Source organism: Terrabacter sp. R4-6 (genome assembly GCF_057529065.1).
The window spans coordinates 1419842-1474590 of sequence record NZ_CP197224.1 but is presented as its reverse complement, the minus strand read 5'-3'; the positions used below and the strand labels follow the sequence as shown (position 1 = coordinate 1474590).

The 54749-nt window shown below is 71.9% G+C and carries 60 protein-coding genes and 1 tRNA gene (1 of these 61 cut by a window edge); 37 read left to right on the top strand and 24 right to left on the bottom strand.

Annotated features, from left to right (window positions below; genetic code table 11):
• Both pdxA and ACSSS0_RS06980 read right to left on the bottom strand, forming a co-directional pair.
• A protein-coding gene (pdxA, locus tag ACSSS0_RS06985; protein ID WP_487230544.1) for a 4-hydroxythreonine-4-phosphate dehydrogenase PdxA crosses the window boundary here: on the bottom strand, positions 1-35 show its start. It extends 973 nt beyond the left edge of the window; only the first 35 of its 1008 coding nucleotides appear in the window; its start codon is at positions 33-35; its stop codon lies off the left edge, out of view.
• Positions 32-1447: a four-carbon acid sugar kinase family protein gene (locus ACSSS0_RS06980; RefSeq protein ID WP_487230543.1), complete on the bottom strand. Its 1416-nt coding sequence runs from the start codon at positions 1445-1447 to the stop codon at positions 32-34. Before ACSSS0_RS06980 ends, pdxA begins: the two co-directional genes overlap by 4 nt.
• A gap of 248 nt (positions 1448-1695) precedes the next feature.
• Between ACSSS0_RS06980 and ACSSS0_RS06975 the strand changes: the two genes are divergently transcribed.
• From ACSSS0_RS06975 to ACSSS0_RS06935, 9 genes are read left to right on the top strand one after another with little or no spacing between them, the layout of a single operon-like run.
• Positions 1696-3324: an ABC transporter substrate-binding protein gene (locus ACSSS0_RS06975; protein WP_487230542.1), complete on the top strand. Its 1629-nt coding sequence runs from the start codon at positions 1696-1698 to the stop codon at positions 3322-3324.
• A 28-nt stretch (positions 3325-3352) separates the two neighbouring features.
• On the top strand, positions 3353-4285 hold the full coding sequence (locus tag ACSSS0_RS06970) for an ABC transporter permease (RefSeq protein WP_487230541.1): 933 nt from the start codon (positions 3353-3355) through the stop codon (positions 4283-4285).
• Positions 4282-5235 (top strand): ABC transporter permease, encoded by a 954-nt coding sequence (locus ACSSS0_RS06965; protein WP_487230540.1) that lies wholly within the window; start codon positions 4282-4284, stop codon positions 5233-5235. Before ACSSS0_RS06970 ends, ACSSS0_RS06965 begins: the two co-directional genes overlap by 4 nt.
• On the top strand, positions 5232-6071 hold the full coding sequence (locus ACSSS0_RS06960; RefSeq protein WP_487230539.1) for an ABC transporter ATP-binding protein: 840 nt from the start codon (positions 5232-5234) through the stop codon (positions 6069-6071). Before ACSSS0_RS06965 ends, ACSSS0_RS06960 begins: the two co-directional genes overlap by 4 nt.
• On the top strand, positions 6064-6912 hold the full coding sequence (locus ACSSS0_RS06955) for an ATP-binding cassette domain-containing protein (protein WP_487230538.1): 849 nt from the start codon (positions 6064-6066) through the stop codon (positions 6910-6912). Before ACSSS0_RS06960 ends, ACSSS0_RS06955 begins: the two co-directional genes overlap by 8 nt.
• Positions 6909-7901, top strand: coding sequence for an aldo/keto reductase (locus tag ACSSS0_RS06950; protein ID WP_487230537.1), 993 nt, complete (start codon positions 6909-6911; stop codon positions 7899-7901). The genes ACSSS0_RS06955 and ACSSS0_RS06950 overlap by 4 nt, the downstream gene beginning before the upstream one ends.
• Complete coding sequence (locus tag ACSSS0_RS06945) at positions 7898-8713, top strand: HpcH/HpaI aldolase family protein (protein ID WP_487230536.1); 816 nt, start codon at positions 7898-7900, stop codon at positions 8711-8713. The genes ACSSS0_RS06950 and ACSSS0_RS06945 overlap by 4 nt, the downstream gene beginning before the upstream one ends.
• A complete protein-coding gene (locus ACSSS0_RS06940; protein ID WP_487230535.1) occupies positions 8710-9951 on the top strand; it encodes a sialidase family protein in 1242 nt (413 codons plus the stop codon). Before ACSSS0_RS06945 ends, ACSSS0_RS06940 begins: the two co-directional genes overlap by 4 nt.
• Positions 9948-10691: an SDR family NAD(P)-dependent oxidoreductase gene (locus tag ACSSS0_RS06935; protein WP_487230534.1), complete on the top strand. Its 744-nt coding sequence runs from the start codon at positions 9948-9950 to the stop codon at positions 10689-10691. The genes ACSSS0_RS06940 and ACSSS0_RS06935 overlap by 4 nt, the downstream gene beginning before the upstream one ends.
• A gap of 93 nt (positions 10692-10784) precedes the next feature.
• Here the strand turns inward: ACSSS0_RS06935 and ACSSS0_RS06930 are convergent, their stop codons facing one another.
• The 4 genes from ACSSS0_RS06930 to ACSSS0_RS06915 form a co-directional block, all read right to left on the bottom strand.
• Positions 10785-11978: a thiolase family protein gene (locus tag ACSSS0_RS06930; protein ID WP_487230533.1), complete on the bottom strand. Its 1194-nt coding sequence runs from the start codon at positions 11976-11978 to the stop codon at positions 10785-10787.
• 75 nt (positions 11979-12053) lie between these two features.
• Positions 12054-12126 (bottom strand) — tRNA-Lys (locus ACSSS0_RS06925).
• A 136-nt stretch (positions 12127-12262) separates the two neighbouring features.
• Positions 12263-12967, bottom strand: coding sequence for a hypothetical protein (locus ACSSS0_RS06920; protein WP_487231235.1), 705 nt, complete (start codon positions 12965-12967; stop codon positions 12263-12265).
• A gap of 93 nt (positions 12968-13060) precedes the next feature.
• The gene (locus ACSSS0_RS06915) at positions 13061-13648 is read right to left on the bottom strand and encodes an LPXTG cell wall anchor domain-containing protein (RefSeq protein WP_487230532.1); all 588 of its coding nucleotides are present in this window, start codon (positions 13646-13648) and stop codon (positions 13061-13063) included.
• Position 13649: 1 nt separating this feature from the next.
• Between ACSSS0_RS06915 and ACSSS0_RS06910 the strand changes: the two genes are divergently transcribed.
• Complete coding sequence (locus ACSSS0_RS06910) at positions 13650-14072, top strand: hypothetical protein (protein WP_487230531.1); 423 nt, start codon at positions 13650-13652, stop codon at positions 14070-14072.
• A 102-nt stretch (positions 14073-14174) separates the two neighbouring features.
• The gene (locus ACSSS0_RS06905; RefSeq protein WP_487230530.1) at positions 14175-14696 is read left to right on the top strand and encodes a YbhB/YbcL family Raf kinase inhibitor-like protein; all 522 of its coding nucleotides are present in this window, start codon (positions 14175-14177) and stop codon (positions 14694-14696) included.
• Positions 14697-14756: 60 nt separating this feature from the next.
• Here the strand turns inward: ACSSS0_RS06905 and ACSSS0_RS06900 are convergent, their stop codons facing one another.
• The 3 genes from ACSSS0_RS06900 to ACSSS0_RS06890 all read right to left on the bottom strand — a co-directional run bounded on the left by ACSSS0_RS06900 (position 14757) and on the right by ACSSS0_RS06890 (position 16715).
• Positions 14757-15350 (bottom strand): mycothiol transferase, encoded by a 594-nt coding sequence (locus ACSSS0_RS06900; RefSeq protein WP_487230529.1) that lies wholly within the window; start codon positions 15348-15350, stop codon positions 14757-14759.
• 136 nt (positions 15351-15486) lie between these two features.
• The gene (locus ACSSS0_RS06895; RefSeq protein ID WP_435984723.1) at positions 15487-16275 is read right to left on the bottom strand and encodes a sigma-70 family RNA polymerase sigma factor; all 789 of its coding nucleotides are present in this window, start codon (positions 16273-16275) and stop codon (positions 15487-15489) included.
• 125 nt (positions 16276-16400) lie between these two features.
• Positions 16401-16715: a hypothetical protein gene (locus ACSSS0_RS06890; RefSeq protein WP_487230528.1), complete on the bottom strand. Its 315-nt coding sequence runs from the start codon at positions 16713-16715 to the stop codon at positions 16401-16403.
• A gap of 83 nt (positions 16716-16798) precedes the next feature.
• Here ACSSS0_RS06890 and ACSSS0_RS06885 point away from each other — a divergent pair, with 83 nt between their 5' ends.
• From ACSSS0_RS06885 to ACSSS0_RS06875, 3 genes are read left to right on the top strand one after another with little or no spacing between them, the layout of a single operon-like run.
• Positions 16799-17554, top strand: a complete 756-nt coding sequence (locus ACSSS0_RS06885; RefSeq protein WP_435984725.1) for a (Fe-S)-binding protein — start codon at positions 16799-16801, stop codon at positions 17552-17554.
• On the top strand, positions 17551-19041 hold the full coding sequence (locus tag ACSSS0_RS06880) for a lactate utilization protein B (protein WP_487230527.1): 1491 nt from the start codon (positions 17551-17553) through the stop codon (positions 19039-19041). The genes ACSSS0_RS06885 and ACSSS0_RS06880 overlap by 4 nt, the downstream gene beginning before the upstream one ends.
• Complete coding sequence (locus ACSSS0_RS06875) at positions 19038-19646, top strand: LutC/YkgG family protein (RefSeq protein WP_487230526.1); 609 nt, start codon at positions 19038-19040, stop codon at positions 19644-19646. Before ACSSS0_RS06880 ends, ACSSS0_RS06875 begins: the two co-directional genes overlap by 4 nt.
• A gap of 5 nt (positions 19647-19651) precedes the next feature.
• Here ACSSS0_RS06875 and ACSSS0_RS06870 read toward each other — a convergent pair whose 3' ends face one another.
• Positions 19652-20512: a hypothetical protein gene (locus ACSSS0_RS06870; protein WP_487230525.1), complete on the bottom strand. Its 861-nt coding sequence runs from the start codon at positions 20510-20512 to the stop codon at positions 19652-19654.
• A 52-nt stretch (positions 20513-20564) separates the two neighbouring features.
• On the opposite strand from ACSSS0_RS06870, the gene ACSSS0_RS06865 reads away from it, so the two are divergent.
• The 4 genes from ACSSS0_RS06865 (at position 20565) to ACSSS0_RS06850 (ending at position 23466) form a co-directional block, all read left to right on the top strand.
• The gene (locus ACSSS0_RS06865) at positions 20565-21176 is read left to right on the top strand and encodes a hypothetical protein (RefSeq protein ID WP_435984729.1); all 612 of its coding nucleotides are present in this window, start codon (positions 20565-20567) and stop codon (positions 21174-21176) included.
• A gap of 286 nt (positions 21177-21462) precedes the next feature.
• A complete protein-coding gene (locus ACSSS0_RS06860; RefSeq protein ID WP_487230524.1) occupies positions 21463-21654 on the top strand; it encodes a hypothetical protein in 192 nt (63 codons plus the stop codon).
• A gap of 179 nt (positions 21655-21833) precedes the next feature.
• Entirely contained in the window at positions 21834-22454 is a 621-nt protein-coding gene (locus ACSSS0_RS06855; RefSeq protein ID WP_435984731.1) for a DUF47 domain-containing protein, read from the top strand.
• Between the two features lie 7 nt (positions 22455-22461).
• Positions 22462-23466: an inorganic phosphate transporter gene (locus ACSSS0_RS06850; RefSeq protein WP_435984732.1), complete on the top strand. Its 1005-nt coding sequence runs from the start codon at positions 22462-22464 to the stop codon at positions 23464-23466.
• A 99-nt stretch (positions 23467-23565) separates the two neighbouring features.
• Here ACSSS0_RS06850 and pstB read toward each other — a convergent pair whose 3' ends face one another.
• The 7 genes from pstB to mshD form a co-directional block, all read right to left on the bottom strand.
• Positions 23566-24342 carry a phosphate ABC transporter ATP-binding protein PstB gene (gene pstB / locus ACSSS0_RS06845; RefSeq protein WP_487230523.1) on the bottom strand — a complete coding sequence of 259 codons (777 nt, stop codon included), beginning with the start codon at positions 24340-24342 and terminating at the stop codon, positions 23566-23568.
• A 19-nt stretch (positions 24343-24361) separates the two neighbouring features.
• Positions 24362-25327 carry a phosphate ABC transporter permease PstA gene (pstA, locus tag ACSSS0_RS06840; protein WP_435984734.1) on the bottom strand — a complete coding sequence of 322 codons (966 nt, stop codon included), beginning with the start codon at positions 25325-25327 and terminating at the stop codon, positions 24362-24364.
• Complete coding sequence (pstC, locus tag ACSSS0_RS06835) at positions 25324-26313, bottom strand: phosphate ABC transporter permease subunit PstC (RefSeq protein ID WP_487230522.1); 990 nt, start codon at positions 26311-26313, stop codon at positions 25324-25326. The genes pstA and pstC overlap by 4 nt, the downstream gene beginning before the upstream one ends.
• 130 nt (positions 26314-26443) lie before the next feature.
• Complete coding sequence (gene pstS, locus ACSSS0_RS06830; protein ID WP_487230521.1) at positions 26444-27565, bottom strand: phosphate ABC transporter substrate-binding protein PstS; 1122 nt, start codon at positions 27563-27565, stop codon at positions 26444-26446.
• A gap of 262 nt (positions 27566-27827) precedes the next feature.
• Positions 27828-28775, bottom strand: a complete 948-nt coding sequence (locus ACSSS0_RS06825; protein ID WP_487230520.1) for an NUDIX hydrolase — start codon at positions 28773-28775, stop codon at positions 27828-27830.
• 94 nt (positions 28776-28869) lie between these two features.
• Positions 28870-31206 (bottom strand): RNA degradosome polyphosphate kinase, encoded by a 2337-nt coding sequence (locus ACSSS0_RS06820; RefSeq protein WP_435984738.1) that lies wholly within the window; start codon positions 31204-31206, stop codon positions 28870-28872.
• A 44-nt stretch (positions 31207-31250) separates the two neighbouring features.
• Positions 31251-32228 (bottom strand): mycothiol synthase, encoded by a 978-nt coding sequence (gene mshD / locus ACSSS0_RS06815; RefSeq protein ID WP_487230519.1) that lies wholly within the window; start codon positions 32226-32228, stop codon positions 31251-31253.
• Positions 32229-32469: 241 nt separating this feature from the next.
• Here mshD and ACSSS0_RS06810 point away from each other — a divergent pair, with 241 nt between their 5' ends.
• The gene (locus ACSSS0_RS06810) at positions 32470-34323 is read left to right on the top strand and encodes a bifunctional metallophosphatase/5'-nucleotidase (protein ID WP_487230518.1); all 1854 of its coding nucleotides are present in this window, start codon (positions 32470-32472) and stop codon (positions 34321-34323) included.
• A gap of 71 nt (positions 34324-34394) precedes the next feature.
• Here the strand turns inward: ACSSS0_RS06810 and ACSSS0_RS06805 are convergent, their stop codons facing one another.
• Positions 34395-35099 (bottom strand): response regulator transcription factor, encoded by a 705-nt coding sequence (locus ACSSS0_RS06805; protein ID WP_487230517.1) that lies wholly within the window; start codon positions 35097-35099, stop codon positions 34395-34397.
• A 66-nt stretch (positions 35100-35165) separates the two neighbouring features.
• On the opposite strand from ACSSS0_RS06805, the gene ACSSS0_RS06800 reads away from it, so the two are divergent.
• Together ACSSS0_RS06800 and ACSSS0_RS06795 are read left to right on the top strand one after the other, a co-directional pair.
• On the top strand, positions 35166-35456 hold the full coding sequence (locus ACSSS0_RS06800) for a MoaD/ThiS family protein (RefSeq protein WP_435984741.1): 291 nt from the start codon (positions 35166-35168) through the stop codon (positions 35454-35456).
• Positions 35457-35462: 6 nt separating this feature from the next.
• Complete coding sequence (locus ACSSS0_RS06795) at positions 35463-36293, top strand: hypothetical protein (RefSeq protein WP_487230516.1); 831 nt, start codon at positions 35463-35465, stop codon at positions 36291-36293.
• Positions 36294-36436: 143 nt separating this feature from the next.
• On the opposite strand, the gene ACSSS0_RS06790 is transcribed toward ACSSS0_RS06795, so the two are convergent.
• On the bottom strand, positions 36437-36808 hold the full coding sequence (locus ACSSS0_RS06790; protein WP_435984743.1) for a DsrE family protein: 372 nt from the start codon (positions 36806-36808) through the stop codon (positions 36437-36439).
• Between the two features lie 23 nt (positions 36809-36831).
• Here ACSSS0_RS06790 and ACSSS0_RS06785 point away from each other — a divergent pair, with 23 nt between their 5' ends.
• The 9 genes from ACSSS0_RS06785 to ACSSS0_RS06745 all read left to right on the top strand — a co-directional run bounded on the left by ACSSS0_RS06785 (position 36832) and on the right by ACSSS0_RS06745 (position 43576).
• Complete coding sequence (locus ACSSS0_RS06785; RefSeq protein ID WP_030199640.1) at positions 36832-37329, top strand: heme-binding beta-barrel domain-containing protein; 498 nt, start codon at positions 36832-36834, stop codon at positions 37327-37329.
• 28 nt (positions 37330-37357) lie between these two features.
• On the top strand, positions 37358-38401 hold the full coding sequence (gene ygfZ / locus ACSSS0_RS06780) for a CAF17-like 4Fe-4S cluster assembly/insertion protein YgfZ (protein WP_487230515.1): 1044 nt from the start codon (positions 37358-37360) through the stop codon (positions 38399-38401).
• Between the two features lie 35 nt (positions 38402-38436).
• A complete protein-coding gene (locus ACSSS0_RS06775; RefSeq protein ID WP_487230514.1) occupies positions 38437-39291 on the top strand; it encodes a beta-keto acid cleavage family enzyme in 855 nt (284 codons plus the stop codon).
• A 226-nt stretch (positions 39292-39517) separates the two neighbouring features.
• Positions 39518-40018: a helix-turn-helix domain-containing protein gene (locus ACSSS0_RS06770; RefSeq protein ID WP_487230513.1), complete on the top strand. Its 501-nt coding sequence runs from the start codon at positions 39518-39520 to the stop codon at positions 40016-40018.
• A gap of 1 nt (position 40019) precedes the next feature.
• Positions 40020-41069, top strand: coding sequence for a hypothetical protein (locus tag ACSSS0_RS06765; RefSeq protein ID WP_487230512.1), 1050 nt, complete (start codon positions 40020-40022; stop codon positions 41067-41069).
• A 106-nt stretch (positions 41070-41175) separates the two neighbouring features.
• Positions 41176-42168, top strand: a complete 993-nt coding sequence (locus ACSSS0_RS06760; protein ID WP_487230511.1) for an asparaginase — start codon at positions 41176-41178, stop codon at positions 42166-42168.
• Between the two features lie 30 nt (positions 42169-42198).
• Positions 42199-42624, top strand: coding sequence for a D-aminoacyl-tRNA deacylase (dtd, locus tag ACSSS0_RS06755; protein WP_435984749.1), 426 nt, complete (start codon positions 42199-42201; stop codon positions 42622-42624).
• 97 nt (positions 42625-42721) lie between these two features.
• The gene (locus ACSSS0_RS06750; RefSeq protein WP_487230510.1) at positions 42722-43036 is read left to right on the top strand and encodes a DUF2516 family protein; all 315 of its coding nucleotides are present in this window, start codon (positions 42722-42724) and stop codon (positions 43034-43036) included.
• Between the two features lie 75 nt (positions 43037-43111).
• Positions 43112-43576 (top strand): phosphomannose isomerase type II C-terminal cupin domain, encoded by a 465-nt coding sequence (locus ACSSS0_RS06745; protein WP_020145718.1) that lies wholly within the window; start codon positions 43112-43114, stop codon positions 43574-43576.
• 125 nt (positions 43577-43701) lie between these two features.
• On the opposite strand, the gene ACSSS0_RS06740 is transcribed toward ACSSS0_RS06745, so the two are convergent.
• Together ACSSS0_RS06740 and ACSSS0_RS06735 are read right to left on the bottom strand one after the other, a co-directional pair.
• A complete protein-coding gene (locus tag ACSSS0_RS06740) occupies positions 43702-44637 on the bottom strand; it encodes an MEDS domain-containing protein (protein WP_487230509.1) in 936 nt (311 codons plus the stop codon).
• 149 nt (positions 44638-44786) lie between these two features.
• On the bottom strand, positions 44787-45596 hold the full coding sequence (locus ACSSS0_RS06735) for a class I SAM-dependent methyltransferase (protein WP_487230508.1): 810 nt from the start codon (positions 45594-45596) through the stop codon (positions 44787-44789).
• Between the two features lie 167 nt (positions 45597-45763).
• Here ACSSS0_RS06735 and mshA point away from each other — a divergent pair, with 167 nt between their 5' ends.
• Genes mshA through ACSSS0_RS06720 form a run of 3 tightly spaced genes read left to right on the top strand, consistent with a single transcriptional unit; the run spans position 45764 to position 48354 of the window.
• Complete coding sequence (gene mshA / locus ACSSS0_RS06730) at positions 45764-47050, top strand: D-inositol-3-phosphate glycosyltransferase (protein ID WP_487230507.1); 1287 nt, start codon at positions 45764-45766, stop codon at positions 47048-47050.
• The gene (locus tag ACSSS0_RS06725; protein WP_487230506.1) at positions 47047-47586 is read left to right on the top strand and encodes a type III secretion system chaperone family protein; all 540 of its coding nucleotides are present in this window, start codon (positions 47047-47049) and stop codon (positions 47584-47586) included. Before mshA ends, ACSSS0_RS06725 begins: the two co-directional genes overlap by 4 nt.
• Before the next feature lie 24 nt (positions 47587-47610).
• The gene (locus tag ACSSS0_RS06720) at positions 47611-48354 is read left to right on the top strand and encodes a phosphoglyceromutase (RefSeq protein ID WP_487230505.1); all 744 of its coding nucleotides are present in this window, start codon (positions 47611-47613) and stop codon (positions 48352-48354) included.
• A gap of 48 nt (positions 48355-48402) precedes the next feature.
• Here ACSSS0_RS06720 and ACSSS0_RS06715 read toward each other — a convergent pair whose 3' ends face one another.
• On the bottom strand, positions 48403-49353 hold the full coding sequence (locus tag ACSSS0_RS06715) for a type IV toxin-antitoxin system AbiEi family antitoxin domain-containing protein (RefSeq protein WP_487230504.1): 951 nt from the start codon (positions 49351-49353) through the stop codon (positions 48403-48405).
• A gap of 132 nt (positions 49354-49485) precedes the next feature.
• Complete coding sequence (gene phoU / locus ACSSS0_RS06710) at positions 49486-50196, bottom strand: phosphate signaling complex protein PhoU (RefSeq protein ID WP_435984756.1); 711 nt, start codon at positions 50194-50196, stop codon at positions 49486-49488.
• 303 nt (positions 50197-50499) lie between these two features.
• Here phoU and ACSSS0_RS06705 point away from each other — a divergent pair, with 303 nt between their 5' ends.
• Complete coding sequence (locus ACSSS0_RS06705; protein ID WP_487230503.1) at positions 50500-51807, top strand: sensor histidine kinase; 1308 nt, start codon at positions 50500-50502, stop codon at positions 51805-51807.
• A 62-nt stretch (positions 51808-51869) separates the two neighbouring features.
• A complete protein-coding gene (locus ACSSS0_RS06700; protein ID WP_020145710.1) occupies positions 51870-52553 on the top strand; it encodes a response regulator transcription factor in 684 nt (227 codons plus the stop codon).
• A gap of 118 nt (positions 52554-52671) precedes the next feature.
• Here ACSSS0_RS06700 and ACSSS0_RS06695 read toward each other — a convergent pair whose 3' ends face one another.
• Positions 52672-53193 (bottom strand): hypothetical protein, encoded by a 522-nt coding sequence (locus ACSSS0_RS06695; RefSeq protein ID WP_487230502.1) that lies wholly within the window; start codon positions 53191-53193, stop codon positions 52672-52674.
• 297 nt (positions 53194-53490) lie between these two features.
• On the opposite strand from ACSSS0_RS06695, the gene ACSSS0_RS06690 reads away from it, so the two are divergent.
• On the top strand, positions 53491-53973 hold the full coding sequence (locus ACSSS0_RS06690; protein ID WP_020145708.1) for a CarD family transcriptional regulator: 483 nt from the start codon (positions 53491-53493) through the stop codon (positions 53971-53973).
• A 49-nt stretch (positions 53974-54022) separates the two neighbouring features.
• A complete protein-coding gene (gene ispD, locus ACSSS0_RS06685) occupies positions 54023-54691 on the top strand; it encodes a 2-C-methyl-D-erythritol 4-phosphate cytidylyltransferase (RefSeq protein ID WP_487231195.1) in 669 nt (222 codons plus the stop codon).
• Positions 54692-54749: the final 58 nt, after the last annotated feature.

The window sequence follows — 54749 nt, the reverse complement described above, 5'->3', positions numbered from 1 at the left end:
ATGGTCACGGCGATGCGGGGAAGGGCGACGCTCATGAGTTCTCCTCGGTGGTCGCGCCGGGGGTGGCGCGGGGTGCGGTGGTGGTCGATGACGTGCGGTTCGGCCGGGCCTCGGTCGGGACGGTGGTGGGGCCGAGCAGGTGCTCGACGACGCGGACGAGCGAGGCAGGGCCGCCGAAGCTGCCCGGGCGCGTGACGACGAGCCGGCCGCCGGGACGGCGGCTCACGACCGTGCCGGTCTCGACCTCCGCGACGACCTCGAGGGCGGGCACGTCGAGCTGGTCGAGGACGGCGCGGGCCGTCTCACCGCCGGACAGGAACGCCGCGTCGTAGCGGTCGAGCAGGGGCGAGACCGCGGCGGCGAGGGCCTCGGTCAGTGCTCGGGACCGGCTCGGGTCAGCGTCGGCCGCGGCGTCGAGGGCCAGGACGACCACCCCGTCCGGGGGGAGGGCGGTGAGCCGTTCGACGAGGGCCCCGGGGTCGCCGAGAAGGGCGTCGGGGTGCAGCTGCAGGGTGATGGCGGCACACGGGCCCAGCTGCGCGATCTGCGCGGCCACCCCGGGAGCGCGCGTCCCGAGCACGAACAGCACGGACCGCGCCTGCCCTGACCGCGCCTGCCCCGCCCGCGCCGTCTGCCCTGCCGTCTCGGGCCCTTCGGGGCCTTCGGGGCCACCGGGGCCACGGCGCCGGTGTGGCGGAAGGGCGCGGACGGCCGCGTCGGCCAGGGCTCCCGACCCGACGAGAAGGGTGTCGCGGCCCTGCCCTGCGCTCGCGGCCAGTGCGGCGGCGTGGACGACGTCGAGGTCGGCGTCCGTCACGGCGTCGCAGACGGCCACGAGCCCCGTGCTTGCAGCCTCGACCAGGGCCGTGGTGACGGCCTCGACGCCGCGCAGCACCGTGGTGTGGGGGACGAGCACGGTGCGCAGCGGGCGCAAGGCAGCGGCGACCCGGTCCGGCGCGGGGGTCGGCTCGACGGCCCAGAGGTCGGTGTGGTGCAGGGGCGTGCCGCCGACGTGGAGCACGCCGTCGAGCACGAAGCGCTCGAGGGCGGGGTTGGCGACGGCGACGACGGGCGCGCGCCGCAGCTCCTCCGCGAGCGCCGCGACCTCTGCGGCGACGTGGCCGCGGAGCAGCGAGTCGACCTTCTTGACGACGACCGGAGCGGCCGCGACGAGGGCGGCGGCTGCGCGAAGCGCGCGCACGGCCCCGGCCTCGGGGAGGCGGCGCGAGTCGGTGTCGACCGTGACGACGGCGCCGCCGGCGCCGAGAGTGCCGACCGCACGGGCGGGCGCGCCCGCATCGTGGGACTGATCGGAGGTGGTCCCGATGTCGGACGCCGAGCCAGCGAGAAGCACAGTGCTGCGCGAAACACGCACAAGGGCGTGTGATGCGCACTCTGCGGCGCCGCTCAGGTCGTCAGCGACGATGCCCAGGGCGAGTGCAGTCATGGTCTCCTCCTCACGGTGTTCACTGCGCGTGTAGTTCTGTGCGACAAGGAGATTGGAGACCTTGCCGATGGGAGCGAAGGGTGGTGCGGTGCCCTCTGGGAGTGCACCGGACGGCATACGACCAACTGTCCCTTCACAAAAAACGCTACAGGTATTGCGCGAATCGCGCAATGGTGCGAAGGTGGTCCAACCCGAGGGGCGCAGCGTGCGCCACCGACGGGGAGGCCACCGCTCAACGAGGAGTCCCGATGCCCCAGCAGCCCGCTCTGCTTCCCACGTCTGACCAGCCGACGCGGGAGGTCTCGCGTCGCTCGATCCTCAAGCTCGCCTCGCTGGCCGGCGCCGGAGCGCTCTTCGCTCCCGCGCTCGCCGCCTGCGCCGGGCCCAAGTCCGCCACCACCGCGAACACTGCCGGGGCAGGGGCCGCGGGGGGCACACTGAGCATCGTGCTCAACCGCAACCTGGTCAGCCTCGACAACAAGCTGAACCAGTACGACGCGGCCGTCACCGTCCAGCGCGCCGTGCGCGAGGCCCTGACGAAGATCGGCGACAAGCTGACGCCCGAGCTCGTGCTCGCCGAGTCGTTCGAGCAGACCAAGCCGACCGAGTGGACCGTCAAGCTGCGCGACGACATCCACTACTCCGATAAGTCGAAGGTCACGGTCGAGGACGTCGAGACCGCGCTCAGGCTCTACTTCGAGGTCAAGGCCGGCTACGTCGCCTCGCAGTTCCCCGAGCAGCCCACCTTCGCCAAGATCGACGACCGGACGTTCACCTTGACGACGAAGAGCCCCGTCGTCTCCCTCAACTCGCTGATGTCCAACATCCTCATCACGCCGGCCAAGGACAACAAGGCCGAGGAGCTCGGCACGGGCCTCGGCACCGGACCGTTCACCATCGCGAGCGCCGACTCCGGCACCGGCACCTACCGCCTCGTGCGCAACGCGAACTACTGGGGCACGCCCGCCAAGCTCGAGACGGTCAACGTCAGCTACCAGGAGGAGGAGGGCGCACGGGTCATCGCCATCACCTCGGGCCAGACCGACGTCATCGACACGATCACGCCCGAGTCCGCGACCTCGCTCAAGACCAACTCCGACATCGACGTCATCGAGACGCCCGGCACCCGCCTGATCCACCTCTTCTACAACTTCCGCAAGCCGGCGAGCAGCCCGCTCGCCAACCCCAAGGTGCGCGAGGCCCTCACCTACGCGGTCGACCACGAGTCGCTCATCAAGGCGCTCATGAACGGCCAGGTCACCTCGGCCGAGGGCGTCGTCCCGACGACGCTCGCCGGGTTCGCCAAGACGGGTGAGTACACCTACGACCCGGCCAAGGCCAAGCAGATGCTCGCCGACAACGGCGCGTCCGGGCTCAAGGTCCGCATCATCTGGGAGGACTCCGAGTTCGCGGGTGCCTCGCGCGTGCTCGAGGCCATCTCGCAGATGTTCGCGGCCGTCGGTGTCACCACCGAGCTGAAGATGATCCCCAAGGGCGGCGAGATCAACGCCTGGCGTCGCGGCGAGGCCGGTGACTGGGACATCCTCGCCAACGGCTACGGCAACCAGACCGGGCTCGCGCTGACCAACCTGCAGGGCCAGTACGGCGGCACGGCGGAGAAGGAGAAGACGCGCGACACCTACCACGGCTTCGTCGTCCCCGAGATCACCGCGCTGCTCGACCAGGCCGCCGCCGAGTCGGACGAGGCGAAGCGCAACGACCTGCTCAAGCAGGCCCAGGAGAAGATCTGGGCACAGTGGCCGGCCGTGTGGGCGTGGACCCCGAACAACGTCCTCGCCAAGCGCAAGCGCGTCCAGAACCTCAACCTCCGGGCGACGAACTCCTACGACCTCGCCGCCGTGACCGTCTCCGGCTGATCCCAGCCGACCAGACCAAGGTGATCCCATGCTTCTGTACGTCCTCAAGCGAGTCGGCCAGACGATCCTGACGGCCTTCCTGGCCGTCGCGACCGTGTTCGTCCTGCTCCGCATGGCCCCGGGCGACCCCGCCGCCAACTATGCGCCGCCGAACCCGAGCTCGGAGCAGCTCGAGGCGATCCGCCAGCAGTTCGGGCTCGACCAGCCGGTCCCCGTGCAGTTCTGGACGTTCCTGCAGCACCTGTTCCAGGGCGACGTCGGCACGTCGTTCTTCTTCAAGCGCCCCGCGCTCGACGTCGTCCTGGAACGCCTGCCCTACACGATCACCCTCGCGATCGCGGCGATCGTCGTCACGGCGCTCGTCGCGATCCCGCTGGGGGTGTGGATGGCCCGCCGCAACAACACGGCTCCCGAGCTGGGGGCCAACATCGGCACCATCGCCGGTCAGTCGATGCCGGACTTCTGGATCGGCTTCGTGCTGCTCATCCTCTTCGCCGTGAACCTCCACTGGTTCGCGCCGTCGGGGTTCGACTCTGCGGCCTCGATCATCCTGCCGACGGTGACGATCGCGATCCTGCAGATCGCGCTCATCTCGCGGCTCGTGCGCCGCGAGATGGTCGTCAACCTCGCGTCGCCGTACCTGACCGTCGCCCGGTCACGGGGCGTGTCGGAGCGGGCGCTGACCTGGCGCTACGCCTTCTCCAACGCCGCCCTGCCGGTCGTCACCGCTTTGGGCACCCGCTTCGCGGCCATGCTCAACGGCGTCGTCATCGTCGAGGTCGTCTTCAACTGGCCGGGCGTCGGCGAGCTCGTCGTCAACGCGCTCAAGCAGCGCGACTTCCCGCTCATCCAGGCGACCGTCCTCGTCACCGTGCTGCTGGCGCTCGCCGTCCAGCTGCTCGTGGACCTGCTCTACCCGCTCATGGACCCGCGGGTCCGACTCGGAGAGGCCAGCTCATGACCACCTCGACGAACCTGCCCGGCCACCCGCAGGTGCCGAACCTCGCCGAGGTGCCCGGCTCCATCCTCGGCCGCGACTCGGCCGTGACGAAGGTGCTGCTGCGCCGTTCGGCGGCCGCGCGACGGGCGCGCTACAGCACCGTCAAGATCTGGGTCGGCGCCATCTGTGCGGGTGTCGTCGTCATCCCCGTCGTCCTGGCGAACGTCCTCCCGCTGCCCGACCCGATCGTGGGCGCCCTGTCCGAGTCGTCGCTCCCGCCGTTCAGCGCGGGCCACCTGCTCGGCACCGACCCCAACGGACGCGACCTGCTCTCGCGCATCCTGCACGGGGGCCAGACGTCACTCGTCATCGGCTTCCTCGCGATCTTCGTGTCGGGGCTCTTCGGCATCGTCGCGGGCGCCGCGGCCGGCTACTTCGGCGGCTGGGTCGACACGATCATCTCCCGGCTGCTCGAGGCGCAGATGGCGCTGCCGCTGTTGCTCATGCTGCTGCTCGTCGTCGCGCTCTTCGGCCCGTCGATCCCCGTCATCACGCTCGTCATCGCCTTCGCCCAGTGGCCCGAGCCTGCGCGCATCACCCGCGCGCTCGTGCTCGTCGAGAGGGAGAAGCCGTACGTCGCGGCGGCGCGGGTGCTCGGGCTGCCGAAGCTCTCGATCCTCAGCCGCCACGTCGTGCCCAACATCCTGCAGCAGGTGCTCGTCGTCGTGCTCCTGCTGCTCGCCCAGGCCGTGCTGCTCGAGAGCGCCCTGTCGTTCCTCGGAGCCGGCGTCCAGCGGCCGTACCCCACGTGGGGCGGCATCATCTCCGACGGACGCGAGCTCTTCGTCACGGGCAAGCCGTGGCTCGTCACCGTGCCGGGCGTGGCCATCGCGCTGCTCGTCGTCGGCGTCAACCTCGTCGGGGACGGCCTGCGCGACCGGGTGCGACGCGCGAAGGGAGACCAGACATGAGAGTCCTCGAGGTCAAGGACCTGCAGGTCGAGCTGCTGACCGGCACGAGCGTCGTGCGCGCGGTCGACGGCGTGAGCTTCCACATCGACCAGGGCGAGACGGTGACGATCATCGGCGAGTCCGGCTCGGGCAAGTCGACGACGGCGATGGCGATCCTGCGCCTGCTGCCCGACGACCTCGCGGTCATCTCGGGCGAGGCCCGCATCGGCGGTCAGGACGTCACGGGCAGCCGAAAGGTCATCGACAAGCTCCGCGGGCGTGCCGTCGCGCTCATCCCGCAGGACCCGATGACGGCGCTCAACCCCATCCGCACCATCGGCCGGCAGATGACCGAGGCCGTCCGCATCAAGTACCCCGAGCTCGGCAGGGCCGAGGCGAAGGCGCGGGCCCTGTCGCTCATGGATCAGGTGCACATCCGCAACCCCGCCAAGCAGTTCGACGCCTACCCGCACCAGCTCTCGGGCGGCATGCTCCAGCGCGTGCTCATCGCGATGGCGGTCTCGACCGACGCCGACCTCATCGTCGCCGACGAGCCGACGAGCGCGCTCGACGTCACGGTGCAGGCGGGCATCCTCGACCTGCTCCTCGAGCTGCAGGAGCAGACGGGCATCGCGCTGCTCCTCATCACCCACGACCTGGGTGTGGCCCGTCTCATGAGCGACCGCGTCCACGTCATGAAGTCCGGCGCCTTCGTCGAGGGCGGACCGGTCACCGACGTCGTCGACCACCCCCAGCACCCCTACACCCAGAAGCTCCTCGGGGCGATCCCCGAGCTGGGCCCCTGGGAGGACCCGAGCGCCACCGAGCCGCTCGTGAAGGAGGCCAGCCATGGCTGAGGACCTGCTCACCGTCAGCAACCTCGTCGTCGAGTACGGCACGGGCAAGGACGTCTTCCGGGCCGTCGACGACGTGTCGTTCAGCGTGCCCCGCGGCGGCACCCTCGCCATCGTGGGGGAGTCCGGCTGTGGCAAGTCGACGATCGCGAAGGCGCTCGTCCGGCTGCTCGTCCCCACCTCCGGTGTCATCGACCTCGACGGCACCGACCTCGCCCGGCTATCCGAGAAGCAGCTGCGCCCGATCCGCCACCGCGTGCAGATGGTCTTCCAGGACCCGTACGGCTCGCTCGACCCGCACCTGACCGCGCAGGAGATCGTCGCCGAGCCCATCCGGGTGCGCGGCGAGAGGTCGCGCAAGGCCCAGCGCGACAAGGCGGCCGCCCTCATCGAGCGGGTCGGGCTGCCACGCACCGCCCTCGAGCGCAAGCCCCCGGAGTTCTCCGGCGGCCAGCGCCAGCGCATCGGCATCGCCCGGGCACTCGCGTCCGGCCCGGAGCTGCTCGTGTGCGACGAGGCGACGAGTGCGCTCGACGTCTCCGTCCAGGCTCAGGTGCTCGAGCTGCTCGCCGACATCCAGGCCGAGACCGGGCTGACCTACCTCTTCATCTCGCACAACCTCGGCGTCGTCCGCGCCATCTCCCAGGACACGGTCGTCATGCGGGCCGGCCGGATCGTCGAGAGCGGCCGCACCGACGACCTCCTCTCGCGCCCGCAGGAGGAGTACACCCAGCGCCTGCGCCGCTCTGCGCTCGAGCCGGGTCTCATGACCGGCATCAAGCCGCGCCACCTCATCCGCCACATCGCCGCCTCCCGCACGGCCGAGACCGAGAAGGCCTCATGACCACCGCTGCCCTCCCGACCACCGACCTGCCCGGCCTCGACCGACCGCTCTCGCGGCTCGTGCTCGGGACCATGACCTTCGGCGACACCGTCGACCTCGACACCGCCCGCACCATGGTCGACATCGCGCTCGACGCGGGCATCACCTCGATCGACACCGCCAACGGGTATGCCGCCGGGCGCAGTGAGCAGATGCTCGCCGAGATCCTCGCCGGGCGGCGTGACGCCGCGACGATCGCGACCAAGGCCGGCATCTACCCCGGTGACGCGGGCGACGCCCCGCTCCTCTCGGCCGCGGGCCTGCGCTCGTCGCTCGAGGCGAGCCTGCGCCGGCTGCAGACCGACCACGTCGACGTCTACTACCTCCACCAGCCCGACCGCTCGGTCCCGATCGACGAGACCGTCGCTGCCCTGGGGGAGTTCGTCAAGGAGGGCACGGTCCGCGCGATCGGCGTCTCGAACTACTCGGCCTGGCAGATCGGCGACGTCTTCGCGGCGTGCGACGCGCTCGGCACGCCACGGCCGATCCTCGCCCAGCAGCTCTACAACCTCGTCGCGCGTCGCATCGAGGCCGAGTACTCGGAGTTCGCCACGACGAAGGGGCTCGCGACCATCGTCTACAACCCCCTCGGCGGCGGCCTGCTCACCGGTCGCCACTCCTTCACCGAGTCGCCGGGCGAGGGCCGTTTCGGCTCGTCGGCGCTCGCGTCCATGTACAAGGACCGCTACTGGAACGCCGAGACGTTCGCGGTCATCGAGGCTCTCGGCGCCATCGCGTCGGAGGCCGGCATCACCCTCCCCGAGCTGTCGCTGCGGTGGCTGCTGAGCAAGCCGGTCGTGTCGTCGGTGCTGCTCGGGGGGTCCAAACCACACCAGCTGGAGGCCAACATCACTGCTGCACAAGCCGGTCCGCTCCCCGACGACGTCGTCGCCGCGTGCGACGAGGCGGGCCAGGCGCTCGCCGGGTCGATGCCGGGGTACAACCGATGAGCGTGCAGGGAGGTGACGGAGGCACCGCGATGGAGCGCAGCCGGGAGCGGGTGCTCGACTACGCCCGCCGCGTCCGGGCCCGCGAGACGATCCTCGGCTACTGGGTCATCATCGACTCCCCGGTGTCGACGGAGCGCCTTGCCCGGCTCGGCTACGACTACGTGTGCTTCGACGCCCAGCACGGCCTGCTCGACTACAAGGGCATCCTGTCCGGGATGCAGGCGATCGACGCCGGGGGCGAGTCCGTCGGCATGGTCCGGGTCGGTGCCAACGACCCCTTCCTCGTCGGGCAGGCCCTCGACGCCGGTGCCGCCGGTGTCATCGTGCCGCTCGTCAACACCGCGGAGGACGCCGCACGCGCCGTGTCGTACGCCAAGTACGGCCCCGAGGGCGTCCGTTCCTACGGCCCGATGCGGTCGCAGCTGCGCATCGGCCCCAACCCGGCGGACTCCAACGCCGCGACCGTCGTGCTCGCCATGATCGAGACGCCCCAGGGCCTCGAGAACGTCGAGTCCATCGCCGCGACCCCCGGCATCGACGGGCTCTACATCGGCCCGTCCGACCTCCGTCTCGCCGTGGGCGGTGCGACCTCGACCGACCCGGCTGTCGACGACGTCTTCGAGCGGGCGGTCGACCGGGTCCTGGCCGCCGCCGAGGCTGCCGGCATCGCCGCCGGCTTCCACACGCCCAGCGGCGAGGTCGCGGCCAAGCGCCTCGGCCAGGGCTTCACGCTCGCGACCGTCTCGTCCGACCTCATCCACCTCGAGCAGGCCGCGACGGCCCACCTCAAGGCGGCCCGGGGCGAGTCGTGAGCGTCGCCGGGGCAGGCGCCGAGGTGATCCCGACCGACGGCGTGCTGCGCCCGCGCGACGGAGGAGGCCACACGGCATACCTCCCGACCCCGACGGTGCAGTGCCACGCCGCCAACCTCGCGTGGCTGCCGAACGGCGACCTCGCGTGCGTGTGGTTCGGCGGCACGCAGGAGGGCGTCAGCGACATCACCGCCTACCTCAGCCGTATGCCGCCCGGTGCGGACACGTGGCTCGCCCCCGTGCCGCTCAGCGACGACCCGACGCGGTCGGAGCAGAACCCGGTCCTCTTCACGGCCCCGGACAGCGACGTCTGGCTGCTCTACACGGCGCAGCTCGCCGGCAACCAGGACACGTCCGAGGTGCGCCGACGGGTCTCGCACGACGGAGGCGACACGTGGGAGGCGCCGACGGTGCTGCTCCCCGCGACCGGGACCGGCGGCGTCTTCGTGCGCCAGCCTCCCGTGGTGCTCGCCGGCGGACGCATCCTGCTGCCCGTCTTCAACTGCGTCACCGTGCCCGGCGAGAAGTGGGTCGGCAACGAGGACACGTCGAGCGTGTGGTGGAGCGACGACGGCGGCGCGACGTGGACCGAGGCGCCCGTGCCCGGCTCGCTCGGCTGCGTGCACATGAACGTCGTGGTGCGACAGGACGGCTCGCTCTGGGCCTGCTTCCGGAGCCGCTGGGCCGACCACGTGTGGGAGACGACGTCGACGGACGACGGGATGACGTGGGCCGAGCCCACCCCGACCGCGCTGCCCAACAACAACTCCTCGATCCAGGCCGTCACCGTCCGTGGCGGGGAGGTCGCGCTCGTCTTCAACCGGAGCTCGGCGCTCGACGCCACCGAGCGCCGGGTGTCCCTCTACGACGAGATCGACGACGAGGGCGTCGTCGACGGTCTCGACGGGCCGGTCGTCGCCGAGCCGTCCCCCGAGGAGGCCGAGGCTGCGGGTCGACGCACCGCCTTCTGGGGTGCCCCGCGGGCGCCGATGACGCTCGGCCTCAGCCCCGACGAGGGGCGCACCTGGCCCGTGCAGGTGGACCTCGAGACCGGCGACGGCTACTGCATGTCCAACAACTCGCGAGACGGGCTCAACCGCGAGCTGTCCTACCCCTCGGTGCTGCCCGGCCCCGACGGCGACCTGCACGTCGCCTACACGTACCACCGCCGTGCCATCAAGCACGTGCACCTGCCCGCCGACGTCGTCGACCGCCTCCGCCGGAGCCCGTCCCGGTGACGGTGCCGACGCGGCCCGAGCCGGCGCTCGCCCCACCTGCCGACCGTGCGACACGCACCGCGGTCGTCACGGGGGCCAGCTCGGGCATCGGTCTCGCCATCGCCCACGACCTCGTCGGTGCCGGGTGGCACGTCCTCGGGCTCAGCCGCTCGCGCGGTGCGCTGTCGGACGCCGCCACGTGGGTGCCGTGCGACCTGGCCGACGTGATCTCGGCCGACGAGGCCGTGCGCGTGGTGCGCGGGACCGTGGCCGGCGGCGTGGACGCGGTCGTCCACGCTGCCGGCCTGCAGTACTCCGCCGGGGTCGGCGAGCTGCGACCCGAGCAGGGCGAGCGGATGTGGGCCGTGCACGTGCGCGGTGCCGAGCTCGTCGTGGGCGGGCTCGTCGGCGTGCTCGCCGACGGCGGCCACATCGTGCTCGTCGGCAGCCGCACCATGACGGGCGTGCCGGGCAAGAGCCAGTACGCCGCGACGAAGGCGGCCCTCGCGGCGATGGCCCGGGCGTGGGCGGCGGAGCTCGCGCCCCGGCGGATCACCGTCAACGTCGTCGCACCCGGTCCGACGCGGACGGCGATGCTCGACGACCCCAACCGCGCCTCGGTGCCGCCGGTCGTGCCGCCCCTCGGTCGGCTCGTCGAGCCGTCGGAGGTCGCGGCCCTGACCCGCTTCCTGCTCGAGCCGACCGGCGCGATGGTGACCGGTCAGACCATCGTCGTGTGCGGCGGCGCCTCGCTGCCCTGAGCCGCGTCGCCGCGTGTCGGCAGGTAGAGCTGCGGGGGCGTATGCCGGGTGGCCGGGTCGTGCTGGACGGTGCGGCCGGGGCCGGCGGACCCGTCAGGCGGTGACGTTCTCGAGGACGACAGCGAGTCCCTGGCCGACGCCGATGCAGATGCAGGCGACGCCCCATCGTCCCCCGGACCTCTGCAGGTCACGCGCGAGCGTGCCGAGGATGCGACCCCCGGACGCGCCGAGGGGGTGGCCGATGGCGATGGCCCCGCCGTGCCGGTTGACGATCTCGGGGTCGATGCCCCACGCGTCCACGCAGGCGACCGACTGTGCGGCGAACGCCTCGTTGAGCTCGACGGCCGACACGTCGGACCACGTGATGCCGGCACGGGCGAGAGCCCGCTCGGCGGCCTCGACCGGCGCGAAGCCGAAGAGCTGCGGGTCGAGCGCGCCAGCACCGCGACCGGCGATGCGCGCCACCGGGTCGAGCCCGAGGCGCTCCCGGGCGCTCGCGCCGCCGAGCAGGACGGCCGACGCGCCGTCGTTGAGCGGCGAGGCGTTGCCGGCGGTGACCGTGCCCCCCTCCGCGCGGAACGAGGTGCGCAGCCCGGCGAGGCGCTCGACCGTCGTGTCGGCGCGGATCGACTCGTCCCGGGCGAGCTCGACACCGGGGACCGGCACGACGAGATCGTCGTAGAAGCCCTCCGTCCAGGCGGCGTCCGCGAGCCGGTGCGACCGCGCGGCGAACGCGTCCTGCCGCTCACGGGTCACGCCGTGCCGCTCGCGCAGCTGCTCCGTGGCCTCACCGAGCGACACCGTCCACTCCGACGGCATCTTCGGGTTGACGAGCCGCCAGCCGAGCGTCGTCGACGAGAGCTCGAGATTGCCTACGGGATAAGGCATCTCGGTCTTCGGCATGACCCAGGGAGCGCGCGTCATCGACTCGACGCCGCCGACGAGCACGACGTCGGCGTCGCCCGTCTCGATCTGCCGCGAGGCGATCATCGCCGCGTCGAGGCTCGATCCGCAGAGTCGGTTGACCGTCGTGCCCGGGATGCTCGTCGGGAGTCCCGCGAGCAGGGTCGCCATCCGCGCGACGTTGCGGTTCTCCTCGCCCGCGCCGTTGGCGTTGCCGAAGACGACCTCGTCGACCAGGCCCGCGTCGGCGGCGAGGCCGGGGGAGCGGTCGACGACGGCGCGCACCACGAGGGCCGCGAGGTCATCGGGGCGGGTCGCCGCGAGGGCACCCCCGAAGCGGCCGAACGGGGTGCGGACGGCGTCGTAGACGAACGCGTCGTTCACGGTCGTGACTTCCTGGTCGGAGCGGACGGCATACGAGCAGGCCTACGCCTGAGGTGTGCCGTGGCGTCATCCTCGTGGGCCCCGTCGGGCTCGAACCGACGACCGGCGGATTAAAAGTCCGATGCTCTACCGACTGAGCTAGAGGCCCGTGGTCCGACTCGGCACGTCCGCACCGCTTCGAACCCGCCGTCAGTATGCCCGAAACCCCCGACCCCAGCCGAACCCGCGACCCGCGACGCTCGATCGCCCGCGCGACCGCCCGGGACGGGTGACAGGCTCACGAGTCAGGTGTGGCGGCCGCGCACCCAGTCCTCGAGGGTGCCGTCGACGTGGCCGCGCATGACGAGGGACCAGACGAGGACGGAGGCCGCGAACTCACCCATGGGTGCCGCGGCGGCCACGTCGTCACGCAGCGCCACGAAACCCGGGCCGTCGGAGGGCCGACGGAAGCGCAGGCGCGGTGAGTCGAGCACGGCCGCGCGGGCGCTCGCGGGGAGGCTCTCGACGGTGGCCGGCCGGGCCGCGGCCGCGGCACGCCGCGCTCGGACCCCCCTCACCCGGAGCAGGCCGCCGACCGTCACGCCGACGGCGGCGGCGGCCAGGACGACCGCCGCGCCGAGCGCGAGGTCGGACTCGCGGACCGGCCACCGCCAGGCGACGGCAGCGGCCGCCGCGGCGAGCGCGAGCGCCACCGCGAAGGGCCACGCCTGGCGCCACCAGACGGCGTCGCGCTCGAGCCGCTCCTGCTCGTAGAGGCGGGCGGCCCACTCGCGAACGGCGAAGACCGGGAAGCCGGAGGCAGCCGGCTGGACGGGCTCGGCCGCGGACGCCGGGGTGCCTCCGGCCGCGGCCGCCGGGGTGCCTCCGGCCGCGGCCGCGGGCGCCGAGGCGGGCTCGGACGTCGTCCGGTGCGCGGGTCCGCGTCGCACCGCCCCGGTGCTGTGCGCTTCTCGTTGCTCGCGCATCCGGACCCCTGTCTGCTTTGTCACGTTTCGTGACCTTCAGCGTAACGAGGGATCGAGCCGAACGTGCGGACCCCCACGCCGCGCGGCTCGTGCAGCCGGCAAAGGACCGCCCGACCGTCAGGCGCCGGCGTCCGGCTGGTCCGCTCCCGGAGCGGCGGCCGGGCTCTCGACGGGACCGAGGGTGGCCCGCAGCTCGCGCCTTGCCGAGTCGATGACGGCGCGACGAGCCCGGAACTGGTCGGGGTCGGCCGTCGGTGTCGTCGCGAGGTCGGCGCCCACGGCCTCGACGAGCCCGCGGAGGAGACCACGGATGTCGGTGACCCGCCCGGCGCGGGCCCCGTCCGGCGCCTCGGTCGCCAGGGCGTGGAAGGCCTCGTCGATCTCGAGCAGGCGCGGCTGGGCGGCTGTCCAGATCGGCAGCGCCTCGGCGGCGCTCGGCCGTTCCAGGACCTGGGTGGTGAGCGAGTCCTCGACCCAGGACGCCTCCCGCTCGGCGGCGAGCAGCCGGTCGTCCCAGGCCTGGAGCTCCGCCTGTGCCTGGCGCCGTCGGATCAGGAACCAGGCGAGCGCGCCGAGCAGGATGAGCAGGAGCAGCAGCCACGGCCACCACGTCGTCCCCTGTCCCGAGGTGGCCTCCGCCGGCACGGCCTCGGTCGAGGTCGGAGTCGGCGTGGGGGACTCGCTCTCGGACGGTGTCTCGGTCACCGTGGCCGTCTCGGTCTCGGTCCGGGTCACCGTCGCCGTCTGGGTCCTCGTCTCCGTCTGCGTCCGGGTCTCCGTCCGGGTCTCCGTCTGCGTGACGGTCTCCGTCTCCGTCGGGACGGTCCGGGTCGGCAGCTCCGGGAGCGTGACCGCCGGTTCGCTCGTCGCCGGTTCGCTCGCTGCCGGTTCGCTGGCAGCCGGTTCGCTCTCAGCCGGTTCGCTGGCAGCCGGTTCGCTCGCGGACGGCAGGGCCGAGCGACTGATGCTCGGCAGCGTCGTCGGCAGGGTGATCGACCCGCTGCCTGAGCACGCAGCGAGGACCGCGATCACGACCAGGGAGGCAAGCGTGCTGGCCAGGGCAGGAATGCGTCTCATGGCCGATTGTCCGCGCACGACACCCGGCCCGGGCGTCACCCGCGCGGGGTGAGATGGCGGAGGCAGTCAGTGGCTGCGGACGTGCCCACGGCCCGGACGGCACACGGAGTCGGTGGGTATGGTGCAGACGTCAACGACTGAGCAGGAGGACCGCATGAGCCTGGACCGACCGGTCGCCCCCGATCCCTACGACCTGCTGCCGCAGGTGCCGTCCTTCACGGTGACGAGCGCCGACGTGACGGACGGGGCACCCCTGAAGGACGACCAGGTGGCCGCCGAGGGCAACACCTCCCCGCAGCTGTCGTGGAGCGGTGCCCCCGAGGGGACGCAGAGCTACGTCGTGACGTGCTTCGACCCCGATGCCCCCACCCCGTCGGGCTTCTGGCACTGGGTGCTGGTCGACGTGCCGGCCGACGTCACGTCCCTCGACACGGGTGCTGCGTCGAAGGCCTTGCCGGGCAAGGCTTTCCACGTGCGCAACGACGGCGGCGAGGCGGGCTTCATGGGTGCCGCGCCGCCCGAGGGTGACATGCCGCACCGCTACTTCTTCGTCGTCCACGCCGTCTCCGAGCCGACGCTGGGCGTCGACGACTCGGTGTCGCCGGCCGTCGTGTCCTTCAACCTCGCGTTCAAGACGCTCGCCCGCGCCGTCATCCACGGCACCTACCAGCACTGACGCCGTCGGCGTCACCGCGATGGCGTATGCCGGGTCGCTCGCTGGGCGGCCCGGCTGACGTCACGCGAAGGTGAAGTGGCCCGACTGCGGTGTCCATCCGTCCGGCGGGTCCTCACCCACGCGCCCGTCGACGGACTCGCGCAGCAGGTCGGCGTGGCCGGTGTGGCGGCCGTACTCCTCGACGAAGTCGGACAGGAGCCGGCGCAGGTTCGCGTGCCGCCCGTCGGGCATCGACGCGTGGACGGGCTGGTCGAGACCGCCCTGCTCGAGGACCGCGCGGAGTCGGACCCGTGATCGCTGCACGGCGCCGTCGTAGAGGTCGTAGAGCGTCTCCGGGGAGTCCTGCGCCGCCGACGCGAACTCCCAGTCGTTGCTGCCGTCCCACCCCGTCGCGTCCCACGGGGCACCGAGCGGCTCGCCGCGCAGCCGGTGCGTGAACGTGTGGTCCTCGCACGACGCCAGGTGCTTGAGGAGCCCGCCGAGGGTGAGGCTCGAGGCCCCGACGCGGGCCCCCAGCCCCGCGCTGTCGAGGGTGTCGACCTTCCAGCGGAAGGTGGCGCGCATCCGCTCGAGCGAACCGACGAGCTGCTCGACGTCGGTGCCCGCGAGCGGTGGCTCCCACGGGGTGGGGCTGGTCGTCTCCTGGGTGCTCATGGGTCGACCGTAGGCGGGGTTCCGGACGGTCGACGTCCGACTCTGCTCCCCGGTCGGCCCGCAGACGACGACGCAGCCCGCGTCGCCGTCGTCTGCGGTGCGGGCCGCGTGGTCCGGGGGCCGGAGGGTCGCGCCGTCAGGCGCTGAGAAGCTCTGCCGACTCGAGGTGGCCGCGCAGGTCGGCGAGCACGCGCCGCAGCAGCCGGCTCACCTGCATGGCGCTGAGGCCCATGGTCTGGGCGATCTCGGCCTGCGTCATGTCGTGTCCGAAGCGCAGCTCGACGATCTCCTGGTCACGCGGGGGCAGTCGCTTGAGAGCCGTCCGCACGACGATGCCGTCGTCGAGCGCCGGGTCCGCGTGGTGCTCCGCGCGGGCGTCAACGAGGTCGAGGACCGGGCGGCCTCCCTCGGTCGTCGTGGCGTCGAGCGAGGCGGGTCGAAGGTTCGTCGACGCGACCTGGGCCTCCTTGACCTGCTCGAGGGTCAGGTCGAGCGCGGTGGCGAGATCGGACTGCGTGGGCTCGTGGCCCAGCGTCTGCTCGAGGCGGGTGCGGGCGTCGGTGACGAGCTGGCGCCGCTCCTGCAGCCCGCGCGGCGGCCGGACGAGCCACCCGTGGTCGCGGAAGTGGCGGCGCAGCTCACCGGTGATGGTGGGCGTCGCGTAGGCCCCGAACTCCGTCTCCTGGGCGAGGTCGAAACGCTGGATCGCCTTGAGCAGAGCGAGGAACGCGACCTGCTCGAGGTCGTCGCGGTCGAGGCCCTTGCCGGAGTAGCGGTGGGCGAGGGAGCGCGCCAGCGGCATGTGCAGCCGGGTCACCGTCTCGAGTGCCTGCGCCTTCTCGGCCTCGGACTCCGAGGTGCGGACGGTGGTGATGAGCTCACGGGTGCGGGCGTCCTTGCGGGGACCGCGCGAAGGGTCGGTCATGTCTGCTCCATCCAGGGATGTGGGTGGCGGCACTTTCTTGACCGACAGAGGGAACCCTAGACAAAGTCTCAACATTGCACAAGGGCTGTACATGGCGGCCCCCTCGGATGGGCCCCGCGCGTCGCTCAGGCCGGGCGGTGCAGCACCGCGCCCACCGGCGTCACGACGAGCTCACCGTCGCCGATCTCGGCGACCGTGCCGTCGACGAGCAGCGAACGGCCACCGGCCTCCCGCGGTGGGAAGACGAGCGTGACCCCGCCGTGCTCGCCGACCAGACGGGTCGCCGTCGCGCCGATGCGGTCGACGAGCAGGCGGTCGCCGACGAGGCGAGGTCGCACGCCGAGCACGTGCGGCCGCTCCTCGCCCAGACACACGAGGAACGCGTAGTCGTGCCGCCCCATCGCCTCGCCCAGCTCCGACAGCTCGACCTTGACGCTCATCGTGCCTCCACCGTCCGGGTCCGCGCCGAGGAGGCGTGGACGACTCACCTCATCGTCCACCTGCGCTGTGCGAGGGTGTCGGTATGCGTGTGGCGTTGATGGTGACCTGCCTCGGCGACGCGATGTTCCCGGACGCCGGCAAGGCCGTCGTGACGTTGCTGCGCCGGTTGGGCGTCGACGTCGAGTTCCCCGCGGCCCAGACCTGCTGCGGCCAGCCGATGGTCAACACGGGCTACCTCGACGAGGCCGTGCCGGTGGTGCGCACCTTCGTGCGGGCCTTCGAGGGCTACGACGCAATCGTGACCCCTTCTGGGTCGTGCGCCGGATCGGCCCGGCACCAGCACTCGATCGTCGCCCGCCGCTCCGGGGACCAGGGCCTCGCGACCGCCGTCGCCGAGATCTCGCCGCGGGTTCGCGAGCTGTCCGAGTTCCTCGTCGACGACCTCGGCGTCGAGGACGTCGGCGCCTCCTTCCCGCACTCGGTGACCTACCACCCGACGTGCCACTCGCTGCGGATGCTCGGCGTCGGCGACCGCCCCGAACGCCTGCTGCGCGCGGTCCGCGGCCTCCGGCTCGTCGACCTCCCGCGCGCCGACGAGTGCTGCGGCTTCGGCGGCACCTTCGCGCTCAAGAACGCCGACACCTCCGTCGCGATGGGCGCCGACAAGGCCCGGCACGTGCGCGAGACCGGAGCCGAGGTCCTCGTCGCCGGCGACAGCTCGTGCCTCATGCACGTCGGCGGCCTGCTGACGCGGCAGCGGGCCGGGGTCCGCGTCATGCACCTCGCCGAGGTGCTCGCCTCGACGGAGGGTGCGACGGCGACGGGAGGCCACCGATGAGCCGCACCTTCGTGGGCATGCCGCCGTTCCCCACCGCCGCGCGCGCCGCCCTCGCCGACACCCAGCTGCGGGCCAACCTCGCCCATGCGACGACGACGATCCGAGCCAAGCGCGCGGCCGTCGTCGCCGAGGTCGACGACTGGGAGGCGCTCCGCCTGCGGGCGGCCGCGATCAAGGACGACGTCCTGCTCCACCTCGACGAGCACCTCGTCCGGCTCGAGGAGTCGCTGACGGCACGCGGCGCCGTCGTGCACTGGGCGCGCACGGCGCAGGAGGCCTCCGAGGTCGTCGCCGAGGTCGCCCGGGCCCATGGGGTCGACGAGGTCGTCAAGGTCAAGTCGATGGCCACGCAGGAGGTCGAGCTCAACGAGTACCTTGCGGCGCAAGGGATCTCGGCGTGGGAGACCGACCTCGCCGAGCTCATCGTCCAGCTGGGCGACGACCTCCCGAGCCACATCCTCGTCCCCGCCATCCACCGCAACCGCGCCGAGATCCGCGCCATCTTCGAGCGCGAGATGGCGCGCGTGGGGCGCCCTGCCCCGGCCGACCTCACCGACGACCCGGCCCGCCTGGCCGAGGCAGCCCGCCTCCACCTGCGCGAGAAGTTCCTCCGGGCCAAGGTCGGGGTCAGCGGCGCCAACTTCGCCGTCGCCGACTCGGGCACCCTCGTCGTCGTCGAGTCCGAGGGCAACGGCCGCATGTGCCTGACCCTGCCCGAGGTGCTCGTGTCGGTCGTCGGCATCGAGAAGGTCGTGCCCACGTGGACCGATCTCGACGTCTTCCTCACCCTGCTGCCGCGCTCGTCGACGGGGGAGCGGATGAACCCCTACACCTCGACGTGGTCGGGCGTGACGCCCGGCGACGGCCCGCAGGAGGTGCACGTCGTCCTCCTCGACAACGGCCGCACGCGCGCGCTCGCCGACGAGGTCGGCCGCCAAGCCCTGCGCTGCATCCGCTGCTCCGCGTGCCTCAACGTGTGCCCGGTCTACGAGCGCACGGGCGGCCACGCCTACGGCTCCGTCTATCCCGGGCCCATCGGCGCCATCCTCAACCCGCTCCTCAAGGGCGTCGGCCACGACGAGCAGACCGACTCCCTGCCGTACGCGTCGTCGCTGTGCGGCGCGTGCTTCGAGGCCTGTCCCGTGCGCATCGACATCCCGAGCGTCCTCGTCGACCTGCGCGCCCAGGTCGTCGACGCCCACCGCTCCGGCGTGCCCAAGCCGGAGGAGCTCGCCATGCGCGCGGCCGCCGCGACCTTCGCGTCGGGCGGGCGTCTCGCCGCAGCCGAGCGCGCGTCGGGTCTCGCCGGCCGGGCCCTCGACGCGATGTCGCGAATCGCCCGTCGCGACAGGCGTGCCGGTGGCCGGCGGCTCCTCGGTCGACTGCCCGGGCCCGGGGCGGCCTGGACCGACGCACGCGACCTGCCTGCGCCGCCGGCGGAGTCCTTCCGCGCCTGGTGGAAGCGGACCGACGGGGGCACCCGGTGAGCGCGCGCGACGAGATCCTCGCAGCGGTGCGCGACGCCGTGGCGTCCTCGCGGCGACCCGTCGAGGTCCCTGCCCTCGACCGGCCCGAGCGCGACGGTGACGTCGACCTCTTCGCCGAGCGGGTGGCGGACTATCGCGCCACCGTCGTGCGGTGCGGCCCGGACGGCGTCGACGCCGCCATCGCCGCGGCCCTGCCCGAGGGCGCCACCGTCGTCGTCCCCGACGGGATGCCGTATGCCGTCGCCGGCGCCCTTCCCGACGACGCCCTCTCCGCGGCGGACCTCGACGCGACGACGGCCGTGGTCACGACGGCGACGGTCGCCGTCGCGACGACCGGGACGATCGTGCTCTCGCACGGGCCGGGGGAGGGACGGCGGGTGCTGACTCTCGTGCCCGACGTCCACGTCTGCGTCGTCCGGGCCGACCAGGTCGTGGACGACGTCCCGGCGGCCGTGCGACGCCTCGACCCGTCCCGCCCGACGACGTGGATCAGCGGCCCGTCGGCGACGAGTGACATCGAGCTGAGTCGCGTCGAGGGCGTCCACGGTCCCCGCACGCTCCACGTCGTCCTCGTGGGCCGGGCGGACGGCCCACCCCTTGCGTGACCGCGTCAGCTGACGCGGGTCAGCTTGTAGTGCAGGCGAACTGCGGTGGCCGACCACATCCGCAGCTCGTGGTCGGTGCGCAGGACCCCCTCGCCGTCGACGTAGACCCGGAAGCGCTCGTGGACGGGAGCGCGGGCCGCGTGGGCTGCGTGGGCCCGGTGGTCGTCCGTCACGACGACGTACGCCCCGTCGCCGCCGAACGCTCCCGCGGGCGAGTCGAGCTGCAGCGACCCGTCCGGCAGCACCGTGGGGCGCAGGAACACCTGGACGTTGCCCGCCTCGAGGGGGAAGGTCACGTGGACGCTCGGTCGGTCCGCACCCGGCAGCAGCCGGGTCGCGTAGCAGCCGCTGTATACGTACTCGCCGGTCGAGCGCAGCGAGCGGATCCACCCGGCGGCCCGCTGCCGGCCGGTGTCGTCGGAGATGACGGCGACCCGGCTGTCCATGCCGTGGGCGACGTCGAGGGGCCGCATCGGCAGCGCCAGCTGCTGCACCCGTCGACCGAAGAAGCGCGACACGAGCTCGCCCCCGGGCTGGAAGGCGGCCGTCCACTGCGTCCACACCTCCATCCGCCAGTGCGACGTGTGCTCGTAGAAGTCGCGGACGTCGGGGTGCAGGGCCGCGGCGCGGAAGCCCGGACCGTCGAGCACCTCGAGGTCGGGGAGCAGACCTGCACCGTCGACGTCCTCGCGCACCTCGCCGCCCCAACGTGTCGCGGCGCTCGCCAGCCAGGCGTCGCCGACGACGGCGCCGTCGTGCACCGGCGCGTCCAGCCACGCGTGGGCGCCGGCCAGGTCGACGGGCCGTCCGGTGGTGCGCCAGAACGTGCGGGTGACGCGGTCGAGGCGGGGCATGAGGGAGCTCACGAGCGCAGCGTGCCAGACCGGCGGCGTGGGCGCCGAGGGTTAGCCTGCTGGGATGAGCGAGAGCGACCACCGCGCCCACAGGCGGCCCGCCTTCTTCAGCGAGGCGGCCCTCGAGGCGCACGGTCCTGCCTACGACCCCACGGAGCAGATCCACGTCGCCCACGAGACGGCCCTCGCGCTCGTCCACGCCGGACGCGCGGCCTCCGACCCGGCCGTGACCCGGAAGCTCGTCGCGCTCGTCGACGACATCGGCCTGTCGACGCTCGCCGAGCTGTGGTCCCAGCGCCCGGCCCGGTCCCTCCCGGGCGCCCTGTGGCGCCTCTACGTGCTCCGGGAGTGGGTGCAGCGGGCGCCCGACGAGGCGAGCCGGGAGTATGCCGCCGGCATCCGGTTCACCGGCCCCAACCACGCCGTGGCCGGGGCGGCCGAGCCGCCCGGACCCCAGGAGATGGGGCGGGTCATCGACGAGGTGCTGCGCGGCGTCTTCGAGGGCGACCTCGCCGTCGCCCTCGAGCGGGCCTCCGCGTTCTGCCGCGTCGTCTCCGCCGGCCGGGCCGACATCTCGTCGGGCGACGAGTCCGCCGAGCAGGCGGCCAACGTCCTCGTCATGGCCGAGGACCTCACCGTCTGCGCGCGCCTGTGGCGTGCCGACGCCCTCGACTGACCGGTGTCCCCGCCGAAGCCGTCCTCGCGGGTCTCGTGGCGCTCGGGTCTTGCGCCGGAGCATCTTTGGTGATCCGTTCGGCCGGCTTTATCCTTGACGCGCGTCGGGTCGTGGTAGCCCCGGGTCCCAAATTCAGCCGCTACGAGCGGCCCTGTGCCGAGAGGCGCTCCCGACCCGACGCAGCCTCGCGGGCCGGCATCGCGGCGCAGCCCGTATCACGGGCCACACCCGATCTCGTTTGGGCCTTCCCCCCACCCACCACCTGACGGGCACCTAGATTGGTCCCATGACGCCCGAGGAGGAGCGGTCCGGTGACCTGCTCGATGTCGCGCTCGCCGACGAGATCGAGCTGGTGAGCGACCTCGTGGTGGCGGCGTCCTCCAGCCCGCGTCACTTCACGCCCGATGAGGTCGACGAGCTGCTCGGCATCCCCGGCAGCCCGGCAGACGCGTCGGCGCCCTCGGCGCCGGGGGAGTGACCCGTTCCGTCCGCAGGCACGATCGGGTGCTGCGGCGTACCTGTGCGTGCGTGGACGTGGTCGCGCGGAGCGGTCCTGCCGGTCCCGTGTGAACGCCGGACAGACGCCGGGTTGCGCCGGAGTGACTCCTACGCCGTAGCATCTTCCCGGACCAGACCTCGATCGACCGGAGCGCCCCCGTGGGTTTTCGCCTCACACCCCAGGACACGAGCTTTTTCTCCCTCTTCACCTCCTCCGCCCAACTCCTCGTCGAGGCCACCCGGGAGCTGACCCGGTTCCTCGAGGTCGAGCCCTCGAAGCGGCAGGCGGTGGCTGACCGGCTCAAGGACCTCGAGCACGCAGCCGACGACGCGACGCACGAGCTCATCAACAAGGTCAACAGCTCGTTCATCACGCCCTTCGACCGCGAGGACATCCACAACCTCGCCGCGTCCCTCGACGACTGCATGGACTACATCGAGGAGACCGCCGACCTCATCGTGCTCTACCGCATGGGTGAGATCCCCGAGGGTCTCGCCGAGCAGTTCGAGATCCTCGCCCGCATGGCCGAGGTGACGGCCGAGGCGATGCCGCGACTGCGCTCGATGAAGGACCTCAAGAGCTACTGGATCGAGATCAACCGTCTCGAGAACCAGGCCGACTCCCTCCACCGCAAGATGGTGGCCGCGCTCTTCAACAACTCGCCCGACCCGGTCAACGTGATCAAGGTCAAGGCCATCGTCGACGGCTTCGAGAACGCCGCCGACGCGTTCGAGAAGGTCGCCCACGTGGTCGAGGGCATCGCGGTCAAGGAGTCCTGACCCGCTGATGGACACCACGATCCCCGTCCTCGGGGTCGGTGCGGTCATCGCGCTGGCCATGGGCTTCAACTACACCAACGGCTTCCACGACGCCGCCAACGCGATCGCGACCTCGGTCTCGACCCGGGCCCTGACGCCCCGCGTGGCGCTCGGCATGGCGGCCATCGCCAACCTCTTCGGCGCCTTCTTCGGCTCGAAGGTGGCCAAGACGATCGGCTCCGGAATCATCGAGCAGCCGCAGGGCGTCGACGGGCTCTGGCTCGTCGCAGCGGCGCTGATCGGGGCCATCGGCTGGAACCTGCTGACGTGGTGGTTCGGACTTCCCTCGTCGTCCTCGCACGCCCTCATCGGCGGGCTCGCAGGTGCCGCGCTCGTCGCCGGCGTCGCCGTGAAGTGGGACGTCATCTGGGAGAAGGTCATCATCCCGATGATCGCCTCGCCGATCATCGGCCTCGCCCTCGGCTACCTCGTCATGACGGCGATCTTCTGGATCTTCCGCAACGCCAACCCGGGCCGCGTCACCCGTGGCTTCCGCTGGGCGCAGACCGCGTCGGCGGCCGCCATGGCCTTCGGCCACGGCCTCCAGGACGCGGCCAAGACGGCCGGTGTCGTCGTGCTCGCCCTCAACATCTCGGGCCACCACGACAGCGACACCATCCCGATCTGGGTCCTGCTCCTGTCGGCCGTCGTCATCTCCCTCGGCACGTATGCCGGTGGGTGGCGCATCATGCGCACGCTGGGTCGGCGCATCATCGACCTCACCCCGCCGCAGGGCTTCGCGGCCGAGACCACGGCGGCCTCGATCCTCTACGTCGCCGGCCTGGCCTTCGGTGCCCCGATCTCGACGACGCACACGATCACCTCGGCGATCATGGGTGTCGGCGCGACCAAGCGCCTCTCGGCCGTGCGGTGGAGCGTCGCCGGCAACATCGTCGGGGCGTGGGTCTTCACCTTCCCCGGCGCAGGCCTCGTGGCCGTCCTCGCCTGGTACGCCAGCGCGATCTTCCGCTGACCGGCGCCCGCGGCGCACGGCACACGAAAGCGACCACCCGACCTCGACGGTCGGGTGGTCGCTTTCGTGGTCCCGGGTTTCGCCCCGGGGTCCGGCGGCTCAGCCGAAGCGGCCCGAGATGTAGTCCTCGGTGGCCTGCTCGGTCGGGTTGTTGAAGATCCGCGTCGTGTCGTCGATCTCGACGAGGCGCCCCGGCTCACCGGTCGCCTTGAGGTTGAAGAAGGCCGTGCGGTCGGACACGCGCGCCGCCTGCTGCATGTTGTGCGTGACGATGACGATGGTGAAGTCGTTCTTGAGCTCGTTGACGAGGTCCTCGATGGCGAGCGTCGAGATCGGGTCGAGGGCCGAGCACGGCTCGTCCATGAGGAGCACCTGCGGCTGGACCGCGATGGCCCGGGCGATGCAGAGGCGCTGCTGCTGGCCACCGGAGAGGCCGGCGCCCGGCTTGCTCAGGCGGTCCTTGACCTCCGTCCAGAGGTTCGCGCCCTTGAGCGACTGCTCGACGATGCCGTCGAGGGTCTTCTTGTTCTTGACGCCGTTGAGCCGCAGGCCCGCCGCGACGTTGTCGTAGATCGACATCGTCGGGAAGGGGTTGGGCCGCTGGAAGACCATGCCGACGGTCCGCCGCACCGTCACGGGGTCCATCGAGCTGGCGTAGAGGTCCTGGTCGTCGAGCATGACCTTCCCCTCGACGCGGCCGCCGGGGATCACCTCGTGCATCCGGTTGAGGGTGCGTAGGAAGGTCGACTTGCCGCAGCCGGACGGGCCGATGAAGGCCGTGACGGACCGGGGCTCGACCGTCATCGTCACACCCTCCACGGCCTTGAAGGAGCCGTAGTAGACGTTGAGGTCGCTGACGTCGATTCGCTTTGCCATCGTTCAGGTTCGCTTTCTCTTACTTCTTGACGGCGCCGAAGTGCGCAATGACGCGGCCGATGACGTTGAGGAGGAGCACGAGCAGGATCAGCGTGAGCGCTGCGCCCCACATGCGCTCGGCCGCGGTGGCGAGCGCGAAGTCCCCTCGGTCCTGGTTGATCATCATGGGGAGGGTCGGGAAGTTGCCGTTGAACAGGTCCCGCTGGAAGTTCTTCGTGTACGGGGCGAGGATCAGCAGCGGCGCCGTCTCACCCATGACGCGGGCGATGCCGAGGAGCACACCGGTGACGATGCCCGAGAACGCCGTGCGCAGCACGATCTTGACCACGGTCGCCCACTTGGGCACACCGAGGGCGTAGGAGGCCTCGCGCAGCTCGTTGGGCACGAGCTTGAGCATCTCCTCGGTCGACCGCACGATCACCGGGATCATGAGCAGCACGAGGGCGAGGGCCGCCGCGAACCCCGAGCGGCTGAAGCCGAAGGCGGTCACCCACACGGCGTAGATGAAGAGCGCCGCGACGATCGACGGGACACCCGAGAGGATGTCGACGGTGAAGCTGATCGCCCGGGCGAGGCGACCGCGGCCGTACTCGACGAGGTAGACGGCGGTGAGGATGCCGATGGGCACCGCGATGAGGGCGGTGAACCCGACCATCTGGAGGGTGCCCTCGATGGCGTGGCGGGCGCCGCCGCCGAAGTCGTCGGAGTTGACGTTGCGCTGGTTGCCGGTCCACCACGTCGCCGTCGTGAGCATGTGGAAGCCCTTGGCGACGACCGTGCCGAGGATCCACACGAGCGGCACCATCGCGAGGGCGAAGGCGGCCCACATGACGACCCGGGCCACGACGTCCTTGAGCGCGCGCGCCCGGTGGGGGTGGCTCATCTCGGACAGCGCGTCGCGCCCCGAGCGCCCACCGGGCGGCGTCGAGGTGTCCCCCGGCACGACCTGGTCGTCGGGGACGCGGCGGTCGGTGGCGGTGCTCATTCGGTGAAGGCCTTCCTGCGCTCGATGACCACGCGAGCGATGCTGTTGACGACGAAGGTCAGCACGAAGAGGACGAGTCCGGCGGCGATGTAGGCGCCGGTCTTGTTCGGGTTGCTGAACTCCGAGGCGTTGTTCGCGATCTTCGACGCGAAGGTCTCGCCGCCGTTGAAGAGCGACCACGACCACGGGTTCCCGTCGGCGAGGGCCGACACGAGGAAGGTGACGGCGATCGTCTCGCCGAGTGCGCGGCCCAGTGCGAGCATCGAGGCGGAGATGACGCCGGGGCGGCCGAAGGGCAGGACCGCGGTGCGGATCATCTCCCACTGGGTCGCACCGAGGGCGAGGGCCCCCTCCTTGTGTGCGGTCGGCGTCTGGTCGAAGACCTCACGCGAGAGGGCGGTGACGATCGGCAGCACCATGATCGCGAGGACCACGCCGATGAAGCAGATGGTCCCTCCGCTGATGCCGGTGGGGGCGAAGAGCGGGAACCAGCCGAGCTTGTCCTCGATGAAGGACTGCACCGGCTTGAAGACCGGCGCGAAGGCGATCAGGCCCCAGAGGCCGTAGACGATCGAGGGGACTGCCGCGAGGAGGTCGACGAGACCCGCCGCGGGCCGACGCATCCACGCCGGCGCGTACTGCGTGAGGAACAGCGCGACCGCGACGCCGACCGGCACCGAGAGCAGCATGGCGATGGTCGACGCGGTCACCGTCGTCCAGAGGAACTCGAGGATGCCGAAGGCAGGCTGCTCACCGCCGGGCGCCCAGACGCGGCTCGTGAAGAAGTTCGCCGAGTTGTCCATCAGCGCAGGCACGGCCTGGACGATGAGGAAGATCGCGATGAGGGTCACGAGCACGATGACCAGGACGCCGGAGAGGGTGGCGGCGCCGCCGAAGACCCGGTCGCCGATGCGACCGGTGGATGCCTTGTCCGCCTGCAGGGGCCGGCGCCCGTCGGGCCCGGGAGTCTGGTCCGAAGTGGACACACCCGTCACTGTCGACACGTGGAGGCCTCTTCCTTCGATTGCGTGGTACTGGTACAGGGGCGGGCGCCGAGTGCGGCGCCCACCCCTGCGTGGACGACCCTGCCGGATCGCTCCGGCCGGGTCAGGCGGTTCAGGAGATCGCGTCGACCGCGGCCTGGACCTTGGTCGCGACCTCGGCCGGCAGCGGGGCGTAGCCCTGGGCCTCGAGGCCCTTCTGGACCTCGTCCGAGGCGAAGGTCTTGAGGAAGCTCTTGACCTTCTTGCCCGTCTCGGCGTCGGCGTACTTCGAGCAGACGATCTCGTAGGTCACGAGGACGATCGGGTAGGCCCCGGCCTCCTTGGTGGCGTAGTCGATCTTGAGCGCGAGGTCGTTGCCGGTGCCGGTCTGCTTGGCCGTGGCGATCGTCTTGCCGGCCGACTCGGCGGTCAGCTCGACGGGGCCGGAGCCCGTGTCGATCTGGGCCATGGGGAGCTGGTTCTGCTGCGCGTAGGAGAGCTCGACGTACGTGATGCCGCCGTCCTGGCCCTTCGTCGCCGTGGCGACACCGGCCGACTTCTCCTTGCCCTCGCCCTTGCCGGTCCACTTCTTGCCGGTCTCGTAGGACCAGGCGTCGGGCGCGGCGGCCTTGAGGTACTTCGTGAAGTTCTCAGTCGTGCCCGACTCGTCGGAGCGGAAGAAGACCTTGATCGGCGTGGCGGGAAGCGTGACGCCCTTGTTGAGCGCGGCGATGGCCGGGTCGTTCCACGTCGTGATCTTGCCGTCGAAGATCTTGGCGGCCACCTCGGCGTCGAGCACGAGCTTGTCGACGCCCTTGACGTTGTAGGCGATCGCGATGGGTCCGGTCACCATGGGCAGGTTCCAGGCCTCGGTGCCGCAGGACGCCTTGGCGTCGTCGGCCTCGATCTTGCCGTCCTTGGGCTCGGTCTTGAGGGCCGAGTCGGAGCCGGCGAAGTCGACCTGCTTGGCGATGAACTGCTTGATACCGGCACCGGACCCGGTGGGCTGGTAGTCGATGTTGGCGTCGGCGCAAGCCGTCTGGTAGGCCGAGATGGCCTCGTCGATGGCGTTCTTCTGGGCCGAGGAGCCCTCTGCCTTGAGGTCACCGCTGAAGCAGTCTCCGGCGGCCGTGGAGCCGGCAGCGGTCGAGCCGGCACCGGGAGCGGCGCCGTTGTTCTCGGACGCGCAGGCCGAGAGCGCAAGAGCGCCGGACAGGGCGATGGCGCCGAGAGCGCTGATACGCGAAACAGACACGGGTGTGATCCCTCTCGATGGGGTGTACCTGATGGTCGTTCGGTCAGATCCGAGCGACGTTGCTGGACGTTGATCCACGGCGAACATAGGTGCGCCGGATGACGAGTCGTCCACGTGCGGTTAACGCAGGGTGAACGAGGGGCGACGTCTTGGGGTGGGGTGCCCGCTCGGGATGCGACCCGGCCCTGACCGACCGACGATGGAGGATTCGGCAGCCCCCACGGGGGCCGCCGAGGCGCTCGGGCGAAGGCGCGGCAGCGCCTCAGGTGTCGATGCGCTCGACGTCGACGACGCGCGCGTCCTCGCCCCGGCCGACGAGGTGGCAGACGAGCACCTCGCCCTTGTGCATGGACTCGTCCGCCGCTGCGTGCAGCAGCTCCGCGACGCCCACGCGCTCCGGCGAGGGCGCGACCCGGGTGTGGAGCAGGCCGAGCAGCGTGGGGAGCACGGGCCCGTGGCTGCAGAGCGCGGCCGGGTCGCCGCGCTCGAGCAGCCGCTGCACCTGGGTCACGGCCCCGGTGTGGCTCTGCGCGAAGCCCTCCTCCGACAGCACGTCACGGGTGCGCAGGCGCAGCCCGCGCCCGGCGGCATACGGCTCGACGGTCGAGACGCAGCGGGCCGAGGAGGAGGAGACGACGCGCGTGACACCGTAGGCGCCGAGCACGGCGGCGACGGTGGCCGCCTGGGCCCGCCCCACGGCATCGAGCGGACGGCGCCGGTCGTCGCCCTCCCACTTGCCCCGCGGCGTGGCCTTGGCGTGCCGCACGAACGCGAGCGGCCACGTGCGCAGCTCGTCGGCCCGCTCGGCGCGCACGAGGGCGAGCAGCTGCTCGCGGTCGCGGGCGTAGTGGAGGCGGTCGTGCGCGGTGCGGACGTCGACCCACGCGACCTCGTCGATCTCGTGCTCGAGCACGCCGGTGCCGCCCGTCACGCGCGCCGACCAGTAGTGCACCTGCTTCGTGGCCGGACCGCCCGTGGAGTCGAGCACGGGGTACTCGGCCGGCGGCAGGGGCACCCCGAGGCGCACGACGAGGCCGGTCTCCTCGAGGGTCTCGCGAGCAGCGGCGACGCAGGGGTGCTCACCGGGGTCGAGCTTGCCCTTGGCCCAGGACCAGTCGTCGTACTTCGGCCGGTGCACGAGGGCTACCTCGAGACGTCCGTCGCGACGCCGCCAGGGCAGCGTGCCGGCGGCGGGGATCACTGAGGCCACGCGCGCCAGTCTGCCCGATGCGGCGCCGTGGGGCGCCCCGACCGGCCCAACCCGCCCGTGTGCCGGTCGGCGGAGTCCGCCCCGGGGTCTCCGGTCAGCGGCGGCGGGCCTTGCGGCGGCGCTTGTCGTGGCGCTCGATGAGCCTCTCCTGCAGGTCGTCGAGGGGCTCTCCCGACTCGGACAGGTGGTGGCGCACCCAACGGCCGTCGGAGCCGAGGTCCCAGCGCGACGTCGTCTCGGCGAACGCGAGGTCGATGAGGTCGGCGAGCTCGACGATGTGACCGGGCTCGATGATGCGCACCAGTGCCTCGACCCGGCGGTCGAGGTTGCGGTGCATCATGTCGGCGCTGCCGATGTAGACCTGCGGGTCTCCGCCGTGGTCGAACCAGAAGACGCGCGAGTGCTCGAGGAAGCGGCCGAGGATCGAGCGGACCCGGATGTTCTCGGACAGGCCCTCGACGCCGGGTCGGAGCGCGCAGATGCCGCGCACCCAGATGTCGACGCGGACGCCGGCGATGCTCGCGCGGTAGAGCGCGTCGATGAGCGCCTCGTCGACGATCGAGTTGGCCTTGATGACGATCCGGCCGCTCGGCGCGCCGTCGCGGCGCGACTCGTGCAGGTCGATCTCCTCGTCGACGAGGTCGATGAGGCCGGAGCGCACCGACCTCGGGGCCACGAGGAGGCGCTTGAACTTGCTCCGGGGAGCGAAGCCGGACAGGAGGTTGAAGAGGCGTGAGAGGTCCTCCCCGACCTGCGGGTCGGTGGTGAAGAGGCCGAAGTCCTCGTAGACGCGAGCCGTCTTCGGGTTGTAGTTGCCGGTGCCGATGTGGCAGTAGCGCACGAGCCCCTCGGACTCCTGGCGCACGACGAGGCACAGCTTGGCGTGGGTCTTGAGGCCGACGACGCCGTAGACGACGTGGACACCGGCCTGCTCGAGCTGGCGGGCCCACGAGATGTTGTTGACCTCGTCGAAGCGGGCCTTGATCTCGACGACGGCAAGGACCTGCTTGCCGGCCTCGGCCGCGTCGATGAGGGCGTCGATGATCGGTGAGTCACCCGAGGTGCGGTAGAGCGTCTGCTTGATCGCGAGGACCTTCGGGTCGTTCGCGGCCTGCTCGATGAAGGCCTGGACCGACGTCGAGAACGAGTTGTACGGGTGCTGGACGAGCACGTCCTTCTGGCGCACGGCCGTGAGCAGGTCGATGGCCTTCGCGCTCTCGGTCGGCGCGAAGTCCGGGTGGGTGCGCGGGAAGAACTTCGGGAACTCGAGATCGCTGCGGTCGACGTCGGCGATGGTGAACAGGCCGCGCAGGTCGAGCGGGGTCGGCAGGCGGTAGATCTCGCGGTCGCTGATCTGCAGCTCACGGGCGAGCATGTCGAGGACCTTGGGGTCGATGTCGTCCTCGACCTCGAGCCGGATGGGCGGGCCGAACCGGCGGCGCGTCAGCTCCTTCTCGAGCGCGGTGAGGAGGTTCTCGGCGTCGTCCTCCTCGACCTCGAGGTCCTCGTTGCGGGTGACGCGGAAGCTGAAGTGCTCCTGCACGAGCATCCCGGGGAAGAGCTGGTCGAGGTGGCTCGCGATGACGTCCTCGAGCGGCACGAAGCGCTTGCGCACCACGTCCGCGTCGAGGTCCTCCTCGACGAGGATGAAGCGCGGGAGGCTCGGCGGCACCTTGACGCGGGCGAAGTGCTCGCTGCCCGTCTTGGGGTTCTGGAGCAGGACGGCGAGGTTGAGCGACAGGCCGGAGATGTAGGGGAACGGGTGCGCCGGGTCGACGGCCAGCGGGGTGAGCACGGGGAAGACCCGCTCGGCGAAGAAGTAGTGGAGGGGCTCGCGGTCGTCCTCGTCGAGGTCGTCCCAGCGCACGATGGTGATGCCCTGCTCCTCGAGGGAGGGGCGCACGTCGTGCTGGAAGACCCCGGCGTGCTGCTGCATCAGCTCGTGCGCGAGCCGGGCGATGCGCTCGATGAGCTCGCGCGGCTCGAGGCCGGCGGCGGTGCGCACGGCGAGCCCGGTGGCGATGCGTCGCTTGAGACCGGCCACCCGCACCATGAAGTACTCGTCGAGGTTGTTGGCGAAGATCGCGAGGAAGCGGGTGCGCTCGAGGAGGGGCACGGCGGGGTCCATGGCGAGCTGGAGGACCCGCTCGTTGAACTGCAGCCAGGACAGCTCGCGCTCGAGGTAGCGGTCGGCCGGCAGGTCGTCCCCGTCGTCGCCCTGCGCGCCGGCGCCGACGAACCGTCCGTTGGGGGCCCGGGCCGGGATCCGCCGGTTGGGCACGGTGCTCGTGAACGAGCTGACCTCGGCCGCCTCGGTCGCGGCCTCGGCGCCGGTCTCGTCCGGGGTCGCGTCGCGGGCGTCCGCCGATGCAGCGACCGAGGCGGCGTCCTGCTCGTCGAGGTCGGTGGAGGTGAGGCTGCCGGTGCTCATGCGCCCATCGTGGCACCGAAAGGCGACGTGGGGGTGAACTCGTCTCAGCCGAGGGCAGGCGAGGAGACCCCGTCCGCGCCGTCCGCGCCGTCCGTGTTGTCCGGCTCGTCCGCCCGCGCGAACTGCCGGTGCACCTCGACGTCCTCGAAGCCGAGGGCGGCGTAGGTGCGCACGGCCGCGACGTTGTCCTCGTCGACGTAGAGCACGACGCGGGCCAGGCCGAGCGAGCGCAGGTGGTCCAGGCCCAGCACCGTGACCGCCCGCCCGAGGCCCTGGCCCTGGCGGTCGGGTGAGACGGCCACGACGTAGACCTCGCCGACGTCACCGTCCGGCGGGTCGACCTTGGTCCAGTGCGAGGCGGCGAGCACGTCGGGCTCGGCGGCCTCGACGACGAGGACGAGCCCGGCCGGGTCCCACCACGGCTCGGCCATCCGCCGGTCGAGGTCGGCCCGGCGCAGCGAGCCCTGCTCCGGGTGGTGCGCGAAGGCGGCGGCGTTGAGGGCCAGCCACGCCTCCTCGTCGCGTCCGGGCTCGAAGGAGCGGACGGCATACCTCGGGTCGAGCGACGCGGGAGGCCACGCGGGCCCGTCGCGGAGCGAGCGACCCATGACGTGGAGCGAGCGCACCGGCACGAGCCCGGTGGCGCGCGCGAACGCCGTGGCGGCGTCGGCCGCCGCCCCGGTCGCGTGGCTCCACAGCCGTATGCCGTCCGGCAGGGCCGCGAGCAGTGCCGTGCCCACGCCGGACCGGCGGGCGTCGGGCGCGACGACGAGCTCGCCGGACGGCGGTCCGTCGCCCGAGCGCGACTGGGCGTAGCCGACGAGCGACCCGTCGGCACCGACGGCGAGGAAGTGGTCCACCCCCTCGTGCTCGCGGGCCCGGACGGACAGGCGGAACTGCTCCGACAGCGGCTCCGAGCCGTCCGCGGCCGCCGCGGCGGACGCCAGCTCGAGCACGGCGGCGGACTCGTCGGGGGTGAGCGGGTTCGTCGCGTCGCGCAGGGCGACCGTCGGGCGCGGCATACGGCGATTCCACCACAAGGACGCCGCGTGGTCTCCCGCCCGTCGGTCTTCCGGGCTATCGTCCGGTCAGGGCTCGGGGGCCCCGCACGCAACTCACGGCACCGGGACGCACCCGGGGTCGGCGCTGTACCAGCAGTTCACAACACCGTTACCGAGCAAGCCCCTCTCGGCGTCTTCCGCGGACTAGCCTCCCGGAGGTGCCGATGGGCACGCGATCCACACCGCTGATCAAGGGGAAGACATGTCCCGTTCCACCCGCCGCACCCTGGGCGTCGCCGTCGCAGGGATCTGCGCCGCGGCTCTCGCGGCACCGGCCCTCGCCGCACCCACCGCGGGGCCCGACACGAGCAAGGCCCCGGGCAAGACCCAGTTCCCGATCCAGATCCTGTCGTTCAACGACTTCCACGGGAACCTCGAGCCCCCGTCGGGCTCGAGCGGCCGCATCGTCGTCGACCACGTGCTCGACACGGCGGACGCCGACGGCGACAAGATCACCGACGAGGCCGCCGACGTCAACGTCAGCGCAGGTGGGGTCGAGTACCTCGCCACGCACCTCGCCGAAGCCCGCAAGGGCCACCCCTACTCGCTGACCGTGGCGGCCGGTGACCTCGTCGGCGCCTCGCCGCTGCTGTCGGCCGCGTTCCACGACGAGCCGACCATCGAGGCGCTCAACGCCGTCAAGCTCGACGTGTCCGCCGTCGGCAACCACGAGTTCGACGAGGGCTACAAGGAGCTCCAGCGCCTCCAGTCCGGTGGATGCATCGACGACGGCGACGGCAAGGACGACCAGAACTCGTGCCCCGACGGATCGTTCGACGGAGCGAGCTTCCAGTTCCTCGCAGCCAACGTCATCGAGAAGGCGACCGGGAAGACGATCCTCCCGCCCTACGCGATCAAGAAGGTCAACGGGGCAAAGATCGGCTTCATCGGCATGACCCTCGAGGGGACGCCGAACATCGTGACGGCAGCCGGTGTGGCCGGCCTCGAGTTCAAGGACGAGGTCGAGACGGCCAACGCGCTCGTTCCCGAGCTGAAGGCGCAGGGCGTCAACGCCATCGTCGTGCTGCTGCACGAGGGCGGCGACCTCAACCGCCAGCCCTGGACCTACAACGGCAAGACGTACCAGGCCAACCCCACCTATGACTACGTCTGCCAGGGCGGCGGCTCGCTCAAGGCCGGCTCGCCGATCCTCGCGATCAACTCCGGGCTCTCCCCTGAGATCGACATGGTCGTCACCGGGCACACGCACCAGCCGTACGTCTGCGACCTGCCCGACGGCGCCGGCAAGTCCCGGCTCGTCACGTCCGCCTCCTCGTTCGGTCGCCTGTACACCGACACGACTGTCACCTACGACCGTCGTACGTCCGACATCGTGCGTCCCACGATGAAGGAGTCGGCCAACCACATCGTGACGCGGACGGTCCAGAAGGACCCCTTCCAGACGCAGCTCATCAGCACCTACAAGGAGCTCGTCCGGCCCATCGCCTCGGCCGTCATCGGCAGCATCACCGGTGACATCACCCGAGCCACGAACAACGGCGGCGAGTCGGCCCTCGGCGACCTCATCGCCGACGCCCAGCTCTCTGACCCCACGGTGGTCACGGGTGGCCAGACCCCCGTCATCGCCTTCATGAACCCGGGCGGCATCCGCACCGACCTGACGTACGCCAACTCGCCGTACGGTGAGCCGGCGGGCGACGTCACCTACGAGGAGGCGTTCAACGTCCAGCCGTTCAACAACTACCTCGTCTCGCTGACGATGACCGGCGCCCAGATCAAGACGCTGCTCACACAGCAGTGGTCCGGTGTGAACGCGACCTCGCCCAAGATCCTCCAGGTGAGCAAGGGCTTCAGCTACACCTACTCGGGCACGACGCTCGGGGCGGTGACGCTGGGCGGCGCGCCGATCGTCGACGGCCAGTCGTACCGGATCGTGACGAACAACTTCCTCGCCGACGGAGGTGACGGCTTCCCGGCCTTCACGCTCGGCACGGGCAAGTACTTCGGTGGCCTCGACATCAAGGCCTTCTCCGACTACCTCAAGGCCAACTCGCCCTACACCCCGGGCGCGCTGACCCGCATCGTCAAGCAGTGAGCTCGCACCTCCAGTGACGAACGGCCCGGCTCCCGTGGGAGCCGGGCCGTGCGGCCCGAGCGAGGGTCGGCTCAGGCGTCGGCGGGCTGCGTGGCCGCGGCCTCGGCGCGGTCGGGCACGAGCCGGTAGCCGACGTTGCGGACCGTCCCGATGAGGGCCTCGTGGTCGGGCCCGAGCTTGGCGCGGAGGCGCCGCACGTGCACGTCGACCGTGCGGGTGCCGCCGTAGTAGTCGTAGCCCCAGACCTCCTGGAGCAGCTGGGCGCGGGTGAAGACGCGTCCCGGGTGCTGCGCGAGGTACTTGATGAGCTCGAACTCCTTGTACGTCAGGTCGAGCGGGCTGCCGCGGAACTTCGCGGAGTAGGACGCCTCGTCGATGACGAGCTCGCCCGAGGTGATCGGGAGGTCGAGGTCGGCGTCGTCGTCCTGGCCCTTCGTCATGGCGAGGCGCAGACGGGCGTCGACCTCGGCGGGTCCGGCGGAGTCGAGCAGCACGTCGTCGAGGCCCCACTCCGCGGTGAGACCAGCGAGGCCGCCCTCGGTGAGGACGGCCAGCAGGGGGGTGCCGATCCCCGTCGTGCGCAGCACCCGGCAGAGGGAGCGTGCGCTCGCCAGCTCCCGTCGCGCATCGATGATGACGACGTCGCAGTCGGGGGAGTCGACGAGGGCGGTGGCCTCGGCGGGCAGGATGCGCACCGTGTGGCTCAGCAGCCCGAGGGCAGGCAGCACCTCGGCGCTGGGGGCCAGCGCGTTGGTGAGCAGCAGCAGTCGGGCCATCTCATGCAGGATAGGCGAGACTGGTCACGTGCGGACCGGACCGCACCAACGATGAGACGGAGTGAGATGGCCTCGAGTGGACCCGAGTCGCGCACGGCCCCGACGGCCGGGCCGGCCCTCGCGACCGTCACGATGCGCTACTGGGCGGCGGCGCGGGCGGCGGCCGGCGTCGACAGCGAGACGCGGACCGGCGCGACGGTGGGTGAGGTCGTCGACGCGGCCGTCGCCGCCCACCCCGACCTCGCCCGGGTGGCGCGGGTCGCGAGCTTCCTGCTCGACGGGCGCAAGGTCGGCCGTGACGTCCGGGTGAGCGACGGCGGCACCGTCGAGGTGCTGCCACCCTTCGCCGGCGGGTGATGCACAATGGCCCCCGTGCCTGAGGACAACGCGGCCCTCCGCGAGCCCGGTCCCGACGCCTCGGCGGGCGCCGGGTCGCTCCACGTCCCGCTGTCGCCCGCGGGTGCCGACCGCATCCGCTGGTTCAGCATCGCCGCGACGCTCCTGTCCGCGGTGGCCCTCCTCGTCGCCCAGGGCACGGGGTATGCCGCCACGCTCGGTGTGACCCTCGCGCTCGCTCTCGCGGTGGCCTGGGGCTGGCCGCTCCTCACCGGGTCGTGGACGCCGATGGCGACGACCGTCGTGCTCGCCGTCGCCTCCGTGGCGATCGTGCTCAGCGCCCTGCGCCAGGACCTGCTGTGGGTGCCTGCCGCGGTCGCCTTCGGGATCCTGCTCGCCTTCTTCGGTCAGCTCGTCCGGCGCACCGGCCGCGAGGGGCTCGTCCTCACGCTCCTGTCGTCGTTCGGCGGCCTCGTCGTCGTCGCGTCCGGCACGACGGCCGTCGTCGCCGCCAACAGCGACCGTGGGCAGGCGGTCGCGGTCGTCGCCATGGCGGCCGTCGGGGCGGCCGTCGTCACCGACCTGCTCGTCGGGGTCCGGGGCGCGACGCCCTTCCTCGGGTTCGTGGCGCTCGCGGCCGCGGTGCTGGCCGCCGTCGTCGGCGCCTCGCTCCGCGGCGAGGTCGGAACGCTCGAGGCGCTCGGGATCGGTGCCGCCGTCGGCACGGTGTCCTGGTCGTTCCGCCGGGTGCTCGCGCTGCAGCCGGCGATGCTCTCGGTCCGCGGCCAGGTCGGTGCCGGGGCCGGGTCGGTGCTCGTCGTCGGCGCCGTCGTGCACCTCTTCTCCGTCCTCACCTGACCCTCCCCGCCCACGGTCCTCCACCGTCGAGAGGCCACGTTCTGCCGGTCCTCCACCGTCGAGAGGCCACGTTCTGCCGGTCCTCACCCGTCGAGTGGCCATGGCCTGTCGTCTCTCACCGTCGAAAGGCCACGTTCTGTGGGTCAGTAGACGAGGGCCTGGGCGCCCGGCGCCATGACCTCCTCGACGAAGACCGCAGCCCCCTTGATGACCGCTCCGTCGACGAGCTGGTCCTCGGTCAGCTCGCGGCGGGCCGCGCACTGCGTGCAGACGGTGAGCCGGCCACCCGCGAGCACGGCGTCGCGCAGGTCGCCGAGCGGGGCGGCATACGGCAGCTCGAGCTCCTCGGCACGCCCGGGGACCGCCATCCACGTCGACTCACCCGTGAGCCAGAGCGACACGTCGACGCCGCTCGCGACGGCCGTCGCGGCGACGGTGAAGGCCTGTGAGAGGCGCTCGGGAGCCTCGGTGCCGGCGGTGACCTTGACGACGAGCGAGCGTACGGGGGTGTCCATGGGATCAGGCTACGATCGGGCGCATGTTCAACCTCGACCAGGACATCCCGGAGCCGCTGCGACCCCTCGCGTGGCTCATCGGACGCTGGGAGGGCGCGGGCGTCGTCGGCTACCCGACGATCGAGTCCGCGCACTTCGGTCAGGAGGTCGAGGTGACGCACGACGGGCGCGGTTTCCTCAAGTGGGAGAGCCGTGCCTGGATCCTCGACTCCGAGAACGGCGCCAAGGTGCGCCCGGCAGCCGTCGAGTCCGGCTTCTGGCGCCCGCTCGAGAACGGCGAGGTCGAGCTGCTCCTCGCGCACCCCACCGGAATCCTCGAGCTCTACTACGGCAAGATCGAGCCCGCCAAGATCCAGCTCAAGACCGACGGCGTCCTCCGCGCGCCCGGGGCGAAGGAGTACAACGCCGCCACGCGGATGTACGGCCTCGTCGAGTCGAACCTGCTGTGGGTCATGGACATGGCCGCCGTGGGCCAGGAGCTCCAGAGCCACGTGTCCGCCACCCTCAAGCGCGTGGAATGAGGTGGACGCCGCGAGCGTTCCACCGGGCATGAGCGACCTGGAGCTGCCGACCCGACCGACGACGAGGAGCCCCCTGTTGTCGCGACCGGGTGCCGTGGCGGGCGAGGGCCTCGAAGCCGGTGTCGCCCTGCACCACGGCGATCCCATGCGCGAGCAGCGCCTCCTCGAGGAGGGTCTCGCGGTCGTCGACCTCTCGCACCGCGACGTCGTCACCGTCAGCGGTCAGGATCGGGTCAGCTGGCTCCACTCGCTGACCACCCAGCACCTCCTCGGACTCGAGCCACGCCAGTCGCGCGAGGCACTCATCCTCAGTCCCAAGGGCCACGTCGAGCACTCGCTCCACATCGTCGACGACGGCTCGACGACGTGGATCACGACCGAGCCCGGCGCCGGTCCGGCCCTCGTCGAGTGGCTCGACAAGATGCGCTTCATGCTGCGCGTCGAGGTCGCCCTCGTCACCGACGACTGGGCCGTCCTCGGTGAGCCGCACGCCAGCGAGTCCGTCGACGGCGAGCCCCTCGCCTGGCGCGACCCGTGGCCCGACCTCGTCGGCGACACGACGGCATACGGCCCGGTCGACGACCACCCCGGCACCGAGCGCGCCTGGCGCGAGGTGCTCGTCCCGCGCGCCGATCTCGCTGCGGCCGTAGGGGATCGGCCGCTCGCCGGCCTCTGGGCCGCCGAGGCCCTCCGCATCGCCGCCTGGCGTCCGCGTCTCGGCCTCGAGACCGACCACCGCACGATCGTCCACGAGCTCGACTGGCTGCGCACCGCGGTGCACCTGCAGAAGGGCTGCTACCGCGGCCAGGAGACCGTGGCGCGCGTGCACAACCTCGGCCGTCCGCCGCGCCGCCTCGTCTTCCTCCACCTCGACGGCTCGGGCCACGTCCTGCCGGCGCAGGGGAGCGAGGTCCGGGCGGGTGACCGCGTCATCGGCCGCGTCACCTCCGTCGGGCGCCACCACGTCGACGGGCCCATCGCGCTCGCCGTCATCAAGCGCAACACCGACCCGACCCTCGAGCTCCTCGTCGACGACCTCTCGGCCGCGCAGACGACGATCGTCGCCCCCTGACCGACGCCCCAGCCGGCGCTGGCAGGATGTGCGGCATGAGCACCGCACGCACCGCCGCGAGCACCCTGATCACCGTCGCGCCCACCGGCGCCGAGACCGCGAAGGCGGACGTCGCCGCCTTGCCCACGACGCCGGAGGAGCTCGTCGAGACCGCCGTCGCCTGCGAGCGCGCGGGTGCGGCGCTCATCCACATCCACGTTCGCGACCGTGAGCACCAGCCGACGCTCGAGCCGGCCTTCCTCAAGGAGGCCGTCGACGGCGTCCGCGAGGCCACCGACCTCATCGTCCAGCTCTCGACCGGCGGCTCCATCACCGACCCGCTCGAGAAGCGCCTCACCGTGCTCGACGCCGACCCCGACTCGTGCTCCCTGACGTGCGGCACGACGAACTTCGGCGACGGCGTCTTCCTCAACCCCTGGGGCTTCATGGTCGACCTCTACCGGCAGGCCCAGGAGCGCGAGGTCGTGCCGGAGTTCGAGCTCTTCGAGCTCGGCCACGTGCACGCGCTGCGCCGGCTCATCGACGAGTGCGGCCTGCCCTACGGCGGCAAGGTCCACGTCGACTTCGTCACCGGGGTGCCGGGGTCGATGCCGGGCACCCCGCAGGCGCTCCTCGCCGGCGTCGCGATGCTCCCGCCCGAGGTGACGAGCTGGTCGGCCACCGGCATCGGCCGCGCGCACCTGCCGATCGTCGCTGCCGCCCTGTCGGCCGGCGGCCACCTGCGCGTCGGCATGGAGGACAACCTCATGTATGCCAAGGGGCGACCGGTCGCGCACAACAGCGAGCTCGTGGCCCGGGTCGCCGAGATCGCCACGATCATGCAGCGCCCCCCGATGACGACCGCCGAGGCCCGCGAGGCCCTGTCGGTCAAGGACCGCCGCACCCGCTGACCCGCTCACCGGAAGGCCGCAGACCCGCAGGCCGCAGACCCGCCCGGACCGCCTGCCGTTTCGCGCGCTTCAGGCCTGAGCGCGCGAAACCTGGCTCAGGCGCGCGACATCTTCCGCGCCTGGTGCACCGATCGCGCGCTCCAGACGTGAGCGCGCGAAACGGTGTGGGCGGTCTCACGCTGTCCAGAGTTTGCATTCTGCTTGCTGTAGTTAGCACAATGGAGGCATGAGCAAACTTCCGCTTCCCGACCTCGGGGCCTACTTGCGCGAGCAGCGCGAGAGCGCCCAGCTGTCGCTGCGGCAGCTCGCCGAGATGGCCGGAGTCTCCAACCCCTACCTGTCGCAGATCGAGCGCGGGCTCAAGCGCCCGAGCGCCGAGATCCTGCAGCAGATCGCCAAGGGGCTGCAGGTCTCCGCCGAGTCGCTCTACGTCCGGGCCGGCATCCTCGACGAGCGGGTCGCCGACGGCGACCCTGCCGCCGGGCCCGACGTCCTCTCCGCCATCGCCGCCGACCCGGTCCTCACCGACCGGCAGCGCGCGGTGCTCGTCGACATCTACGTGTCGTTCGTCGGCGACGACGAGACGACACCCGAGACCACACGGCGCCCACCCAACCCACCCAGCCCACCCAGCCCACCGCGTACGCCGGCCGCAGCACCACGCCGGCGCCCGTCGCGCAGCACGACCGCTGCCGCGACCCCCGAGCTCAACGAGAAGGAGAACTGAGATGGCACTCAGCAAGAAGATCACCAAGGCCGTCAAGGACGCCCAGAAGCAGGCCGAGGCCGCCGTCGCCGACGTGCGCGGCCAGCTGGTCCAGGTCGAGGGCCGCATGCCCGAGGCCAAGGTCGACCCGACGCCGTTCTACGCCGTCGTCGGCGCCGCGAACATCGCGATCGACACGGTCCGCACCGCGGGCGAGCAGCTCGAGGTCGCGCGCAAGCAGGCCAAGTCCGTCGACCTGCGCAAGGGTGCCAAGAAGGAGGCCGACCAGATGCAGAAGGACCTGCAGAAGCGCATCGTCGACCTCCAGGGCCGCACCACCGAGCTCCAGAAGCTCGCGACGACGTATGCCGAGCGCTTCGTCACGCGGGCCCAGGACCTCCCGGCCCGCGTCCTCAACGAGGGTCTCGTCATCGCGAGCAACGCCAAGGACCAGTACGACGCGGCAGCCGCCCGCGGCGAGAAGGTCGTCACCGACCTCCGCGCCCAGGGTGAGCGCACGGCGTTCGACCTCGCCGAGCGCGGCACCGCCACGGTGACCCGTGGTCGCCGGGTCGCCGAGACCGCCGTGAGCGAGGGCGAGAAGGTCGCCAAGACCATCAAGGGCGCCGTCGTCAAGGACGCCTCGAAGGTCGGTTCGCAGGTCTCCGCCTCCGTCGACGCCGTCGAGTCGGCTGCCGCGCCGGTCCCGGCCACGCGCACCGCCGCGCACGAGACGGCGATCCGCAGGTCGGCCGCCCAGAAGTCGGCCGCCACCCGCAAGGCCAACGAGGTCGAGGCCACGACGACCCGCAAGGTCGCTGCCCGCAGCTCGGCCACGACCGACGACCCGCAGGCCACGGTGGCCCGCAAGGCCGCCCCGGCCAAGAAGGCGGCCAGGAAGACGGCCACCAAGGCCGCCGCCAAGACCACGGCCGCGACGAAGACCGCGACGAAGACCGCCGCGAAGAAGGCCACGCCGGCCAAGAAGACGGCCAAGAAGACGGCCAAGAAGACGGCCACGAAGGCCTCGACCGCCACGAGCACGACGTCGACCACGGCCCCCAGCGCCTGACCGGTCGCCCCCTCGAGCCGGCTCCATCGGCGATACGGGCACGACAGGGCCGTCACCCCCACCCGGGGTGGCGGCCCTCCTGCGTCGCTCCGGCATACTGCGGGACGTGTCCGCTCTCCTCTCCTCGTCCACCACCCACGTCAGCGCGGCGCTCGCCGACGCCCCGATCGTCGCGCACGTCGTGCGGGACGGGTTCGTCGAGTCGGTGCACCACGGCACGGCCGTCGTCACGGCCCCCGACGGCTCGGTCGAGCTCGAGATCGGGGACTCGAGCGGCGCGGTCTTCCCCCGCAGCTCGAGCAAGCCCCTGCAGGCGCTCGCGATGGTCCGCAGCGGCCTCGCGACCGACGGCCGGCTCCTGTCGCTCGCGTGCGCCAGCCACTCCGGCGAGGGCTTCCACGTGGACGCCGCCCGCGAGATCCTCGCCGGCGCCGGCCTGAGCGAGGCCGACCTGCAGAACACCCCCGACTACCCCTACGACGAGTCCGCCCGCATCGGGTGGATCGCGAGCGGCCTGCCGCGGCAGTCGATCGCGCAGAACTGCTCGGGAAAGCACGCCTCGATGCTCGCGACGTGCGTCGTCAACGACTGGGACCTCACGACGTACCGCGACCCCGGGCACCCGCTGCAGGTCGCCGTGGCGGAGACCGTGCGGGAGCTGACCGGGGCCGAGCTGAGCGCCGTCGCCGTGGACGGGTGCGGCGCGCCGATCCACGCCGTCCCGCTCCGCGCCCTCGCCCGGTCGTTCGGCCGTCTCGCCGCGGCGTCGGATGGTCCGGAGGCCAGGATCGTCAGGGCCGTCCGTGACTTCCCGGAGTACCTCGGCGGCACGCACCGCGACGTCACCGCCCTGATCCGCGGGGTCGACGGTCTCGTCGCCAAGGACGGCGCCGAGGCCGTCTACGCCGTGGGTCTGCCCGACGGTCGCGGCATCGCCGTCAAGGTCGCCGACGGCTCCTCACGCGCCCGGAGCGTGCTGCTCGCTGCGGTGATGCGGCGCATCGGCGTCGGCAGCGACGACGTCCTCGCCGTGCTCGAGCGCCAGCCCGTGCTCGGCCACGGCCAGCCCGTCGGCTCCGTCGTCGCCGTCGGGGTCTGAGCCGCCTCGGATGGGAGCGGTGGTGTCGACGTGAGGGCGGTGCTCCAGCGCGTCACGAGCGCGCGGGTCGAGGTCGACGGCGAGGTCGTCGGTGCCATCGACCGTCCCGGTCTGCTGGCCCTCGTGGGCGTCACCCACGACGACGGGCCCGAGCAGGTCGAGCGGATGGCCCGCAAGATCGCCGAGCTGCGGATCCTGCGCGACGAGCAGAGTCTCACCGATGCCGGGGCGCCGGTGCTCGTCGTCAGCCAGTTCACCCTGCACGCCGACACCCGCAAGGGGCGGCGCCCCTCGTGGAGCGCGGCCGCCCCGGGGCCGGTCGCCGAGCCGCTCGTGGACGACCTCGTGACGGCTCTGCGGGGGCGGGGGATCGAGGTCGAGACGGGCCGCTTCGGCGCCATGATGCAGGTGTCGCTCGTCAACGACGGCCCCTTCACGCTCGTCGTCGACGCCTGACCGACCGTTGACCGACCCCACGTGGCCCGCCACCGCGCGGGTGTCCGGGAGCCGGCTGGGAGGGTTCGGGCGCCCGGCGCCGGGTTACGCTTCCTCCATGCAGCTGTACTCGGGATTCCAAAGCGTCATCCTCCTCGTGGTCGGCGTCGTCGCGCTCGGGTGCGAGGTCTTCGCGTTCGTCGACGCGCTGCGCCACCCCGAGAACGCCTACGTCGCCGCAGGCAAGCGCACGCGGACCTTCTGGCTCGTGCTGCTCGGGGTCGCCCTCGCGATCGGCTTCGTCACCCTCTTCAACCCGCTCAGCATCTTCGGTCTGCTTGCGTTCGTGGGTGCCGCCGTCTACCTCGCCGACGTGCGCCCGGCGCTGCGGCAGGTCAGGGGCATCGGGGGGCGCTCCGACACCGGGTGGTGACCCTCACGCGCCCGCTCGGGACACCGGGCCCGCCGCGTACGGCACACTGGTGCACTCACAACCGATAGGAGAACCATGTCCGACCAGCAGCCTGCTGCTGCCGTCGTCGACCACGAGCTCGACGCCCACCAGCACCAGCACGTCTCGTCGCCGCGTCACACCGCGGACGAGTACGACCTGGGCAACCGCAACCCGACCGAGGACATCTTCGTCGCCGAGCGGCCGTGGGGCGAGTTCCAGCAGTTCGTCTCCAACGAGCAGGTCACCGTCAAGATCATCACGGTGCAGCCCGGTCACCGGCTCTCCCTCCAGCGTCACGACCACCGCGGTGAGATGTGGCAGGTCCTCGACGTGCCGATCGACGTCACCGTGGGTGACCGGACGTGGAGTGCCCAGCCGGGTGAGACGGTCTGGGTCCCGCGCAACTCGATCCACCGCATGGGCAACTCCGGCGAGCACCCCGGTCGCCTGCTCGAGGTCGGCTTCGGCCACTTCGACGAGTCGGACATCGAGCGCCTCGAGGACGACTACGTCCGCTGAGGACGCGCGCAGCACGACACGCGAACGAACGTATGCCGCCGGGCTTGGCCCGGCGGCATACTGCTGTCCGGGGACGGTCGGCAGCGACGGACGTCGTGTCGGACGGAGCTCGCCTCCGGGTGGACTCAGCCGGCCTGTGACCGCGTCGGGTCGAGCAGCAGCTCGGCCCACACGACCTTGCCGCCGGGCATGGGGCTGTAGCCCCAGCGCTGGGACAGCGCCGCGACGATGTCGACGCCTCGTCCACTGATGTCGTCGGCCTGGGCGGCTCGTCGCTCGAGCGTCGCTCGGGCCGCGTCCTCGACGCCGATCCGCAGGCCGCCCCGACGCCGGTCCACCACGGCCCGGAACGGGGAGGCCGCGTGCGTCACGGCGTTGGTCGCGAGCTCGGAGACGATGAGAGCCGCGTCTGCCGTGAGGCTGTCGTGGCCCCACGCCTTCAGGACGTCGACGACGAAGTGCCGGGCGGCGGGCACCGAACTGGCCGTCGGCAGGTACACGCGGGAGCATGCGTGGCCGAGGGAGAGCTGGGCGCCGTCGGTCGAGGGCGTGTCGTCGACCGGCATGAGGTCGGTGTGCAGGTCGCAGACCCGGCGGACGTCGACGAGCTCGGCGTGGTCGAAGACGCCGGTCGGGTAGGCACACAAGAGGGAGAAGTCGTAGTCGCGCAGCAGCTGGTTCCAGAGCAGCTCGAGGCTGATGGCCTCCTCGATCTGGCCCCGCTGCCAGAGCAGGGCGACCATCTCGCCGAAGGCGCGGATCGGCCGCCCCGCCGCGGAGGCCTCGGTGACGACCTCGTCGACACGGCGGATGAACAGGTCCGCGTCCAGGTGTCCGTCGACGACCAGCTCGGCGAGCGTCTCCTCGGCGTCCAGGGTGAGGTAGCGGCCGGAGGCCGCTTGCGAGGCGGGGTCGTGACCGAGCTCCACCAGCAGGGTCTCGACGGCCGCGCGATGCGGTCCGGTGGCTACGAGGACGACGCACTCGTCACCAGCCCACCCAGCCGCGACGAAGCGCGCGACGGCGCCGAAACCCTCACTGTCGAGCGTGTAGAAACTCACTGCATGACCTCGCCCCCACGCGGTCATGCCGCCGTGCGACATGGTGCCGATGCTACGCCGACCCGTGCCCGTCGGTGACCGGTGCTTCCTGTGAGAAATGTGGGGCGGGAGGTGGTCCGGACAAAGGGCGCAAACCTCCCGAGCGCTCCTCAGCGGGCCTGGGGAGCGACCGCGGCCCAGTCGACGGTGAGCTCGCCGAGCCGCCAGCGCGCGGGTCCGTCGAGCAGGGGCCAGCTCTCGCGGACCTCGGCCACGGCGGCGAGGAAGCGCTGTCGCGCGCCCCAGGACGACTGGGGGGCGCTGCGGGCCCACGCCCGGTCGAGGTCGGCGAGGAACGCGTGGACGGGCTCGCCCGGCACGTTGCGGTGGATGAGCGACTTTGGCAGTCGCTCGGCGATGTCGGACGGACGCTCGAGGCCGCCCATCCGGAGCGAGATCGTCAGGCTGACGGGGCCGGTCTCGTCGACCGCCACCCACGACGCGCGCCGGCCGATCTCGTCGCACGTGCCGTCGACGAGGAGCCCGTCCGGGGCGAGGCGCTCCCGCACGAGGGCCCAGGCGGCCGGCACCTCGTCCTCGGTATACTGGCGCAGCACGTTGAAGGCACGCACGACGGTGGGGCGCTCGCCGTCGTCGAGCGGCACCTCGAAGCCGCCCAGGCGGAAGGTCAGGCCGTCGCGCTCGAGGGGCTTGCCGGCGGCGACCCGGTCGGGTTCGATCTCGATGCCGACGACCCGGACGTCGGGGCGCACCCTCCGGAGCCGGTCGTGCAGCTCGACCGCCGTGATGGGTGAGGCGCCGTAGCCGAGGTCGACGACGACCGGGGGCGTCCGACTGCGCCGGAGGCGCCACGCCTGGGGCCCGGCGATCCAGCGGTCGCAGCGTCGCAGCCGGTTCGGGTTCGTCGTCCCACGTGTCACGGTGCCGACGGGGCCGACGGGGCGCTGGCGTGGAGGCACCTCCGCAGCCTAGCCAGCGCCCCTCGACCCCGGCTCGCTGTGTTCGCCGGTCACGGGCGACCGCGGAATACATCGAATCGCGCGTGTGGTTGAGTCGAGGAAGAGCGTGACGACGAGCAGCGCAGGACGAAGGGATGCCGATGGCGGCCGATCCGAGACGGGTGGCGATGATCAGCGTCCACACCTCGCCCCTGGAGCAGCCGGGCACCGGCGACGCGGGCGGGCTCAACGTCTACGTCGCCGAGACCGCGAAGGAGCTCGCCGCACGCGGCATCGAGGTCGACATCTTCACCCGCCGCACCACGGGCGCGACGCCGGTCGAGGCCGACCTCGTGCCGGGCGTCCGCGTGCGGCACGTGACCGCGGGCCCCTACGAGGGACTCGCCAAGGAGGACCTGCCCGGCCAGCTGTGCGCCTTCTCCGCGGGCATCATGCAGGCGGGGCTCTCGGTGCCCGAGGACCACTACGACCTCGTCCACTCGCACTACTGGCTCTCGGGCCAGGTGGGCTGGCTCGCGGCCGACCGCTGGCGCGTGGCGCTCGTGCACACGATGCACACGATGGCGCGCGTCAAGAATCTCCACCTCGCGGAGGGTGACCCACCCGAGCCACGCGGCCGCGAGATCGGTGAGGTCCAGGTCGTCGAGGCGGCCGACCGCCTCATCGCCAACACCGACGACGAGGCCCGCGAGCTCATCGAGCTGTATGCCGCCCCGCCGGCCAAGGTGTCCGTCGTCCCCCCGGGCGTCGACCTCTCGACCTTCACCCCGGGGGACCGTGGCGCGGCGCGCCGCTCGCTCGGTCTGCCCGTCGAGGGGCAGCTGCTGCTCTTCGTGGGGCGCATCCAGCCGCTCAAGGCGCCCGACGTGCTGCTCAGGGTCGCGGGTGAGCTGCTCCGCCGGGACCCGTCGCGCCGTGAGCGTCTGACCGTCGCCGTCCTCGGCGGCCCCAGCGGCAGCGGCCTCACCCGGCCGCACGAGCTCGAGGAGCTCGCCCGGACGCTCGGCATCGACGACGTCGTCCGCTTCGTGCCACCGGTCGACCGCCCGGTGCTGGCGCAGTGGTACCGAGCCGCCGACCTCGTCCTCGTCCCGAGCCACTCCGAGTCCTTCGGGCTCGTGGCCATCGAGGCCCAGGCCTGCGGGACCCCGGTCGTCGCCGCGCACGTCGGCGGACTCCCGACCGCCGTCGGAGACGCCGGCGTCCTCGTCGACGGCCACGCGACCCCCGACTGGACCGACGCCGTCGAGTCCCTGCTGCGCGACGACGCCCGCCGCCTCGCGCTGGGCTCTGCGGCCGTCGCGCACGCGGCGCAGTTCGGCTGGGGGGCGACGACCGACCGGCTCCTCGAGGTCTACCGGCAGGCGATCCGCGAGCGGGCCGACGGCGGCAACGAGTCGCCCATCGACGAGGGCCAGAGCCTCGTCGGCGTCCCGACGGCGGTGATCCCGTGAGCGCGGAGCCGCAGGAGACCCCCGCCGACGCCTCGGCGGGCGCGGCCGCCGAAGCCCGCCTGACGGCATACCTCGGCTCGGTCGGTCTCGAGTGGGAGCTCGGCGGGCGCCCGGGGGAGTACGTCGTCACCCTGCCCGGCGAGAAGAAGCTCAAGACGGTCGTGTCCGTGCTCGTGCGCGACCGGACGACGAGCCTGAGCGCCTTCGTCATCCGCAACCCGGACGAGAACCACGAGGCGTTCTACCGCACGCTGCTGCGCAAGAACCTGCGCCTGCAGGGCGTGGCCTACGCCATCGACACCGACGGCGACGTCTACCTCCGTGGCGAGGTGCCGACCGTCGCGGTCGAGCCCGAGCACCTCGACCAGCTCTTCGGGATCGTCCTGTCGGCGAGCGACGACGTCTTCAACGAGCTGCTCGCCCTCGGCTTCCTCGGCTCGATGCGCAAGGAGTGGGCCTGGCGGGTCTCGCGCGGCGAGTCGACGCGCAACCTCGACGCCTTCCGTCACCTGCTGGACGACGGCTCGGACGCGTGATCGGCCGTCGCTAGGCTGGCCCGCATGACCTACACGCTCGTCCTCGTCCGTCACGGCGAAAGCGACTGGAACGCCAAGAACCTCTTCACCGGCTGGGTCGACGTCGACCTCACCGACCAGGGCCGCGCCGAGGGCGTGCGCGCCGGCGAGCAGCTCAAGGCCGCCGGCATCCTCCCGGACATCGTGCACACCTCGCTGCTGCGCCGGGCCATCACCACCGCCAACCTCTCGCTCGACGCCGCCGACCGTCACTGGATCCCCGTCAAGCGCGACTGGCGCCTCAACGAGCGTCACTACGGCGCGCTGCAGGGCAAGAACAAGAAGCAGACCCTCGAGGAGTTCGGCGAGGAGAAGTTCATGGAGTGGCGCCGCTCCTACGACGTGCCGCCGCCCCCCATCGCCGAGGACGACGAGTTCTCGCAGCACGGTGACGCGCGCTACGCCGGCCTCGGCGCCGCGATGCCCGCGACCGAGTGCCTCAAGGACGTCGTGACGCGTCTGATGCCCTACTGGGAGAACGAGATCCAGACCGACCTCGCCGACGGCCTGACGGTCATGGTCGCCGCCCACGGCAACTCGCTGCGCGCTCTCGTCAAGACGCTCGACGGCATCTCCGACGACGACATCGCCGGCCTCAACATCCCGACCGGCATGCCGCTCGTCTACGAGCTCGACGAGTCGTTCCGTCCCGTCACGCCGGGTGGGCGCTACCTCGACCCCGAGGCCGCTCGCGCCGCCGCCGAGGCGGTCGCCAACCAGGGCCGCTGACGGTGCACGCACCTGCCTGCGTGGAGGGTTGACGCTGCTCCAGCGACGTCAACCATCCACGCGTCGGCGGACCGCGCAGTCCCGACGGCGGCACGCACGCGCTCGTCCGGACCAGCCACGGCTGCGGAAGATCGCCTCGAGCTCGAGTGCCGTCTCGCACGGCGTCACCGCGACGTCGGTCCAGTAGACCCGAGCCGTCAGCCAGTCGTCGGCGGCGTTGCGTCGGTCCCGCCGGCCGTCCCGCTGCTGGTTCGCCCAGCCGGCGTGACCGAGTCGGCCGTCCACCTCGACCTTGACGCGAAGCGGCTCGTAGTCGTTGTCGCACCGGGTGTCTCCGCGACCGGCGGCCTGCCGGTGCGCAGGCGGGAGTCCGTGCGCCTGCTCCACGTCGCGGGTGTAGCGACGTTCGGCGGGGCTCTCGGCCCCGCCCTCGACGTCACCCAGGACCTCGAGCAACAGGGTCCGGTGCGCCTGGCCGGGCCGCTGCCCCAGCGCGTACCGGAGGTTGCGCGGGGTCGTGCGGCGCGTCTGGACGGCCTTGGCGACGAGGCCGACGGCGCGGTCCAGGGGCTGACCTGTGGCCAGGTCGAACACCGTGTGGTCGAGGCTGATGCGATGGGGCCACGCACGCTCGTCGGTGCGTTGGTAGGCGTACCGGCTCCGGGTGACGATGACTCCCGCGGTGGCTTCCGGCCGTCGGTCGACCGGGACGACGACGTGGATGTCCGGTCCCGGATGGGGCACGAGTCCCCAGAGGAAACCGGCGCTCGGCCCGCACAGCGCCGCGGGGATGCCGATCCTCAGCAGGGCGGCAAGGGCCCGCGACTCCCAGTCCTCGCGGCCCGGTGTCGTGGAGTAGACGCCGCGCTGCACGGCGACCCAGCGTCCGGACTCGACCCGCCACCGGACCGCTGCTTCGCTCAGGCCCGCCTCGAGGGCCTGGGCGCGGGTGACGAGACCCAGCTGGGCCGCGGCGTGGGCGGCGACGGTGCGCTGCATGACGCACATGCTCGCCGCCGGCGGGGCCCGCCCGCTGTGGTTGTCCCCACTTTCCGGTGCACGCAGACGCGCGTGGAGGGTTGACGTCGCCGGGGCGACGTCAACCCTCCACGCGCTTGCCTTGGGGCTCGGTCAGGCGTCGTGCTCGATGGCCTCGAACACGTCGGCGTCCTCGATGTCCTCGTGGTCGTAGCTGACCTCGGAGTCGTACTCACCCGTGACGAGGTAGATGACGCGGCGTGCCACCGAGACGGCGTGGTCGGCGAAGCGCTCGTAGTAGCGGCCGACGAGCGTCAGGTCGAGGATCGAGCTGCGCGACCACGACGTGTTCTCGTCGAGCAGGGCGGCGAACAGCTCGCGGTGGAGGTCGTCCATCGCGTCGTCGTCCTTCTCGAGCGCGATGGCCGCCGCGACGTCCTTGCTCGCGATGATCGACCCGCACTTGGCGACGATCGACTCCGCGACCTGGCCCATCTGCAGGATGTGCGAGCGCAGCTCCGGTGGGACCGCCGAGTCGGGCGTGCGCAGGCGGGCGACCTTGGCGACGTGACGGGCGAGGTCGCCCATCCGCTCGAGGTCGGAGCTCATGTGCATCGCCGTCACGACGATGCGCAGGTCGGTGGCCACGGGCTGCTGGCGGGCGAGCAGGTCGATCGACAGCTCGTCGAGCTCGACGCGGATGTCGTCGAGCTTGCGGTCGGCCTCGATGACCGACTCCGCGAGGTGGACGTCGGCGTCGAGCAGCGCGGTCGTGGCGCGGGAGATGGCCGACCCCGCGAGCCGGGTCATCTCGACGAGCTGGTCCGAGATCGTGTCGAGGTCCTCGTGGAACTGGTCGCGCATGGTCTTCCTGTCAGTTGCCGGTCGTGCGTGGTCGTGCGTGGTCGTGCCTGGTCGTGCATTGTCGTGCAGGGTGCGTCGTGGTGTCCGCGTGGTGTCGTGCGGCGGCGCCGTCTCGGGAGCCAGCCTGCCACTCGCGACGCGCGCGGGACGGCATACCGACGGGGTGGCACCTCCCCGCTGGTGCAGAGGTTGGCAGGGCTTCGTGAATGGGTGGGGACGCCAAGGTGAACAGTGGGTTCGCGCTCCGCACGAGCGTGTCCCGCGTGGTCCGAGTCTGCTGCGGCGATGCGTACGCTGAGTGTCGTGGACCCGACGACAGCGGCAACGCTCGGTGGAATCGCCGGCCTCGCCCTGGGCGGCCTGGCGATGGTCGCCGTGCGCCTGTCGGACCGCTCGACGGCGTCTGAGATGCCCCCGCTCCCCGCCCCGCCGCTGCCGCCCGGCGTCGGTGAGGTCATCGCGGTGCTGCGCTCGAGCGGCATCCTCGTCGACTCGTCGGACCGGGTCGTCAACAACTCGCCGGCCGCAGTCGCCCAGGGGCTCGTGCGGGGGCAGGAGCTCGTCCACCCCGAGCTGCTCCACCTGGCCCGCGCCGTGCGTCGCGACGGTGTCATCCGCGAGGCCGAGCTGACCCTGCAGAAGGGCATCGGCGACGGCCGCCTCGTCGTCGCGGCCCGCGTCGCGCCCCTCGGGGCCGACCACGTGCTCCTCCTCGTCGAGGACCGCTCCAAGGCGGCCCGGGTCGAGGAGATCCGCCGCGACTTCCTCGCGAACGTCAGCCACGAGCTCAAGACCCCGGTCGGCGGCATCTCGCTGCTCGCCGAGGCCGTGCTCGACGCGCACGACGACCCCGAGGCGGTCGCGCGGTTCGCCAAGCGGATCAGCGTCGAGTCCGAGCGGCTGACCCGCCTCGTCAAGGAGATCGTCGAGCTCTCACGCCTCCAGGGTGCCGACGTCATCAAGGACCCGACGCTCATCGACGTCGGCGCGTGCGCGCGCGACGCCGCCGACCGCAGCCGCCTCATCGCCGACGAGCACCGCATCGAGCTCGTGACGGCCATCGACGAGGGCTGCGAGGTCTGGGGCGACGCCGAGCTCGTGACCACCGCGATCAGCAACCTCGTCGGCAACGCCATCGCCTACTCCGACACCGGCACCCGGGTCGGCATCATGGTGCGTCGCGGTCGTCCCGGCGTCATCGACGTCTCCGTCACCGACCAGGGCCTCGGCATCGCGCCGGAGGAGCAGGAGCGCATCTTCGAGCGCTTCTACCGCGTCGACACGGCCCGGTCGCGCGCCACCGGTGGCACCGGGCTCGGTCTCGCCATCGTCAAGCACGTCGCCGACAACCACGGCGGCAACGTGTCGGTGTGGTCCGAGCCCGGCCGCGGGTCGACGTTCACCATCGAGCTGCCCGCTGCCAACGCCTCCGCCGCGATCGCGCCGTCGGACCCGACGACGTATGCCGCCCTCCCGCCGTCCGAGCCCGACGCCGCGCCCGAGCCGGCGCCCGAGCCCGCATCTGACGCCGCGCCCGAGCCGGCGTCCGACCCCGCGCCGGGGGACGAGCCGTCCCGCGGCGCCGGCCCGACCCCGTCCGTCAACGCCTAGCCACGTCCCCACTGCCCGAGCAGCCCACCAGCCCCACGCTGCCCGACCCCGAGAGGCCCGCCTTGAGTCGCATTCTCATCGTCGAGGACGAGGTGTCGTTCTCCGACCCGCTGTCCTACCTGCTGAAGAAGGAGGGCTACGACGTCGCCGTGGCCGAGACCGGGCCCGACGGCCTGGCCGAGTTCGACAAGAACGGCGCCGACCTCGTCCTGCTCGACCTCATGCTCCCCGGCCTCTCCGGTGTCGACGTGTGCCGCGCGTTGCGCCAGCGCTCCTCGGTGCCGGTCATCATGCTGACCGCCAAGGACAGCGAGATCGACAAGGTCGTCGGCCTCGAGATCGGTGCCGACGACTACGTCACGAAGCCCTACTCGAGCCGTGAGCTGCTCGCGCGCGTCAAGGCCGTGCTCCGGCGCCTCGCCGAGCCGGAGGACCTGCTGCCCTCGACCCTCGAGTCGGGACCGGTCCGGATGGACGTCGAGCGCCACACGGTCAGCGTCCAGGGGCGGTCGGCGTCCCTGCCGCTCAAGGAGTTCGAGCTGCTCGAGATGCTGCTGCGCAACTCGGGCCGCGTGCTGACCCGCATGCAGCTCATCGACCGGGTCTGGGGCAGCGACTACGTCGGCGACACCAAGACGCTCGACGTGCACGTGAAGCGCCTGCGCGCCAAGATCGAGCCCGACCCGGCCAACCCGGTGCACATCGTCACCGTGCGCGGGCTCGGCTACAAGTTCGAGGCCGGCTGAGCCGACCGTCGAGAGGCCACTCCGCGCCGCCCCGACGCAGCCGAAAGGCCACTTCTCGCGATGAGAAGTGGCCTTTCGACTGCGGTCAGGCGGCCGGAACGGCCGTCGACGCGCGTGCTCAGCTGCCGGTCGGGGCCGGCGTCACGGTGGCGTAGTAGCCGCTCGCGGTGAGCACCGGCACCTTGACGACGGTCGTGCCGCCGCTGCTCGACGTGATGGTCACCGGCACGAGACCGCCGGGCTTGGTCTTGACGTCGGTCAGCTGCAGGCCCTTGTCGGCGAGGTTGACCTGCTCGCGCGGGCCGAGCCGCACCTCCGAGCCGGTGGGCGCACTGGTCGCGTTGGGGTCGGCCTGCGGCGCGATCTGGACGGTCATGTCCTGCTCGCCGAGGTTGAGGGCCGAGCCGGAGATGACCACGGTGCCGGTGCCGTCACCGACGAGGGCGAGGTCACGGACGGCGAGCTGGCCCACGTCGGCGGGCACGCCGTCGGCCGGGACGTAGGGGGTGTCGGTCTGGACGGGCGAGTTGACCTGGCAACCGGCCGTCGCGACGGCGAGGACGACACCGGCGAGCACGGTCGACACCCGGCGGGTGGACGGGCGACGCGCGGGGGTCTGGGCGGGGTATCGACGCTTCACGGGCGACAGCCTACCGGCGCGCGACCCGACGGACCCGTGCACCCGCCGACACGGGACGACCGGGCCGTCGGACGCGCCCCCGACGGGTCCTCGGTGCGCGCCCTACGGCCGCCGTGACCGCGGCGACACGTCCTCGGAAGGCTCGCGCGAAGCATGCCGAACGGCGTTCTGTCAAGACGTCAAATACCGCGTCCCGGGCCCCGACTGTGGCTCTGACCTGCGCAGATGCCGAATCCTGAGATCGCGATGTGCACAGCTTCGTGATAATCTGGAGGTCGCGAAAGGGGAAAACAGCAGATGGTTTTCAAGGTCGGCGAGACGGTCGTGTACCCCCACCACGGGGCTGCACTCATCGAAGAGATCAACACACGCACGATCAAGGGAGAGGACAAGCTCTACCTCAAGCTCAAGGTCGCCCAGGGTGACCTGACGATCGAGGTCCCCGCCGAGAACTGCGACCTCGTGGGTGTCCGCGACGTCGTCGGCAAGGAAGGCCTCGACCGCGTTTTCGAGGTGCTCCGCACGCCGCACACCGAGGAGCCGACCAACTGGTCGCGTCGCTACAAGGCGAACCTCGAGAAGCTCGCGTCGGGTGACGTCATCAAGGTAGCCGAGGTCGTGCGCGACCTGTGGCGTCGTGACCAGGACCGCGGTCTGTCGGCCGGCGAGAAGCGCATGCTCGCCAAGGCCCGCCAGATCCTCGTCTCCGAGCTCGCGCTCGCGGAGAAGACGAACGAGGAGAAGGCAGAGACCATCCTCGACGAGGTCCTCGCGTCCTGATCAGGGCAGCACACTGAACAACGAGACCGGAGCCGGTCGCGTCGGCGTCATCGTCGTCGCGGCCGGCTCCGGCTCGCGTCTGGGGGCCGGGGTCCCCAAGGCGTTCGTGCCCCTCGCCGGGGTGCCCCTGCTCGGGCACGCCCTGCGAGGGGTTCTGTCGTGCGCGGCCGTGGCGCAGGTCGTCCTCGTCGTCCCCGACACGTACCGGGCCCGGGCCGACGAGGTCACCGAGGGCGTATGCCGTGAGCTCGGGTCCGCGTCACCGGTGGCCGTCGTGCCGGGCGGGGCCGAGCGGGGCGACTCCGTCGCAGCCGGTCTGCGGGCGCTCGGCGCCGACGTCGACATCGTCCTCGTCCACGACGCCGCCCGGTGCCTGACGCCCGTCGAGGTCTTCGACCGGGTCGTCGCAGCCGTCGCGGCCGGCGCCGTGGCCGTCGTTCCGGGCACCGCGGTCGTCGACACGATCAAGCAGGTCGACGCGGACGGGTTCGTCGTCGGCACCCCCGAGCGCTCGGGTCTGCGGGCCGTGCAGACGCCCCAGGGCTTCCGCCGTGACGTCCTCGAACGCGCCCACGCCCTGTCGAGTGACGCCACCGACGACGCGGCGCTCGTCGAGCGCCTGGGGGAGCGGGTCCTCGTCGTCGAGGGCGACCCGCGGGCACTCAAGGTGACGACACCGAGCGACCTCGAGACCGCTGCCCGGCTGCTCACCTCCTGACGGCGGGTTCCGACCCGGCACTCGAGTGGGACCTGGCGCTCACTCGAGTGGGGCCGGG

Excerpts from the sequence above, each read along its gene's own strand:
- ACSSS0_RS06980 (WP_487230543.1), bottom strand. The coding sequence starts at position 1,447 with ATGACTGCACTCGCCCTGGGCATCGTCGCTGACGACCTGAGCGGCGCC.
- ACSSS0_RS06975 (WP_487230542.1), top strand. The coding sequence starts at position 1,696 with ATGCCCCAGCAGCCCGCTCTGCTTCCCACGTCTGACCAGCCGACGCGG.
- ACSSS0_RS06970 (WP_487230541.1), top strand. The coding sequence starts at position 3,353 with ATGCTTCTGTACGTCCTCAAGCGAGTCGGCCAGACGATCCTGACGGCC.
- ACSSS0_RS06965 (WP_487230540.1), top strand. The coding sequence starts at position 4,282 with ATGACCACCTCGACGAACCTGCCCGGCCACCCGCAGGTGCCGAACCTC.
- ACSSS0_RS06960 (WP_487230539.1), top strand. The coding sequence starts at position 5,232 with ATGAGAGTCCTCGAGGTCAAGGACCTGCAGGTCGAGCTGCTGACCGGC.
- ACSSS0_RS06955 (WP_487230538.1), top strand. The coding sequence starts at position 6,064 with ATGGCTGAGGACCTGCTCACCGTCAGCAACCTCGTCGTCGAGTACGGC.
- ACSSS0_RS06950 (WP_487230537.1), top strand. The coding sequence starts at position 6,909 with ATGACCACCGCTGCCCTCCCGACCACCGACCTGCCCGGCCTCGACCGA.
- ACSSS0_RS06945 (WP_487230536.1), top strand. The coding sequence starts at position 7,898 with ATGAGCGTGCAGGGAGGTGACGGAGGCACCGCGATGGAGCGCAGCCGG.
- ACSSS0_RS06905 (WP_487230530.1), top strand. The coding sequence starts at position 14,175 with ATGAGCCTGGACCGACCGGTCGCCCCCGATCCCTACGACCTGCTGCCG.
- ACSSS0_RS06900 (WP_487230529.1), bottom strand. The coding sequence starts at position 15,350 with ATGAGCACCCAGGAGACGACCAGCCCCACCCCGTGGGAGCCACCGCTC.
- ACSSS0_RS06895 (WP_435984723.1), bottom strand. The coding sequence starts at position 16,275 with ATGACCGACCCTTCGCGCGGTCCCCGCAAGGACGCCCGCACCCGTGAG.
- ACSSS0_RS06890 (WP_487230528.1), bottom strand. The coding sequence starts at position 16,715 with ATGAGCGTCAAGGTCGAGCTGTCGGAGCTGGGCGAGGCGATGGGGCGG.
- ACSSS0_RS06885 (WP_435984725.1), top strand. The coding sequence starts at position 16,799 with ATGCGTGTGGCGTTGATGGTGACCTGCCTCGGCGACGCGATGTTCCCG.
- ACSSS0_RS06880 (WP_487230527.1), top strand. The coding sequence starts at position 17,551 with ATGAGCCGCACCTTCGTGGGCATGCCGCCGTTCCCCACCGCCGCGCGC.
- ACSSS0_RS06865 (WP_435984729.1), top strand. The coding sequence starts at position 20,565 with ATGAGCGAGAGCGACCACCGCGCCCACAGGCGGCCCGCCTTCTTCAGC.
- ACSSS0_RS06860 (WP_487230524.1), top strand. The coding sequence starts at position 21,463 with ATGACGCCCGAGGAGGAGCGGTCCGGTGACCTGCTCGATGTCGCGCTC.
- ACSSS0_RS06850 (WP_435984732.1), top strand. The coding sequence starts at position 22,462 with ATGGACACCACGATCCCCGTCCTCGGGGTCGGTGCGGTCATCGCGCTG.
- pstB (WP_487230523.1), bottom strand. The coding sequence starts at position 24,342 with ATGGCAAAGCGAATCGACGTCAGCGACCTCAACGTCTACTACGGCTCC.
- pstA (WP_435984734.1), bottom strand. The coding sequence starts at position 25,327 with ATGAGCACCGCCACCGACCGCCGCGTCCCCGACGACCAGGTCGTGCCG.
- ACSSS0_RS06820 (WP_435984738.1), bottom strand. The coding sequence starts at position 31,206 with ATGAGCACCGGCAGCCTCACCTCCACCGACCTCGACGAGCAGGACGCC.
- mshD (WP_487230519.1), bottom strand. The coding sequence starts at position 32,228 with ATGCCGCGCCCGACGGTCGCCCTGCGCGACGCGACGAACCCGCTCACC.
- ACSSS0_RS06810 (WP_487230518.1), top strand. The coding sequence starts at position 32,470 with ATGTCCCGTTCCACCCGCCGCACCCTGGGCGTCGCCGTCGCAGGGATC.
- ACSSS0_RS06805 (WP_487230517.1), bottom strand. The coding sequence starts at position 35,099 with ATGGCCCGACTGCTGCTGCTCACCAACGCGCTGGCCCCCAGCGCCGAG.
- ACSSS0_RS06800 (WP_435984741.1), top strand. The coding sequence starts at position 35,166 with ATGGCCTCGAGTGGACCCGAGTCGCGCACGGCCCCGACGGCCGGGCCG.
- ACSSS0_RS06795 (WP_487230516.1), top strand. The coding sequence starts at position 35,463 with ATGGCCCCCGTGCCTGAGGACAACGCGGCCCTCCGCGAGCCCGGTCCC.
- ACSSS0_RS06790 (WP_435984743.1), bottom strand. The coding sequence starts at position 36,808 with ATGGACACCCCCGTACGCTCGCTCGTCGTCAAGGTCACCGCCGGCACC.
- ACSSS0_RS06785 (WP_030199640.1), top strand. The coding sequence starts at position 36,832 with ATGTTCAACCTCGACCAGGACATCCCGGAGCCGCTGCGACCCCTCGCG.
- ygfZ (WP_487230515.1), top strand. The coding sequence starts at position 37,358 with ATGAGCGACCTGGAGCTGCCGACCCGACCGACGACGAGGAGCCCCCTG.
- ACSSS0_RS06775 (WP_487230514.1), top strand. The coding sequence starts at position 38,437 with ATGAGCACCGCACGCACCGCCGCGAGCACCCTGATCACCGTCGCGCCC.
- ACSSS0_RS06770 (WP_487230513.1), top strand. The coding sequence starts at position 39,518 with ATGAGCAAACTTCCGCTTCCCGACCTCGGGGCCTACTTGCGCGAGCAG.
- ACSSS0_RS06765 (WP_487230512.1), top strand. The coding sequence starts at position 40,020 with ATGGCACTCAGCAAGAAGATCACCAAGGCCGTCAAGGACGCCCAGAAG.
- ACSSS0_RS06750 (WP_487230510.1), top strand. The coding sequence starts at position 42,722 with ATGCAGCTGTACTCGGGATTCCAAAGCGTCATCCTCCTCGTGGTCGGC.
- ACSSS0_RS06745 (WP_020145718.1), top strand. The coding sequence starts at position 43,112 with ATGTCCGACCAGCAGCCTGCTGCTGCCGTCGTCGACCACGAGCTCGAC.
- mshA (WP_487230507.1), top strand. The coding sequence starts at position 45,764 with ATGATCAGCGTCCACACCTCGCCCCTGGAGCAGCCGGGCACCGGCGAC.
- ACSSS0_RS06720 (WP_487230505.1), top strand. The coding sequence starts at position 47,611 with ATGACCTACACGCTCGTCCTCGTCCGTCACGGCGAAAGCGACTGGAAC.
- ACSSS0_RS06715 (WP_487230504.1), bottom strand. The coding sequence starts at position 49,353 with ATGCAGCGCACCGTCGCCGCCCACGCCGCGGCCCAGCTGGGTCTCGTC.
- phoU (WP_435984756.1), bottom strand. The coding sequence starts at position 50,196 with ATGCGCGACCAGTTCCACGAGGACCTCGACACGATCTCGGACCAGCTC.
- ACSSS0_RS06690 (WP_020145708.1), top strand. The coding sequence starts at position 53,491 with ATGGTTTTCAAGGTCGGCGAGACGGTCGTGTACCCCCACCACGGGGCT.